Genomic DNA, 50,044 nt, shown 5'->3' with positions numbered 1-50,044 from the left:
AGGCGGCCCGGGGGCGCCTGGACCTGGTGGATGCGGGGCCGCCGCCGGGCCCCCGCCCGCCGGGCCGCCGCGCGGGGCCGGCCGCCGCAGCGTCGGCCGGGCAGCGCGCCCGCCGGGGTGCCGGACAGCCGGCACCGCTGGGCACCGGCCGCTCCCTAGCCGCGCGTCCGCGCGGCGGTCCACGCCGGCTCCGCGCGCTGGGGGAGGGGGTCCACCCCACCTCCCGGACGGGGGTTGCCGAGGGCTCCTCGTAGGGCCTGCTCGATCGTCCCGGGCGCCGGCCCGCAGCACGCTCTCCGTACCCGAAACGGCTCCCGCCGCACCGGCGGCCCCCCACGAGACGAGGTCCCAGATGGTCAGCAGCCAGCCGGAGTCCACCCGCTACAGGGGACCCCTGACGTCCGCTCCGGAGAGCACCGGCCGGACCCCGGAGCCGACGTCGCGCCCCCGGCAGCCGCGGCCGGCCTCCGGCCCGGCGAACCCGGGCGGACAGCGGACGACCCGCGGGACCGCGGCGGCGCGCGCCGACCGGGTGCCGGCCGCCGGGGACAGCACCGGGCACCTGGTCCGGCGCGCCGCGCAGGGTGACCAGCGGGCCTGGCACGCCGTCGTCGAGCGGTACAGCGGGTTGCTGCAGTCGGTCGTCGGTGAGTTCCGGCTGACGGAGGCACAGGCCGCGGACGCCGTCCAGACCACCTGGCTGCGGCTGCTGGAGGACCCCGCGCCGCTGCGGCGACCCGAGCGGCTGGCCGGCTGGTTGCGGGCGACCGCGCGCCGGACCTGCCGGGAGGCGGTCCGCGGTGCGGGCCGGGAACGCCCGTGGGCGCAGACCGACGGGGGGCCCTCCCCGTCGGACACCGACCCGGTGGCGCACGTCCTCCGCCAGGAGCGGGTGGGCGCCGTCCGCCGGGCCGTCCAGGAGCTGCCCGAGCCGCACCAGCAGCTGCTCGAGCTGCTGGTCGCCTCCCCGGCGCTGAGCGCCGCGCAGATCGGTGCGCGACTCGGGATGCCGGTCGAGAACGTGGAGCCGACCCGGGCCCGCGTCCTGGCCGGACTGCGCACCGCCCTGGCCCCGGCCGGCCTCCAGGACCTCGCCCTCTGACCCGTACCCCGCCGCAGTCCCCTCGAGAAGGAGAAGCCCGTGCCTGGACCCTCTGCCGCCCTGCCCGGCCGCCCTGCCGACCGGACCGGTCCGCCCGCTGACCGGTACGACGCCATCGTCACCGGCGCGGGAGCCGGTGGCCTGACCTGTGCCCTCACCCTCGCCCAGCAGGGGGCACGGACGCTGCTGCTGGAGAAGAACCCGTTCGTCGGCGGGTACGCCCACGGCGACGGTGAGCAGGGCTTCTACTGGGACCACGGCGGGCACATCGTGCTGGCCTTCCGGCTGGGGATGCCGGCCCGCCAGGTGTTCGAACGGCTGGGCATCGACCAGCGGATCGAGATGGTCCCCGACCTGCAGAGCTTCCAGGGCGTCTTCCCCGACGGGCGGATGGAGATCCCGGCCGACCTCACCGTGACCGCCGAGCAGCTGACCCGGCGGTTCCCGGCCGAGCGGGCCGGGATCACCCGGGTGCTGCTGGACATGGAGCGCATGGCCGCCGAGCTCGACCTCGTCGTCCCGAGCTTCCGGATCGCCGGCGTACCGGGGGAGCGGCGCCCGCTGGACCGGCTGCTCGAGCAGTTCCAGCGGCCGTGGCTCGGGGACGCCGTCGCGCCCGTCGCCGGCCGGCTGAACATGCCCGGCTCCACCCTGCTGAAGTACCAGAACCGGACGCTGCAGCAGTTGCTCGACGAGCACCTGCGCGACCCGGACCTCAAGGCCTACCTGTCCATGCTCTGCGTCGGGATCGGCACGCCGCCCTCGGAGCTGTCGGCGGTCATCGCCTCGGTGTTCCTCGTCCACGCGCTCCGGCTCATGTGGATGCCGCGCGGCGGCTTCGGCCGGCTCGCCGAGGTGCTGCGCGAGATGTTCCTCGAGGCGGGCGGCACGGTGGCCACCGGCGCCGAGGTCGACCGGATGCTGGTCACCGGCGGCCGGGTGCACGGCGTGCGGACGGTCGACGGCCGGGAGTTCTCCGCGGGTGCGGTGGTCTGCGCCTCCGACGCCCGCCGGCTCTACACCGAGCAACTGCCCGCCGACGCCGTCCCGCGCCGGCTGCGGACGGCGGTGCAGACCAACCCCACCACGCCGGCCTTCTTCCAGGTGCAGCTCGGGATCGACCTGGACCTGGCCCAGTTCGGCGACGAGATCAAGCGGCTGAACTTCATCTACCCGCACCGCGACATCGACAAGGGGATGGCGAACTTCCCGCTGGGCAACGTCGAGGAGGCGGCCTACTACCTCTACGTCGCCACGCTGCACCAGCCGGAGCTCGCCCCGCCCGGGATGCACTCGATCAAGCTGGAGTGCCCGACCCGCCTGGACAGCGTCGGCATCGACTGGGACCGCGACAAGGACGCCATCGCCGACGTCTTCATCCGGCGCACCGAGGCGCTCATCCCCGACCTGCGCCGGCACATCGTGGCCAAGCGGGTCTACACGCCGCTGGACATGGTGCGGCGCACGCACAACAACCAGGGCGCGTTCGCCGGGTGGGGGCTGGTGCCGCAGATGCTCAGCCGCTCCCGTCCGCAGCAGCGCTCCCCGCTGCCGGGCCTGTACCTGGCCGGGCAGTGGACGACGCCGAACGCCGGCCTGCCCTGGGTCGTGCTGTCGGGCTACAACACCGCGGGCATGGTGCTCGCCGACGGCGGAGGGCACCCGCGGTGGAACCACTGACGATGTCGCCGACGGAGCAGCGCAACCTCGACACGATGGCGGCAGTGGTCCCGTTCTGGAACCGCCACGACGTCGCCGGGATCCTGTCGCACTACGACGACGAGATCACCTGGCACGACATGGCGCTGGGCCGCACCCACCGCGGGAAGGCCGAGGTCGGGGCGGTCCTCCGGATGCTCTTCGACGCCGTGCCCGACCTGCACCTGGACCTCACCACGCGGGTGCCGCACGGGGACTCCGTCGCGGAGGAGTACACGCTGACGGGCACCCACCTGGGCACGCTGTTCGGCGTCCCCGCGACCGGGCGGCGGCTGCGGATCCAGGCGGTCAGCTTCGTCCGGATGCGGAACGGGCGCCTGGCCGAGGACAACTTCTACGTCGACGTGGCCGGCCTCCTCGTCCAGATGGGCCTGTTCCCGCCGCTGAGCGTCACCGAGACCGGGTGGGGGCGGGCGGGTCTGCAGCTCGCGGTGTTCCTCCGGTCGCCCCGGCGCGCCCTGGCGACGCGCCGGGCGCGGCGACGTGGGGGTCCGGGTCCGGGTTCCCTCCCCGCCCGCGCTGCGGGAGGCTCCCGCAGCGCCACCGGCGGGACGGCCCGGCCGCCCGCCGCCGGATCCCGCGACCCCGCCCCGATCCGCAGCCAGGCCGACGCCGGGCTGACCGTCAGGAGGCCCCGATGAGGCGATCGTCCGTTCCCCTGTTCCTGTCGTCGTCCGCTGTGCTCCTGGTGGTGGCCGGCTGCGGCGGTGCCGAGGAGGCGCCGGCGGAAGCCGCCACCGGCTCCGCCTCGTCCCCGGCCGCGGCCGGTGGCGGGGACCTGACCGCGCGGCTGGTGGACGCAGCGGGCGCGGAGGTCGGGACGGTGACCCTGTCCGAGGGCGAGGGGGGCACGCGGGTGTCGGTCGAGGCGACCGGGCTCCCGCCGGGCTTCCACGGGTTCCACGTGCACGCCATCGGGCTCTGTGAACCCGCCAGCGTCAGCCCGACGGACCCGTCGATGACGGGGGACTTCCTCTCGGCCGGGGGGCACCTGGGGGCCGCGGACGCCGACCACGGCCAGCACGCCGGTGACCTCCCGAGCCTGCACGTCGGCGAGTCGGGGGCCGGGAGCCTCACGGCGGTCACCGACGCGTTGAACCTGGACGACCTCACCGACGACGACGGCAGCGCCGTCATGGTGCACGCCGGTCCGGACAACTTCGCGAACATCCCGGAGCGGTACGCGCCCGCGGGCGCCGACCAGACGACGCGGGGCACCGGCGACGCCGGCGGCCGCATCGCCTGCGGCACGGTGGAGGGCTGACTCCGGCGCCGGCCGAGCACCTGCGCCGCTGCCCCGGGAACGTCGTGCGCAGAGGAGCACTTTTTCGGGTCAGGAGTTGCCCCTCGGCGCACATCATCCAGCCGACGGATCGCCCAGAGGCCGACGCGGGGGGCTGTCCCATGGTGGGCCGCCATGGGACTGGTTCGTCGCTCGGTCCCGGGGGTCGTCGACTCGCAAGGGGTTGGTCGGGCGGCCAGGGGCGGTCGGTCAGCACACGTTCCCGCGGGAACGCTTCCTCCTGTCTCAGCGGGCCACTCGAGGACCGGTGCTGCAGGAGTCGGTCCGGACCCGTGAAGGAGGCCGCGCGCTGGAGCCTCGACCGCCGAGCCGGGCACCGGTAGCCGCCGGCGCGCGCATCGTCGGCACCCCTGGTGTCGGGGGTCCGGGAGCGCCAGAGTGGCGCTCCCGAGAGGAGCCGCGAGATGCCGAGGATGGTCAGCGCCCGCGCGTTGTGGCAGGTGGCGCGGGCCGGCAACCTGCCCGCCCGCCTCCGCGCGACGCGGGAGGGGCAGACCGCCGTCCGGCTGCAGCTGGTGTCGGCCGGGCTGCGGACCGGCGTCCTGGACGCCGTCGCCGAGCGTCCCCGGTCCGTCGAGGACCTCTGCGAGGACCTGGGGATCGCCGACGCCGCGCTGCTGCAGGCCTTCCTCCGGGTGCTCGCGGCGAGCCGGCTGGTCGAGGAGCGCGGCGGCACCTGGCGGCTCGGCAGGCAGGGCCGCGTCGTCCTCGGTGACGACCTGGTCCGCGCGTCCTACGAGGCCTTCGGCGGCTTCCACACCGGCCTCTACCGCGACCTCGGCGAGCAGCTCCGAGGCGGTCCGGCCCGCCGCGACGTGGTCGACGAGGGTGGGGTGATCGCCCGCATCTCCGCCGGGTTCGAGCCGTTCGTGCACGAGGTCCTCACCCGCACGGTCACCGAGCGGCGACCCCGGCGGGTTCTCGACATCGGCTGCGGCGCCGGCCTCCAGTTGGCCGAGGCGCTCGATGCCGCACCGGACGCCGAGGGCGTCGGCGTCGACACCGACGAGGCGGCCGTCGCGATCGCCCGCCAGACCCTGGAGCGGCGCGGCCTCGCGGGCCGGGCCGCGGTCCTCCACGGTGACGTCCGGGAGCTGGCCGCCCGCATCCAGCCCGTCGACCTCGCCCTGCTGGCCAACGTCGTCTACTACGTGCCGCTGGGAGAGCGGGCCGCCTTCCTCCGCGACCTCGGTCGGCTGCTCGCCCCCGGCGGCGCCCTCCTCGTGGTGACCACCGTCGCCACGCCGCACCTGTTCAGCCGGCACTTCGACCTCCTGCTGCGCGCCCAGGAGGGCGCGATGGAGCTGCCGGACGCCGGCGGGCTCGTCGCCCAGCTCACCGAGGCCGGCCTGCTGCCGGGGGAGCCGCAACCCATCGCCCCAGGCACCCCGCTCACCGCCGTCGTCGCCACCCGTAGCTGACACCCGCACGCGCGCACGAAGTCGGCCGCCGGGACTCCCGGACCGCAACGGGGGCTGCAACGCTGCCTCGCCGCCGCCGGTCGTCGAGGGGTGGCGCGGCGGTGGCGGACCAGCGGGGGACGTTCGACTCCGAGGGAGAAGCCATGCGGACGACCGCGCTCCGAGCGCTCCTGGTCCCGATCAGCGCAGGCCTCCTCGTCCTCGGCGGCGCGTCGGCCGCCGGGGCGGAGGACCACCCCGGAGGTGATGACCACTCGACGGTCGGCGTCACGGCGTCCGGTTCGGCCGTCGACATCGACCGGGAGGTGGTGCCGGCCGGCACGGTCCGGTTCGAGGTGGCGACCACCAACCCCCTCACCGCGGAGGGCGGCGGCAGCGAGGTCACGATGTTCCGGCTCCGGCCCGGGGTGACGCTGGAGGAGTTCTTCGCCGACCTGGCGCTCCAGTTCAGCGAGCGGCCGGAGGACGCCGCCGCGAGCACCCGCGGGATCGACGAGGACGCGACGATCCACGGGCTGGCGTTCGTCGCGCCGGACCACCCCGCCGTCGTCACGCAGGAACTGGAGCGGGGCACGTACTACCTGATGGACCTCGCGACCACGCCGACCGCCGCAGAGCCCCCGGCGGTGACCGAGCTGCGGGTCACGGGGTACGGGGACGACGACCGCCGCCCGCTCAGCGACCTCAGCGTCACGGCCCACCACCTGAGCTTCGACGCCCCGCGGCACTGGCCGAGCGAGGGCAGCTTCTCCTTCGTCAACCGGTCGGGGATGCCGCACATGGCGCTGCTCGTGCCGGTGGCCGACGGCACGACCGACGACGCCGTGCAGGCGGCCTTCGACGGCACCGGACCGGACGTCACCCGCGAGGGACCCGGTGGGGGAGCCGACGTCGTCTCGCCGGGTGGCCGGCTGCAGCTGGGCTACGACCTCCCGGCGGGCACCTACGCGCTGATGTGCTTCGTGGCCGACGCGGAGACGGGCATCCCGCACGCCGTCCTGGGCATGCACCGGGTGGTGGTCCTGCACTGACCCGCTGACCGGAGGGGGCGCCGCGTCCGCGCGGTGCCCCCTCGCGGGCGGACGCGGCAACCGCGAGTCACCCACAGGGGTGAACCGCCGCACGGAGCCGTACAGGGCCGACCCCACTCCGTCGATGCGTCCGGGACAGATCCGGACGAAGGCGGTGTCGCATGGGGGCAGGACAACAGCGGCGAGGACGGCTCAGGCCCGCGCCGGTGTGCGGGCTCGTCCTCGGAGCCGTCGTGCTCGCGGTGCACGCCGCCGTGCACGGCAGCCTGGCCGCCGACTGGATCTACCTCGCCGTCATGGCGACGGCCACCGTCGGGGCCTGGTACGGCTCCTGGCGCCAGGACTTCCGCTCTGCGTCCCTGCTCGTCGCCGGTGGCGTCACCCTCACCGCCCTCGGCGACGTCGGCTGGTACCTGCAGTACTGGGCGGGTTCGGTCCCCGACCTGTCGATCTCCGACGCCGCCTACGTCGGCGGCTACGTCGCCCTCGCGCTGGGCCTGTGGCGGATGGCCGACGTCCGCGGCCGCACCCGCGGGCAGCAGGTCGACGGCTGGCTGGACGGCGCCGGTGTCTTCATCGCGATGCTCATGCTCGTCTGGCAGCTCTCCGTCGCCGGCACCGTCACCGACACCAGCCTGCCGGTCCTGACCCGCCTGGTCTGGGCGCTGTACCCGGCGCTGGACGCCGCCTTCATCGGGCTGGTCTTCCGCCTCGTCACCACCCGCAGCCGCGGGGAGTACGCGCCCCTGGCCGTGGCCGCCGGCGCGGCCTGCTGGCTGGGCTCCGACCTCGGCTTCCTGCTGCTCGCCGACCCCGACCCGGTCAGCGTCTGGTTCGACACCGGCTGGCTGGTCGGCGTGCTGCTGCTGGCGGTCGCCGCCGGCTCCGGGAGCCGGCCGGCGGACGGGGACGCCGAGGAGAGCGTGCCCGGGCTGGCCCGGCTCGCGGTCAGCCTCGGCGCGCTGCTCGTGCCCGCCGGCCTGGAGGTGCTGCGCGGGGTCACCGGCGCGGAGGGCGCCCCGATCACCGTCTTCGGCGGCACCCTGGTGCTGGCCGGGCTGGTCTTCACCCGCACCGCCCGCGTGCTGCGCGCCGAGGCCGCCGCCCGCGCCCTCGTCGCCGCCCAGCAACGCCACAGCGCGGCGCTGGCCCGGCACTCCTCGGACGCGGTCGCCGTCGTCGACGCGCGCGGCCGGCTGCTCAGCGACCCCGCCGGCCTGGCCGGCCTGCTCGGCACGGCGCCGCACACCAGCGGGGAGCTGGTGGAGTTCTGCGGCATCGACCGCGCCGAGGCCGAGGCCGTGCTGCAGACCTGCTTGCGGGCCGACGGCACCGTCGTCGACGCCGAGCTGCCCGCCGTCCTCTCCGGCCGGTCCCGCTGGCTGGGCGTCCGCCTCGTGGACCTGCGCCGCGACCCCGACGTCGGGGGCGTCGTCATCCACCTCACCGACATCACCGACCGCAAGCAGGCCGAGGCGGCGCTGGCCCACCAGGCCTCCCACGACGCCCTCACCGGCCTGGCCAACCGCGCGCTGTTCGCCGACCGTGTCGACCAGGCGCTGGCCCGCCGCGCCCGCGGCGGACCGTCGGCGGCGGTCGTCTTCATCGACCTCGACGGCTTCAAGTCGGTCAACGACACCCTCGGCCACTCGGCCGGCGACGCGCTGCTGATCGAGGTGGCCGGCCGGTTGCGGTCCGCGGTGCGGGCCGGCGACACCGTCGCGCGGCTCGGCGGCGACGAGTTCGCCGTCCTCGTCGTGCAGTCCGGCGACGGGACCGGCGAGGTGGAGGCCACGGCCGCCCGCGTCCTCGACGTCCTCGCCCGGCCCCTGTGGCTGGCCGGCCAGCGGGTCGACATCAGCGGCAGCGTCGGCATCGCCGTCGCCCACGACGACGCGTCCGGCGCCTCCCTGGTGCGGGACGCCGACATCGCCATGTACGCGGCGAAGGTCTCCGGCCGCGGCCGCTCGGTGGTGTTCGCCCCCTCGATGCGGGCCGCCGCCGTGGAGCGCCGCCGGCTGGAGCAGGAGCTGGCCGTCGCCCTCGACGACCACCAGCTGCGGCTGGTGTACCAGCCCGTCGTCGACCTCGCCGACGAGCGGGTCGTGGGCTTCGAGGCGCTGCTGCGCTGGGACTCGCCCACGCTCGGCGCCGTCCCGCCCAACGAGTTCGTGCCCGTCGCCGAGGAGCTCGGCCTCATCGAGGACATCGGCGCCTGGGTGCTGCGCGAGGCCTGCCGGACGGCGGCCGCCTGGCGCCGGGAGCACGCCGCGGCCGCCGACACCACGATGGCGGTCAACGTCTCCGCGGTGCAGCTGGCCTCGCCCGACCTGACCGACCACGTGCGGGCCGCCCTCGCCACCAGCGGCCTGCCCGCCGAGGCCCTGGTGCTGGAGGTGACCGAGACGGCGCTGGTCGGCGACCCCGAGCGGGCCGCCGAGTCCCTGGCCGCGCTCCGCGAGCTCGGCGTCCGGCTGGCGCTCGACGACTTCGGCACCGGGTACTCGTCGCTGGGCTACCTGCAGCAGTTCACCGTCGATGTGCTCAAGGTCGACCGGTCCTTCGTCGCCACCATCACCGACGAGGGGGTGCCGGCGATCGTGCGCGGCCTCATCGACCTGGGCCGGGCACTGGACCTGGAGGTCGTCGCCGAGGGCGTCGAGACCGCCGCCCAGCGCGACCAGCTGTCGGCCGGCCGCTGCGACCGCGCGCAGGGCTTCCTGTTCGCCCAGCCGCTCGAGGCCACGGACGCCGAGCTGCTGCTGCTCGGCCGGCACACCGGCACCCCGGCCGAGCTGCACCCCTGACCGCGGTCAGGGAGCCATGCGCTGCCACTCCCGCGGCGTCCGCCCGTAGGCCGCCCGGAACCGCCGGGTGAAGTGGCTGGGGTCGGCGAAGCCGCAGGCCCGGGCAGTGGCCGCGATCGACCGCCGGCGGCCGGCCGCGGTGAGCAGCTCGGCGCGGGCCAGCTCCAGCCGCCGGTCGATGACGAGCTGCTCGAGGCTCACGCCGCGCACCGCCATGACCTTGTAGAGCTGCCGCACCGACACGTTGTGCGCCGCGGCGATGCGCTCGGGCGTCAGCGACGGCTCCGTCACATGCGCGGAGACGTAGGCCAGCACCCGGGTCGCCAGCGTCTCGGCGCGCACCGCCGGCACCCGCCGGTCGGGCGCCGCGGCCGAGACCAGCAGGGCCCGGACCAGCTCGGTCGTCGCCGTGCCGAGGGCGGCCGCGCCCGGGTCCCCGGCCAGGCGGTCGGCGTCGCGGGACAGCGCCACCAGGTGGTCGCGCACCAGGTCGTGCAGCGGGCTGGCCCGCAGCCGGGGAGCCGCGGCGCGGACGACGTCCGGCGGCAGGCCCAGCTGCTCGCCGGACACCTGGAAGGCCCGCGAGCCCCCGCGTCCCGGCCAGGAGAACTCGTACGGCGCCCGCAGGTCGCTGACCATGAGGTCCCCGGTCGGCACCAGCCGCTCCGCGCCGAACTGCCCGAACCGCCCGGTCCCGCTCGACTGCACCGCGAGCGCCACCACCGGCGGGCTCTCCATCCGCACGTGCCGCGGCGTCCGCACCAGCCGGAAGCCGCTCGAGTCGGTGGTGAAGAGCGTGGCCCCGCCGAACTCCCACAGGTGCATGCGGGTGTGCACGGCCGCCGCGGGACCCAGGTGCTCGATCCGGCAGGGCACCGAGGCCTGGCCGAACGCGGCGCGGAAGGCGTCGACCCGGTGCTCGGGCGGCAGGTCGGCGGTGTCCAGGAGGAGCATCGGGGACCCCTTCGGGGGCGCACGGGGACGGCGGGCCGGCGGACGTCGTCGTGCGCCGGTCCGGGGGGAGCGCGCGACCGAGTCTGGCAGGGCGGGGGTCCGGCGCAGAAGCCCCGCGGGCCCGGGCGTCGCGTGCACCCAGGGACCACAGGTGTGCAGCCAAGGGCCAGCACCGGCCGGGCGCCGCTGCCAGGCTCCGCGTCGGATGGCACACCCGGAGCGAGGAGACCCGCCATGACCGACATCCCGAGCCCCCGCGCCTCGTCCGGCCCGGCCCCGGGCGCGCCCGACACGATCGTGCTGGTCCACGGCTTCTGGGTGACCCCGCGGAGCTGGGAGAACTGGAAGGCGCACTACGAGGCCCGCGGCTACCGCGTGCTCGCCCCCGGCTACCCCGGCTTCGAGGTCGAGGTGGAGGCGCTCAACGCCGATCCCACGCCCATCGCCGAGCTGACCCTGCCGCAGGTCGTCGACCACCTGGCGCAGGTGCTCGACGGCCTGGACCGCCCACCGATCCTCATCGGCCACTCCGCCGGCGGCACCCTGGTGCAGATCCTGCTGGACCGCGGGTACGGCGCGGTCGGCGTCGTCCTCAACTCCGCGCCGACCGAGGGCGTCCGGGTGCTGCCCCTGTCGCAGCTGCGGTCGACGTTCGTCGCGTTCAAGAACCCCGCCAACCGGCACCGCGCCGTCGGGTTGAGCCCGGAGCAGTGGCACTACGCGTTCACGAACACCTTCAGCGACGAGGAGTCGCGGGCGCTGTACGAGCGCTACCACGTCCCGGCGTCCGGCCGGATCCTGTGGAACTCGGTGCTGGCCAACTTCATGCCCGGCCCGCAGGACGCCGCGGTGGACTACGGCAACGACGCCCGCCCGCCGCTGCTGTTCGTCTCCGGCGGCGAGGACCACATCATGCCGCCGAGCGTGCAGCGGTCGAACCTCAAGCACTACCGCTCGCCGCACACCGTCACCGAGATCGAGGAGTACCCCGGCTACGCGCACCTGCTGCCCGCCCAGGAGGGCTGGGAGCGGATCGCCGACCACGTGCTGGACTGGGCCGTCGCCCACGCACGCGGCAGCCGGCCCGAGGTCGCCGGCGCGCAGTGACCGCCGGGCCGCCGGCGACGGTCCGGCTGACGCACGTCGGCGGCCCGACGGTGCTCATCGAGGTGGGTGGCTGGCGGCTGCTGACCGATCCGACGTTCGACCCGCCCGGCCGCCGCTACGCCTTCGGCTGGGGCACGTCCAGCCGCAAGGTGGGCCGCCCGGCGCTCGCCGTCGCCGACCTGCCCGCGGTGGACGCCGTGCTGCTCACCCACGACCACCACGGCGACAACCTCGACGACGCCGGCCGCGCGCTGCTGCCCGCGGCCGGCGCCGTCGTCACCACCCGCACCGGCGCCCGGCGGCTGGGGGACGGCGCCCGCGGGCTGCGGCCGTGGGAGACGACGGAGCTCACCGCCGCCGGCCGCCCGCCCATCGAGGTCACCGCGACCCCCGCGCGGCACGGGCCGCCGCTGAGCCGGCCGGTCGCCGGGGAGGTCGTCGGCTTCGCGCTGCGCTGGGCCGGCCAGTCCGACGGGGTGCTGTGGATCTCCGGGGACACCGTCCTGTTCGGCGGCGTCCGCCGTGTGGCGGAGCGGTTCCCGATCGGCATCGCGCTGCTGCACCTGGGTGCGGTGCGGTTCCCGGTCACCGGTCCGGTGCGCTACTCGATGACGGCCCGGGACGCCGCCCGGCTGTGCCGGGAGCTCCGCCCGCGCACCGCCGTCCCGGTGCACTACGAGGGGTGGAGCCACTTCTCGCAGGGCCGGGCCGCGGCCGAGCAGCAACTGGCCGCCGAACCGCCCGAGGTCCGGGACCGCTTCCGGTGGCTGGCGCCCGGGGAGCCGGTCGACCTGCCGGCCTGAGCCTCAGGCGCCGCGCTGCACCTCCGCCTGCACCACCCCGCGCAGCGCCGTGAGCAGGCCCGGGTCGGCGGTGTCGCCGCGCTCCAGGGCCTCCCGTGCCGCGGCGGGCAGCAGCCCGGGGTCGACGGTGTCGAGCCAGGTGACGTCGCCGTCGACCCGCCGGCCCACCTCCAGCCCGCCCTCCGCACGGCGGAGCACGTACTCCTCGCTGTCCAGCCGGATCGTCATGTCCTCGCCCATGACCGCCCCCTACCCAGCGCGGCACCCCGTCCACCCCCTCCCACGGCGGGAGGATGCGCCCGTGGAGGAGTGCTGCGAGGTCGTCGTCACCGCCGCCGAGGCCGACTGGCTCGCCGGCTACACCCGCACCCTGGTCGAGGAGCGGCTGGCCGCCTGCGGGCACCAGGTCGCCGCGATCCGCTCGGTGTACCGGTGGGAGGGGGCCGTGCACGACGAGCCCGAGGCCCGGGTCGCGCTGCACACCCGCCGGTCGCTGGTGCCGGCGATCGTCGCGCGGACCGCCCAGCTGCACCCGTACGACGTCCCCTGTGTCATCGCCCTCCCGCTGGTGGGCGGCAACCCCGACTACCTGCGGTGGGTGGTCGGGGAGACGAGGGAGCCGGAGCTCTGACGCCGGGGGGTCCGGTGCCCGGCCGTCGGCCCGCCAGGCACGATGGCGGGCACGACCGGGCACCCGCGGGGGGCGGCCCGACGACGACGGGAGAGCGCATGGCCGGAGGTCCCGGGCAGGGGGACCTGCCTCTGGACGTCCGGCGTGCCGGCACGGACGGCTCGGCGGTGGCGGTGGAGGCGGTCCTCGACGCGCTGCCCTCGCCGACCCTCCTCATCGACGCCCAGGGCACGGTGCTGCTGGCCAACACGGCCTGGGAGGCGGCCGTGCACGTGCTCGACGACGACCGGATCCGGGTCGGCATCGACGGCGACTACTTCGCGATGGCCCGGCGGCTCAGCGGCGGCACCGGCACGCTGTCCCTCGTCGACCGGCTGCGCGCGCTCTCCCGCGGTGACTGCGCCTCGGTGCAGGCCGACTACGCCCTCGAGCACCGCGGCGGCACCCGCTGGTTCCACCTGCAGGCCTCGCGGGTGGACCAGGCCGGCCAGGTGGTGGTCACCCACACCGACGTCACCTCCCGCGTGCGCGCCGAGCGGGCCTCGGACTGGCGGGCCCGCCACGACACCCTCACCGAGCTGCCCAACCGCGCGCACCTGCACGAGCTGATCGACGCCGAGCTGCAGCGGCCCGAGCGCGGCCCGGTGTCGGTGCTGTTCCTGGACGTCGACGGGTTCAAGGACGTCAACGACTCGCTCGGCCACGACGCCGGCGACGACCTGCTCCGCCAGATCGCCGGGCGGCTCACCGGCTGCACGCGCGGCGGCGACACCGTCGGCCGGCTGGGCGGTGACGAGTTCGTCGTCCTGTGCCGGGACTGCGACACCGAGGGCGCCGAGGTCCTGGCCGACCGCTGCCGGGCCAGCATCGACCGGCCCTTCGACCTGGGCGGCCGGATGGTGCGGCTGGGCGCCAGCATCGGCATCGCCACCGCGCGGGACACCCGGGCGCCGCTGGTGCGCTCCACCGACCTGGTGCGCGACGCCGACCTGGCGATGTACGCGGCCAAGGCGGCCGGTCGGAACCGGGTGCGGCTGTTCACCGCCGACCTGCGGGCCGCCGCGCAGCGCAAGGCGACCTTCGCCGCCGAGCTGCGCGAGGCCGTCCTCGACGACCAGCTGGTGCTGCACTACCAGCCGGTCCTGCAGCTGCCCAGCCGGCGGTGCACCGGGGTGGAGGCACTGGTCCGCTGGCAGCACCCGCAGCGCGGGCTGCTGCCCCCCGCCGAGTTCCTGCCCACGGCGGCGCAGCACGACCTCATGACGCCGATCGCCCGCTGGGTGCTCGGCGAGGCCACCCGGCAGACGGCCGCGTGGGCCCGGGCGGGGCTGCACCTGGTCACCTCGGTCAACATCGGCGCGAGCCACTTCTCCACCGGCACGCTGGTCCGCGACGTCCACGACGCGCTGTCCGCGGCCGGCCTGCCGCCCGAGCAGCTGGTCGTCGAGCTGACCGAGACCTCCGTCGCCGACGACGTCGAGCGGGCCGCCACCCAGTTCGCCGAGCTGCGCCGCTCCGGGGTCGAGGTGTCGATCGACGACGTCGGCAGCGGCTTCTCCTCGTTCGGGCAGCTGGTCTCCCTGCCGACCGGGCTGCTCAAGATCGACCGCAGCCTGGTCGCCCATCCGCCGGGGCGGCGCAGCCAGGCCGCCGCTGCCATCGCCGCCGTCGTCGCGCTCGGCCGGGCCTGCGGCGTCCGGAGCCTGGCCGAGGGCGTGGAGACCGCCGACCAGCTGGCGCTGGCCGCGGAGCTGGGCTGCACCTTCGCCCAGGGCTTCCACATCGCCCGGCCGATGCCGGCCGACGACGTCGCCGCCTGGCTGGCCGCCCGGGCCGAGCACGGGGCCGCCGTGGCGGCGACCGGCCGGTGAGCCGGCCCGGGTCGCCGCGGGCCGCCGCGGCGGGGTCGAGGGGGTCCTCCTCCACCGGGGCCACCTGCGCCCGGCCGGAGCGCACTACCCTGGGTCGACGTGGCCGCTGACTTCTCCGTCGTCCTGGACGAACTCGACACGACCCTGAAGTCGATCGAGGCTGTCCTCGACGTCGACCGGCTGCGCCGCGAGGTCGCCGACCTCGAGCAGCAGGCCGCCGCGCCGGACCTGTGGAACGACGTGGAGGCCGCGCAGGCGCTCACCTCCCGGCTGTCCTACCTGCAGGGGGACCTGCGGCGGGTCGAGGAGCTGCGCAGCCGGCTCGACGACGTCGGCCTCCTGCACGAGATGGCGGCCGAGGAGGGCGACGAGGCCACCACCGCCGAGACCGAGCGGGAGCTCGAGGCGCTGCGCAAGGCCATCGACGAGCTCGAGGTCCGCACCCTGCTGTCGGGGGAGTACGACTCGCGCGAGGCGCTGGTCACCATCCGCTCGGAGGCCGGGGGCGTCGACGCCGCGGACTTCGCCGAGATGCTCATGCGCATGTACCTGCGCTACGCCGAGCGGCACAAGTACCCCGTCGAGCTCTACGACGTCAGCTACGCGGAGGAGGCCGGCATCAAGTCGGCCACCTTCGCGGTCAAGGTCCCCTACGCCTACGGCACCCTCTCCGTCGAGCAGGGCACCCACCGGCTGGTCCGGATCTCGCCGTTCGACAACCAGGGTCGCCGGCAGACGTCGTTCGCCGGGGTCGAGGTGCTGCCGGTCGTCGAGCAGACCGACCACGTCGAGATCCCCGAGAACGAGATGCGGATCGACGTCTTCCGCTCGTCGGGTCCGGGCGGGCAGAGCGTGAACACCACCGACTCCGCCGTCCGGATCACCCACCTGCCCACCGGCATCGTGGTGTCCTGCCAGAACGAGAAGAGCCAGATCCAGAACCGCGCGGCGGCGCTGCGCGTCCTCCAGGCGCGGCTGCTGGCGGTGCGCCAGGCCGAGCAGCGGGCGGAGATGGACGCGCTGAAGGGCGACGGCGGCAGCAGCTGGGGGAACCAGATGCGCTCCTACGTGCTGCACCCCTACCAGATGGTCAAGGACCTGCGGACCGAGCAGGAGACCGGCAACACCGCCGCGGTCCTCGACGGCGACATCGACTCCTTCATCGAGGCCGGGATCCGGTGGCGCCGCCAGCAGGAGACGGTCGCCGCCAACTAGAGGAGGACCCCGTCCCCCCACCCCGCGCAGGCTCAGGGCGGGCCCCCTGGACGGCGCCACCGCAGGACCGATCGTCTCGGGGGCACCCGGCGTCCCGTTCGTCACACCCGACACCCGGCGCGCCGGGGAATAGGCCACGCTGGGTGACCAGGGTTCCCGGGGCCTCCCGGAACCCGTCACGCTGCGCGAGAACCGGACCGGGGCGTCTCGTGGCGAGCGGCCAGGATGGGCCCCGGGGAAGGTACCGTGGCCCCTCGTGATCGAATTGCAACACGTCACGAAGCTGTACCCGGCCAGTGCCCGGCCGGCGCTCGATGACGTGTCCACGGAGATCGACAAGGGGGAGTTCGTCTTCCTCATCGGCTCCTCGGGGTCGGGCAAGTCGACCTTCCTCCGGCTGCTGCTGAAGGAGGACGACCCGACCACGGGCACGGTCACGGTCAACGGCAAGACCCTCAACGGCATGAGCAAGTGGCAGGTGCCCAAGCTGCGCCGCACGATGGGCTGCGTCTTCCAGGACTTCCGCCTCCTGCGCAACCGCACGGTGGCGCAGAACGTCGCCTTCGCGCTCGAGGTCATCAACAAGCCGCAGCGCACCATCAAGCGCGTCGTCCCCGAGGTGCTGGAGATGGTCGGGCTCGAGGGCAAGGCCAACCGCCTGCCCAGCGAGCTCTCGGGTGGCGAGCAGCAGCGCGTCGCCATCGCGCGCGCCTTCGTCAACCGGCCGCTGGTGCTGCTCGCCGACGAGCCCACCGGGAACCTCGACCCCGAGACCAGCGAGGGGATCATGCTGCTGCTGGAGCGGATCAACCGCACCGGCACCACGGTGATCATGGCGACGCACGACTACCACATCGTCGACTCCATGCGCCGTCGCGTCATCGAGCTCAACGGGGGAGTCATCGCCCGCGACCAGTCGCGCGGCGTCTACGGCGTGGGCCGGTAGCTCGGCTCCGCCTCGGCGGGCCACTGAGCCCGCCGGCTGCCCTCCCCACCTGCCTGACCTCACGACAGGGAAACCATGCGCGTCAACTTCGTGCTCTCCGAGGTGGCCACCGGGCTGCGTCGCAACCTCACCATGACGGTCGCGATGATCCTGACCACGGCCATCTCGCTCGGCCTCATGGGCACCGGCCTGTTGATCGCCGGGATGATCTCCGACATGAAGGAGATCTACTACGACAAGGTGCAGGTCTCCATCTTCCTGGCCGACGACGTGACCGACGAGCAGCGGTCGTCGATCGAGCAGCAGCTGGCCTCCTCCGACGAGGTCGCCACCTACATCTACGAGACCAAGCAAGAGGCCTACGAGCGCTTCCAGGTCCAGTTCAGCCAGCAGCCCGAGCTGGTGCAGAACACCCCGCCGGACGCGCTTCCGGAGAGCTTCCGCGTGGAGCTGGTGAACCCCGAGCGCTACGAGGTCATCGCCGCGGAGTTCCCGAACGGGCAGAACGGCGTCGACCAGGTGCGCGACGAGGGCGACTTCCTCGACCGGCTGTTCAGCCTGCTCAACGGCGCCCGGAACGCGACCATCGCGGTCGCCGTCGTCCAGGCGCTGGCGGCCCTGCTGCTGATCTCCAACACGATCCAGCTGGCCGCGTTCAACCGGCGCAACGAGACCAACATCATGCGGCTGGTCGGCGCCTCCCGCTGGTACACCCAGCTGCCGTTCATCCTCGAGGCCGCGCTCGCCGGCCTCATCGGCGCGCTGCTCGCCGTCGGCGGCCTGGTGCTGACCAAGATCCTCTTCGTCGACAAGACCCTGGCCGGGCCGATCAAGGCCGGGATCATCCCGCCGGTCGACTGGGGTGCGATCGCCACGATCAGCCCGATCATCGCCGCCGCCGGTGTGGGCCTGGCCGCGATCGCCGCCTACGTGACCCTGCGGCTGTACGTCCGGATGTAGCCGCATCACGCGCTCGACCACGGCGCCGGGACCCGTCCAGGGGCCCGGCGCCGTCGTCGTTTCCGGGGCCGTCGCAGGGGCACAGGCGAGGGCATGACTGCGCTCCCCGCATCCGAGGCGGCCGACCTCGACGCCGGACGGGCCGACGTCCGGGCCCTGCTGCGCCGGGTGGGAGGTGTCGGGGCGTTCGGCACCGCGGGGGAGGAACCGGCCGAGGCGCTGCTCGGCGCGGTGCGTCTCGTGCGCGAGCTGGCGGGCGTCTCGCTGGCCGCCGCGTTCTCGGTGTGGTCGCAGCGGATGGTGCTGGAGTACCTCGCCTGCTGCCCGCCGCCCCCGCCCCTCGACGGGCTCGCCGACGCGCTGCGCAGCGGCGACGTGGCCGGCTCGACCGCGCTCGCACCGGCCATCGCCGACCTCGCCGGCTCCGCGGCGGTGCCCGTGGTCGCGCAGCGGGACGGCGACGGCTGGCGGCTGACCGGGTCGATCAGCTGGGCGTCCAACCTGTTCGACGACGCGGTCGTGGTCACCCCCGCCCGGACGCCGGAGCAGGGTCGGGTGGTCGTGGTCTTCCGGCGGACCGACCCCGGCGTGACCCCGACGCCGCTGTACGAGCTCGCCGGTCTCAACGGCACCGGCACGGGCGGGCTGGAGCTCGCCGGCCTCGCGGTCCTCGCCGAGCAGGTGCTCAGCGAGGACCTCGCCGCGTTCATGGGGACGTGCCGGCCGACGATGCTGCTCCTGCAGACCGCGCTCGCCCTCGGGCTGGCCGACGCGTCGCTCGACGCCACCGGAGGCCGGCCGACCGGCGTCCTGCGGCCCGCCCACGAGCAGCTCGCCGTCCGCCGGGACAACCTCGCGGTGCGGCTGGAGGACCTGGCGGCCTCGCGGGTGGGTGTCGCTCCGGGCGACCTCGCCCGGCTGCGGCTGGAGGCGATGCACGCCGCCGCGGACGCCGTCCGGCTGGAGACCGCGGTGTGCGGTGGCGCCGGCTTCCTGGCCGCCAGCGACACCGCCCGCCGGGTGCGGGAGGCCGCCTTCCTCCCCGTCCAGGCGCCCACCGAGGCGCAGTTGCTGCGCGAGGCCACGGCCGGCTGACGACGCGGACGGCGGGGCGCGTCCGGCCGGTAACCTGGCGGGATGCCGCGAGAACAGGGGCGCAAGCTCATCGCCCAGAACAAGAAGGCGCGGCACGACTACTCGATCCTCGACACCTACGAGGTGGGCCTGGTGCTCACCGGCACCGAGGTCAAGAGCCTGCGTGCCGGCCGTGCCTCGCTCGTCGACGGGTTCGCCACCGTGGACGACGGCGAGGTGTGGCTGCAGCACGTGCACATCCCCGAGTACACGCAGGGCACCTGGACCAACCACGCCCCGCGCCGCAAGCGCAAGGTGCTCATGCACCGCGCCGAGATCGACAAGCTCATCGGCAAGACCAAGGAGGGCGGCCTGACCCTCGTGCCGCTCGACCTGTACTTCAAGGACGGCAAGGTCAAGGCCACCCTCGCCCTCGCCAAGGGCAAGCGGGAGTACGACAAGCGCCAGGACATGGCCGAGCGCGACTCGCGCCGGGAGATGCAGCGGGTCTTCGGCCGGTACGTGAAGGGCCGCCGCTGACCTGACGCCGCCCCGCGCCTACGGTGGGGCGCGTGCGCGGGGTGGCCTACGAGCAGTTCGGGGACGTCGACGTCCTGACCGTCCGGGACGACCTGCCCGACCCGCCGGTCGGCCCCGACACCGTGCTGGTGCGGGTGCACGCGGCCGGGGTCAACCCGGTCGACCTGTCGATCCGGCAGGGTTCCCTCGCCGGCGCCTTCCCGCACCACTTCCCGATCGTCCCGGGCTGGGAGGTCGCCGGCGTCGTCGAGGCGGCCGGTCCGGCGGTCGTCGACTTCCGTCCCGGCGACGAGGTGTTCGGCTACGTCCGGCGGGACGACGTCCAGTGGGGTGCCATGGCCGAGTTCGTGCCGGCGCCGCAGCGGTGCCTGGCCGCCAAGCCGCGGTCGCTGTCCTTCGCGGAGGCCGGCGCCCTGCCGCTCGCGGGGCTGACCGCCTACCAGGCGCTGACCGAGGTGCTCGACGTCGGGGAGGGCGACCGGGTGCTGGTGCACCGCGCCGCGGGCGGCGTCGGCTTCAACGCCGTCCAGATCGCCGTCGCACTCGGCGCGCACGTCGTGGGCACGGCGAGTCCGCGCAACCACGGGTTCCTGCGCGACACGGGTGTCGCCGAGGTGCTCGACCACTCGGCCGGGCCGATCAGCGCGCAGCTGTCCGAGCCGGTGGACGCCGTCCTGGACCTCGTGGGCGGCGACACCCTGGCCGACGCCCCGCGGCAGGTCCGCGACCCGGCCCGCATCGCCAGCGTCGTCGACCCCGCGGTGAACGGGATGGGCGGGCGCTACGTCTTCGTCCGGCCCGACGCCCACGACCTGGAGGAGCTGGGCCGGATGGCCGACGCCGGCCAGCTGCGGGTGCCGATCGCCAGGGCGTTCCCGCTGGAGCAGGCCGCCGACGCGCAGGCCCTCGTCGCCGAGGGGCACGTGCGGGGCAAGGTCGTCGTCACGGTCCGGTGACGCCCTCCCCACCGGTCGACGACGCCGACGTCCCGCGGTACTGGCGCGAGCTCGGCCTGCCCGGGCTGGTCGACGTGCACGTGCACTTCCTGCCCCCGCGGGTGCAGGCCAAGGTGTGGGCCTTCTTCGAGGCCGCCGAGAGCCACTACGGATCGGCCTGGCCGATCCACTACGCCCTGCCCGACGACGAGGCGCGGCTGGCGATCCTCGAGCGGCTCGGCGTCCGGGCGTTCCCGACGCTGCCCTACCCGCACAAGCCCGGCATGGCGGCCTGGCTCAACGACTGGTCGCACGCGTTCGCCACCGCCCACCCGCAGGTGCTGCGGTCGGCGACGTTCTTCCCCGAGCCCGAGGCCCCGCACTACGTCGCCGAGGCGCTGGACCGCGGCGCGCGGGTGTTCAAGGTGCACGTGCAGGTCGGCGCGTTCGACCCGCGGCACCCGCTGCTCGACCCGGTCTGGGCGCGGCTGGCCGAGACCGGCACCCCGGTCGTCATCCACTGCGGGTCGGGCCCGCTGGCCGGCGAGCACACCGGGCCCGAGCCGATGGCCGGGCTGCTGGAGCGCCACCCGCGGCTGCAGTTGGTGGTCGCCCACCTCGGCATGCCCGAGTACCGGGAGTTCCTCGACCTCGCCGAGCGGTACGAGCGGGTGCACCTGGACACCACGATGTTCGCCACCGACTTCACCGAGCGGCTGATGCCCTTCGACCACTCTCAGCGCAACCGCCTCCGGGAGCTGGAACACAAGGTCCTGCTCGGCAGCGACTTCCCCACGATCCCGTACCCCTACGCCGACCAGCTGGCCGCGCTGCACCGGCTGGACCTGGGGGAGGAGTGGCTGCGCGCCGTCCTGTGGCACAACGGGGCGCGGCTGTTCACGATCGAGCCGTGACCCCCGCCGTGCGCCTGACCGCCGCCGTCCTCGGGACGCCGGACCCAGGCGGGCTGGCCCGCTTCTACGGCCGCCTGCTCGGCTGGCCCCTGCGCGACGACGGGGAGGAGTGGGCCACCCTGCGCCCGGCCGACGGCGGCCCCGGGCTGTCCTTCCAGCTCGAGGCCGACCACGTCCCCCCGGTGTGGCCGCCCGAGCCGGGCACCCAGCAGATGCAGCAGCACCTCGACTTCGAGGTCGAGGACCTGGCCGCGGCGGGCGCGCACGCGGAGGCCGCCGGCGCCCGGTACCTGTCCGGGTACACCGAGCCGTACGAGGACGTCCGGACCTACGCCGATCCGGCCGGCCACCCGTTCTGCCTCTTCGTCAGCCTCGACGGCGGGGCGCCGTCGTCCGGGCCGGAGGGGTGATGCCCGCCTTCTCGCTCAGCGCCACGACCCTCGACACCCCCGACCCGCAGGGGCTGGCCCGCTTCTCCCAGCGGCTGCTCGGCGGGCCGATCGTCGACCCCGACCCGGAGTGGGCCACCCTCCGGCCGGAGGGTGGCGGTCCCGGGCTGTCCTTCCAGCGCGAGGAGCGGCAGGTGCGCCCGGTGTGGCCGGCCGGCCCCGGCGATCCGCAGATGCAAGTGCACCTCGACATCGCCGTCGACGACCTCGAGGCGGCCGTGGCGGCGGCGGTCGCGGCGGGGGCCACGGTGGCGGAGTTCCAGCCGCAGGACGACGTCCGGGTGTGCCTGGACCCGGCCGGCCACCCGTTCTGCTTGTTCCTGCCCTGAGCCCTCAGGCGGACGGCGGCCGGTAGTCCGCGTGCACCTGCCCGGCGGCGTCCATCTCCTCGGGGGTCACGAGGACGACGGTGCGCACCGCCACCATGCCGCTGCCGTTCACCGCCAGGGTCACCGCTGCCGCGGTCCGCTGGTCGGGCAGGTCGGCGATCACGTAGACGTCGTCGGTGCCGAAGGCGAAGTCGAAGGACTCCAGGCGGCCGCCCAGGTCGACGCACATCTTCTCGATCGCGGCACGACGGGCCGTGCCCCCCGCCGCCATGATCGCCTGGGTGCCCTGCGGTGCGTAGTTGCCGATGAACAGGTAGCGGGGCATCGCGGCCTCCGTGTCCGGCCCCCGTGCGCGGGCCATGGTCGGGGTGGCCGCCGCGTCGTCGCAACGCCTGCGTGCGCGGATGAGGGGGCTCCGGCGTGGCGGCGACGGACGGTCCGGGGCCGCGCGTGGGTCGCCACGGCGAGGGTGCCGTCCCTACGCTGCGCCCGTGCCACCGCTGCCCGACGGGTCCACCGCCCGGCCCGCCACCGGAGTGACCCTGCCCTCCGGAGCCCGGGTCCGCGGCCGACGGCTGGCCGCGCCGGCCGCCCCGGTCGACCTCGCGGTGGTGCTGGGCTCCGGGCCGCTGCCGCCCTGGCCCGCCCGCCGGGTGCGGTGGCCGGACTTCTGGGTGCCGCGCGACCGCGCCGATGCCCTGGCGGCGCTGGGGGAGGCCCTCGACCGCGCCCGGGGCGGGGAGCAGGTGGAGGTGACCTGCCGCGGTGGCGTGGGGCGGACCGGCACCGCCCTGGCCGCGCTCGCGGTCCTGGACGGGCTCCCCGTCGCCGACGCCGTCGCCTGGGTCCGGGCCGCCTACCACCCCCGCGCGGTGGAGACGCCGTGGCAGCGGCGCTGGCTGCGCTCCCTGGGCTGAGGGGCAGAGATGGCCATTTCTGCCCCTCAGTAGGGTGCGCCGCATGGTCAGCGCCGATCTGCGAGACGTCGCCCGCGCGCACCGCGCCGTCGAGCCGCTGCACAGCCACGCCTACTTCGCCCCAGAGCAGGACGAGCACCTGTCGGCGGCGGGCCTGCGGCCGGGCCGGATGTGCTACTTCGCCGGCCGGGCGGCGCCGATGGGGGCGGTCGGGCCGGGCCTGGTGACGGCGACGTTCGCCAACTTCGCCCCCGCGATCGTGGCCCGGCACATCCCGCGCGCCTGGAGCCTCGCCGCCCCGGAGCAGGTCGTCGCCGCCCGGCTGGAGGCCGCCCGCGCCTCACTCACCCGGCTGCTCGGCGGACCGGAGGCCGTGGGCGCACCCGAGGTGGCCGAGCTGGCCGGGCTGCTGCGGGAGGCCTGCACCGTCCTGACCCCCGAGGGGCGGCCGATCTACGCCGGGCACGCCGACTTGCCCTGGCCCGACGACCCGGTGTTGTCGGTCTGGCACGGCGCCACCCTGCTGCGCGAGCACCGCGGGGACGGGCACGTGGCGACGCTGGTGCGCCACGGCCTGTCCGGGCTGGAGGCGCTGGTCACGCACACCGCGACCGGCCGCGGCTTCACCGAGGCCTCGGCCCGGGCCACCCGCGGCTGGGGCGGCGACGAGTGGGCCGCGGCCGGCAGCCGGCTCGCCGAGCGCGGGCTGCTGGACGAGGGTGGCCTCACCGACGCCGGGCGGGCGCTGCGGACGGCGGTCGAGGACGAGACCGACGAGCTCTCGGCGGCGCCGTGGCAGCACCTGGGGCCCGAGCGCACGGCCCGGGTGGTCGAGCTGGGCCGGGCTCTGTCCGGGCGGCTGGCCGGCAACGGCGCCTACCCGGCCGGACTGTTCGCCAGCGCCCGGTGACCACCGGACCCCGGCTGCCCGAGGCCGCCGACGACGGGCCGACCGCGGACCTGCTGCGGGTCCGCCGCGGCGGCCGGCTGTCGGCGCTGGACCGACTGCTGCTGCACAGCCCTCCGGTCGCCGAGGGGTGGAACGCGATGCTCGGCGCCCTGCGCGGCGGCACCACCCTCCCCGGCGACCTGCGCGAGCTCGTCGTCCTGCGGGTCGCCGTCCTCAACGACGCCGCCTTCGAGTGGGCGGCCCACGCACCGATCGGCCGCCGGGAGGGCCTGGCCGAGCTGCAGCTGCAGGTCCTGCGTCGCCCGGACGCGCTCGCCGAGGCGGTGTGGACCCCGGTGCAGGCCGCCGTCCTCGCGTTCACCGACGCCGCCACCCGGGACGTTGACGTCCCCGACGAGGTCTTCGCCGGCGTCCGGGCGCACTTCGACGACCGGCAGGTGGTCGAGCTGACCGCGCTGGTGGCCGGGTACGCGATGGTGTCGCGCTTCCTCGTCGCCCTCCGGGTGCAACCGCCGGAGGAGGAGGTCGCCGGATAGCGGCACCAGTCCCTATGGTCTGGACCACAGTCCGAGGGAGGCGTCATGACGGCCACCGACCGGGGGACCGGGTCCGGGCAGCGGACCGACGTGGATGCCGCGTTCCGCGGCTCGGCCACCTACCGGAGCCTGGGGGAGCAGACCCTCAGCCCGGCCGAGGAGCGCTTCGAGAAGGGACGACGCACCGTCGGGCTGTTCCTCGCCCCGGTCGTCACCGTCGCCTTCGCGCTGCTGCCCTTCGACCTGCCGCGCGACCAGCACCTGCTGGCCGCCGTGCTGCTCGGCGTCATCGTCCTGTGGATCACCGAGCCGGTGCCGATCCCGGTCGGCGGCCTCATCGGGGTCGGGGCGATCGTCGTCCTCGGCGTGGTGCCGGCCGACGACGCGCTGGCCCCGTTCGGGTCGACGACGGTGTTCACCTTCATCGGCGCGTTCATCCTGGCCGCGGCCATGCTCAAGCACGGGGTCGCGCGGCGGTTCGCGATGTTCATCCTGTCGCTGCGGTGGGTCGGCGGGTCGACCGCCCGGGTGGTCATCGCCTTCGGCCTGATCACCGCCCTCCTGTCGGCGTTCGTCTCCAACACCGCCACCGTCGCGATGCTGCTGCCCACCGCCATCGGCATCCTCTCGGTGATCGCCAAGCTCCTGCAGGACAAGGAGATGGTGGCGCCGGACTTCGACCCGCTGCGGCTGCGGGTCGGCGTCGCCCTGATGCTCATGCTGGCCTACGGCGCGAGCGTCGGCGGGCTGATCACCCCGGTCGGCACCCCGCCCAACCTCATCGGCCGCGGCCTCATCGAGGAGGCGACGGGGGAGCGCATCGGCTTCCTCGACTGGATGCTCATGGCGCTGCCGATCTGCGCGCTGATGTTCGTCGCGCTGGCCGCCGTGCTGCTGCTGCTCAACCGGCCCGAGATCAAGCGGATCGAGGGCGTGCACGAGTACGTCCAGGCCGAGCGCGCGGAGCTCGGCCCGTTCTCTCGGGCGGAGCGGAACACGCTCATCGCGTTCGGCACCACCGTCGCGCTGTGGATCTTCCCGGGCGTCATCGCGCTCACCGCCGGCACGGAGTCCGACCTGTACACGACGATCAGCGACCGCCTGGACGAGGGCATCGTCGCCGTCCTCGGTGCCTCGCTGCTGTTCCTGCTGCCCACGGACTGGCGGGCGCGGGAGTTCACGCTGAACTGGTCGGACGCCGCCAAGATCGACTGGGGCACGATCCTGCTGTTCGGCACCGGGATCATCTTCGGCTCGCTGCTGGCCGACACCGGCCTGGCCGAGACGATCGGGAACAGCTCGGCGGAGACCCTGGGGCTGACCAGCACGATCGCGATCACCGTCTTCGCGGTGCTCCTGGCCATCGTCATCTCGGAGACGACGAGCAACACCGCCTCGGCGGCCGTCGTCGTGCCGATCATCATCCCGGTGGCGGTGGCCGCGGGCATCAACCCGTTCGTGCCCGCGCTCGCGGCGACGTTCGCGGCGTCCTTCGGCTTCATGCTGCCGGTGTCCACGCCGCAGAACGCGATCGTCTACGGCTCCGGCGTCGTGCCGATCACCAAGATGATCCGGTCGGGGATCTCCTTCGACGTCCTCGGCGGGTTGCTCATCGTCGTCCTGCTGCCGGTGATGATCGACCTCGTGCTGGGGTCCGTCGGCTGACCGCCCCGGGGCACCGTCCGGTCAGCGCCGGACGTCGTAGGTCAGGTGGGTCGCCGACGCCGAGACCCGCACGTCCCGCTGGACCAGCCGGTGCCGGCCCGCACCGGCGAACAGCGGGGTGCCGCGGCCCAGCACCTCGGGGGAGAGGTGGATCCGCAGCCGGTCGAGCAGCCCGGCCGCGAGACAGCCGCCGACCAGCATCCCGCCGCCCATGACGTACACGTCGCGGTCCCCGGCCGCCTCCCGGGCGGCGCGGAGCGCGGCGGCCGGACCGTCCAGCACGAACGTGAAGTCGTGTGACCCGGCCAGCCGCACCCGGTCCGGCCGGCTGCTGGTGACGACGAAGAACGGCGGCCGCCCGTCCTGGTCCGCGCCGTACCCCAACTCCTCGCTCCACCCGCCCGGGGCGTCCACGGTGTCGAAGGTCCGCCGCCCCATCACCACCGCCCCGGTGGCCGCGGTGAGGCTCCGCAGCTCCTCGCGGTCGACGGGATCCGCGCTGTCCAGCGCCCAGGCGTGCAGGCCCTCGGCGTCGCGGCCGAGCCCGTGCTCGACGTCGGCGCCCGGACCGGTGACGAACCCGTCGACGGACATGGTGATGTCCCCGATGACCGTGCTCATGGCAGGGGTGACCGCGCCGGGGCGCGGGACTCATCGACGTCGGCCGGTCAGGACGCCAGGGGCCCGCCGTTCCCCTCGGGCAGCGCGCCGGCGCGGGCGACGACGTGGTCGATGAGCCCGTACTCGAGGGCCTGCTCGGGCGTGAACCAGCGGTCGCGGTCGGAGTCGGCCTCGATCTGCTCCACGCTGCGGCCGCTGTGCTGCGCCTGCAGCTCGTTGAGCTCGCGCTTGAGCCGGGAGAACAGGTCGGCCTGGATGGCGATGTCGGACTGCGTGCCGCCGACCCCCGCCGAGGGCTGGTGCATCATGATCCGGGTGTGCGGCAGGGCGTGCCGCTTGCCCGCGGTCCCGGCCGTGAGCAGGAACTGGCCCATCGAGGCGGCCATCCCCATGCCGTAGGTCGCGACGTCGCAGTCGACGAACCGCATCGTGTCGTAGATGGCCATCCCGGCGCTGACCGAGCCGCCCGGGGAGTTGACGTAGAAGTGGATGTCGCGGGTCGGGTCGGCGGCCGACAGCAGCAGCAGTTGCGCGGCGATCTGGTTGGCGACCGCGTCGTCCACCTCGTGGCCGAGGAAGACGATCCGCTCGTCGAGCAACCGGTCGTAGACCGCGTCCTGCAGGCTGGCCGCGGGGCCGCCGTCCCGCAGCAGGCGGGTGTTCTTCCCGGTGGGCGCGGCAGTGTGCATGGCTCTCGATCCTCCGCAGGAGTGGGGTCAACCGACCCGCGGAGTCTCTCGGGAATGGGCAGATAATGGCTTCCCGAGATGACCGTTCTCGCGCTCGGCGTATTTGTTGTGCTGAGTGCGAAATGGTCTTGACGCCGACGCCGTTCACCACTCCGTCGGGTGTCGTCCACCTGCCCGTGGCACCGGCGTGGACGGGACGTGTCACGATGGACGACGGCCTGCGGGACGCGGGCCGGAACGACGTCGGGAGGGAGGGCGAGCGCGTGCGCAGCGAACCGCCCAGTACCGGCTCCGGGGTCCGCACCGCCTGGTGAAGGACCCCGTCCTCCCCTCCCTTCGCGGGGCGGGACCCGGGACGGGGCCACGCGGGCGGACCTCCGAGGTGTCCCCCCGTCCCAGCGTCCCCCGGGAGTCCAGTCGTGGCCGACCGCCGCCGTGCGCCCCTCACCGCCCTGACCACGCTCGCCCGCCGCCCGCGGCCCGAGCTCACCCTCGCCCCGGCGCCGCCGTCCCCCGCCGCCGCAGACGGGAACGGCGAACGGCTGGCGCTGATCGTCGACAACGCCGTCTACTCGTCCGGCCGCCGCGTGGCCACGCCGGAGACGGTGGCCGAGAGCCACGAGTGGCTGGCCGAGGACCCCGAGCGCCTGGTGTGGCTCGGGCTGTACCGGCCGCAGCCGGGGGAGCTCGGCGAGTTGGCCGAGCAGTACGACCTGCCCGAGCTCGCCGTCGAGGACGCGATCAAGGCGCACCAGCGGCCCAAGTTCGAGCGGTACGGGGACACGCTGTTCGTCGTCCTCAAGGCCGCCCGGTACCTCGACGCGCTCGAGGAGGTGGAGTTCGGGGAGCTGCACCTGTTCCTCGGCCCGAACTTCGCGATCACCGTGCGGCACAGCGAGTCGCCGGACCTCTCGCGGGTGCGCCGCCGGCTGGAGAGCGAGCCGGCGCTGCTGGAGAAGGGCAGCGAGGCGGTGCTCTACGCGATCCTGGACGCCGTCGTCGACGGGTACTCGCCGGTGGTCGCGGGCCTCGCCAACGACATCGACGAGATCGAGACCGAGGTCTTCCGCGGGGACCCGGGCGTCTCGCGCCGCATCTACGAGCTCTCGCAGGAGGTGCTCGAGTTCCAGCGGGCCGCCCAGCCGCTCACCGGGATCCTGGCCGCGATCACCGCCGGCTTCGACAAGTACGGGGTGGACGAGGACCTGCGCAGCTACCTGCGCGACGTCGAGGACCACGTCGTGCAGGTCAACGAGCGGGTGGAGGGCTTCCGGCTGCAGCTGCGCGACATCCTCACGGTGAACGCGACGCTGGTCGCCCAGCGCCAGAACGAGGAGATCCGCGAACTCACCGAGGCCTCGATCGCCCAGGGCGAGGAGGTCAAGAAGATCTCCGCGTGGGCGGCCATCCTCTTCGCGCCGACCCTCGTGGGCACCGTCTACGGGATGAACTTCGACTCGATCCCCGAGCTGCACTGGCAGCTGGGGTACCCGTTCGCCCTGGTGCTCATGGCCGGGGTGAGCGTCACGCTCTACGTCGTCTTCAAGCGCCGCGGCTGGATCTGACCGCGGCTACGGCTGCGGCGACGCGTCCACGGGCTGCAGGACCAGGTCGATGAGGGCGTGCCGGAACGGGTTCGCGACCCCGAGCCGGGCCGCCTGGTCGGGGTCGTCGACCGGGGCGAAGTCCCGGACCAGGCTGCGCTTCACCGCGAACACCGCGTCGGAGTCCAGGTAGGGGCTGCCGGCCACGAAGATGTGCGTGGTCACCGGCACGTGCCCGGGCGCCTCGGCGATGAAGTGGATGTGCGCCGGCCGGAAGGCGTGGCGGGAGGTGGCCGCGAGCAGCTCGCCGACCGGCCCGTCGGTCGGGATGGGGTAGTGCGCCGGGACGACGGTCCGGAACCGGAACCGGCCCTCGGCGTCGGTCGTGAACAGCCCGCGGCCGTTGCCCGCGGGCTGCACGCCGGGCTGCTGGACGTCGTAGAAGCCGTTCTCGTCGGCCTGCCAGACGTCGACGCTCGCCCCGGGGACCGGCTCGCCGTCCACCGACAGCACCCGGCCCTCGACGACGCACACCTCCCGGCCCCCGACCTCGTCGATCGAGTCGCCGTTCTCGCGCACCGGCGAGACGGTCATGTGGAAGGGCCCGAGGACGGTGGCCTCGGTCGCCCCGCCGACCTTGCGGTGATTGAGGTTCTCGACCAGCGCGGAGACCCCGAGGACGTCGGACAGCAGCACGAACTCCTGCCGCACGTCGTCGCACTTCTGCCCGGTGCGGGTGAGGAAGTCGATCGCCGTCTCCCACTCGGCGATCGTCGGCTCCACCTCGCGGATCGCTGCGTGCAGCCCGCGCACGACCGCGCCGAGCAGCTCCCGCAGCCGCGGGTCGGCGGTGCGCGCGAAGCTCTCGACGGTCGCGTCGGTGACCGTCTCCTCGGTGATGTCCTCGGGCTCGACGGCGGGTGCATCGGGGCGGACGTCGGTCATCGCGAGTGGGCCCTCCGGTTCTCGGGGTGGGGCCCGTCACGCTAACCGGCTCCGGTCCCGCCCGGGACGCCGGTCCCGCGGCCGCCGGTCAGACCAGGACGGCGTCCATGACCTCCGCCTGCAGCACGAGGTCGGTGGCCGTGGTCAACCAGCCTGCGACGAGGAGCAGCGGCCAGGGCTGCTCGTCGTCCAGCGACGCCGTCGCCGCGCTGAGTGAGGCCTGAGCGATGGCCCTGCACGCCATGTTCCGCATGACGAGCTCCTTCCGTCCGGTGTCCAGGAGATCGGCAGCGGCGACACGGGAATCCACCCGCGAAACCCGAACGTCATCCCGAAGGGTCAGGCGTTGACCGGCCGGGGCCCGGGCGCGCAGCATCGGACGGTGCTGCTCCTGCGACACCAGGACGTCGAACAACTCCTCGACGTCGCGGAACTGATCGACGCGCTGGCGACGGCGATGGCGGACCTGTCGAGCGGACGGGCCTCGGTGCCGCCGCGGGTGGCGGCCGTCGTGCCGGCGCCCGAGGGCGTGCTGGTCGCGATGCCCGGCTACAGCCCCGCGCTCGGGGTGCTGGCGGTCAAGGTCCTGACCGTCTTCCCCGGCAACCAGGCCCACGAGGCGCCGTCCCACCAGGCCCTGATCGGCCTGTTCGACCCCACGACGGGGACGCCGCTGGCGATGATGGACGGCAACGCGATCACCGCCGCGCGGACCGCCGCCGGCTCGGCGCTCTCCATCCGCCTGCTGGCCCGGCCCGAGGCCGCCGTCCTCGCCGTCCTCGGCACCGGCGTCCAGGCCCGCGCGCACGCCCGCGCCGCCGCCGTCGTCCGGCCGCTGACGGAGGTGCGGATCGCCGGCCGGCACCCCGACCGCGCCGAGGCACTCGCCGCCGAGCTGCGCGCCGAGGGCCTGCCCGCCCGCGCCGCCGGGACGTGGGAGGAGGCGGTCCGCGGCGCGGGGATCGTGTGCGCCACCACCGCCGCGGAGGACCCCGTCGTCCGCCTGGAGTGGCTGGACCCGGGCACCCACGTGGCCTCGGTCGGGTACACGGCGCGCGGCCGGGAGGTGGACGACGACACCATGGCGGAGGCCCGCGTGGTGGTCGAGCACCGCGAGACCTCGTTCACGCCCTACCCGGTCGGGAGCAACGACCTGACCGAGCCGGCCGCGCGGGGGCTGATCGCCCCGGACGAGGTGGCCGAGATCGGTGAGCTCGTCGAGGGCCGCCGTCCGGGCCGGACGTCGGGGGACCAGATCACGGTGTACAAGTCGGTCGGGGTCGCCGCCCAGGACGCGGCGGCGGCCGGGCTCGTATACGCCGCGGCCTGCCGCCGCGGCGTCGGCCACCGCATCACGCTCTGAGGCCGGAGGACACCGGAGTGCGGGACCTCGTCTACTACATCGGCGTCTCGATCGACGGCTTCATCGCCGGCCCCGACGACGAGGTGGACTTCTACCCGATGTCCGAGGCGTACACGGAGTGGATGACCGCCGAGTTCGCCGACGCGCTGCCCACCCCCGTCCGACGGCAGTTGGGCGTGGACGCCGCGCCCAACCGGCGCTTCGACACCGTCGTCATGGGCCGGCGCACGTACGACCCGGCGTTGCAGGCCGGCATCCCCAGCCCCTACGCGCACCTGCGGCAGGTGGTGGTCTCCCGCACCCTCGAGTCGCCGGACCCGGCGGTCACCGTCGTCCGGGAGGACCCGGTCGCCGCGGTGCGCGCGCTCAAGGCGGAGCAGACCGGGCTCGACGTCTACCTGGCCGGCGGCGGTCAGCTGGCCGGTCAGCTGGTCGACGAGATCGACCGGCTCGTCGTCAAGCAGTACCCCGTGGTCGCCGGCGCGGGCCGCACCGCGTTCGGGCCGCGGTTCACCCCGACCCCGTTCGACCTGGACGACGTCCGGACCTTCCCGGGCGGCAACGCCGTCCTGTCCTACTCCCGGGCGCGCTGACCGCCCGGCTCCCGGTGGAGCGGATCTCCGGGCAGTGGCGCCGGTGCCGGACTCTCGGCCTGGATGGAGACCTCGACGTTGGTCCGGTGGGCCGTCGGGTCCCAGACCTCCTCCAGTGGCGCGAACAGCGAGCCGCCGATGCCGCGGCGGCGTGCGCGGCGGCCGAGCAGGGCGTACCCGGCCGGGACCAGGACCAGCGCGGCCACCACCTCGACCGCCAGGAGCACCTCGTCCACGACGCTCACGGTAGGCGCCGCGGATGGCCTCCTCCGGGCACCGAGCCGCGTCAGGTGTCCGGGCCCGCCGGCACGGGTGCCCCGGGGACCGGACGCGAGGCCAGCAGCACGGCTCCCGCAGCCGCCAGGCCGGCGGCGGTCAGGAAGGCCGCCGGGACACCGCGCGCGGCCACGACGAGACCCAGGACGACGGGGCCGCCACCGAGTCCCAGGTCGATGAACACGCTGGCCGTGCCGGCGGCGCTGCCCCGCTCGGACGGCGACACCCGGCTGAAGACGGCCGCGAACACCGCCGGGGTGAGGAAGGCGGTGCCGATTCCCAGCACGGCGGCGCCGGCGAACAGACCCCACGCGGCCGGCACCGTGGCGACGAGGACCAGCCCCGCGCCGGAGGCGCCGAGCGCGGCGGCGGCCAGGCGCAGCGGCGACACGCGGTCCGGCAACGTCGCGAAGAGGAGGCGGCAGGCCACCACGACCAGCCCGAACACGCCGAGCACGGCGCTCCACCGGTCCACGCCGAGACGGGCGGCGTGCAGCGACGCGAACGCCAGGAAGCCGCCGACCACCGCCACCCCGATGAACAGCCCGAGTCCGGGCACCAGCGCAGCGGGGTGGATCAGGGGCGCCGGAGGCGCCGGCCCGGACGCCGGCTCGCGGGTCTCCGGCACCCGGGTGGCGACCAGCGCGGCGACCGCCAGCAGCAGCCCGACCCCTGTCCAGACGAGCGGGAAGCCGCCCCACCCGAGCAGCGCCTGACCGAGGACCGGTCCGGTGCCGATCCCGAGGTAGAGGGTCAGGGAGTTGTAGCTCAGCGCCTCACCGGCTCGGCCGGGCGGGGCGAGATCGGCCAGGGCCGCGAACCCGGCGACGACGTACAGGGCCTCGGCCACCCCGAGCAGCGCGCGCAGCACCACCAGCCAGGCCAGGCCGGTGACGAGCAGGTGGCCCGCCACCAGCAGCGCGAACAGCAGCGCCCCGCCGACCAGCAGCGGTCGGCGACCGGAGCGGTCGGCCCACCGGCCGGCCAGCGGTCGCAGGACCACGGTGGTCGCGCTGAACGCCCCCACGGCGACGCCGACCGCTGCCGGGCCCCCACCCAGCGGCCCGCTGACGAAGAACGGGGTCACCCCGATCAGCGCGCCACCGGCGGCGAAGTAGGCCAGGTCGGCCACGGCCAACGCGACGAACGCCGGCGTGAACAGCGTGTCCGGCCGACGCCGCATGGCGCGGCACGCTACTCCCGGGACGCGTGCCCGACGGGGGTCGCGGCGCTACGACGGCCGGCGCTGCACCGAGTCGTCCACCCGGCGCCGCTCACAGGCTCGCCGGTGGGTCGGGCGGCGGTTCCCCGGGAGCGAACCGCTCCAGCAGGCGGTCGACGCCGGTCCCGGCCTCGCGCGCGCTCGCCGTGAAGCCGAGGACGACCGGCAGGAACCGGTCCGAGGGCAGAGCGCGCAGCCGGAGGTCGGTGCGGGCCACCACCGTGGCCGTCCTGCGGCTGCGCCGCAGCAGGGCGATCTCCCCGAAGCCCTCGCCGGCGCCGAGGACGGCGACGACGGACCCGTCGCCCACCACCTCGGCCTCCCCGGACTCGATCACGTAGTACCGGTCGCCCACGTCGCCCTGGCGGAACACCGCCTCGCCCGCGGGGACGGAAACCGGTTCGAGGCCGCGGGCCAGCTGCTCGACCGAGGGCAGCGGGAGCGTGCGCAGCATCGCCACCCGCTGGAGCAGTCCCACCTCGGCGTCGTGGACGCCGACCGAGCGGTCCAGGCGGCGCAGTCGCCACCACGAGGCCGCCGCCAGGACGGGGCACACCAGCCCGATGCCGACCAGGGCGGCACGCGGCCCGGACGTGGCGATCACCCACGAGGCGGTGACCGCCCCGATCCCCATGGACACCGCGACCAGGCTCTCCAGCACCCCGAAGACCCGGGCCAGCACCTCGTCGGGCGCCAACCGGGCGAGCAGGGTGAACCCCGCGACGTCGATCAGCGCGTTGCCCACGCCGACCAGCGCGATCAGACCGAGCGCGGGTCCCTGTCCGGGCACGACGCCGATGACGGCGATCGGCAGCCCCCAGAGGGCGACCCCGACCGCGAACCAGGCGCCGAGCCGAGCCGTGCCGACCAGCAGCGACGCCGCCAGCGAGCCGACCACCGCACCCCCGCCGACGGCCGTCATGAGGGCGCCGACCCCCGGCTCGCCGGTGCCGAGCAGCTCGATCGCGACCACCACGGACAGCACGGTCAGCGCGCCGCGGGTGAAGGACTGCGCCGCCGCGAGCCCGAGGATCAGGGCCAGGTCGCGGTCGGAGGTGATCGCCCGGACCCCCTCGACCGCCTCCCGGACCAGCCGCGGCCGGGCCGGGGCCGGGGGGCGGGGCGGCGCCTCGTACCGCAACCGCAGCAGCAGCGCGGCGGCCCAGAGGGACGCGCCGGCCGCCACCGCGAACACGACGGCCACGTCGGTGACCCCGAGCAGCACCGTCGCCAGGAGCGGCCCCACCAGCGTGGCAGCGGAGTCGAGCAGCCCGCGGACGACGTTGGCGCTGGCCAGCTCGTGCCCGGTGTGGCACAGCGAGGGGAGCAGCGCGGAGTGGGCCGGTCGGAAGAGCGTGGCGGCGATCGTCGACAGCACGGCCAGGGCGTAGACCGCGGCCGGCGGCCCGGCCAGCGCGACGACACCCGCGGCCGCGCCGGTGGCGATCGCGCGCAGCGTGGAGACGACGATCAGGACGCGCTCGCGCCGTCCCCGGTCGGCGAGGGGGGCGAGCAGCGGGGCGCACAGGGCCGAGGGGACCATGCGCAGCAGCCCCACCAGCCCGAGTGCGGTCGCGCCGCCGTCCCGGTAGGCGACGATGCCGAGGGCCACGGTGAACGCCCACTCGGCGGTCCACGCGCCCAGGAAGCTGAGCTGGGCCCGGCGCAGGTCGGGGTTGCGGGCGTTGCTGGTGAACGCGGCTGCGGCGTCGGCCAGCCGGTTGCGCCTGCCCCCCTCCCCCATGGACCGACTCTGGGGGGACCAGGCCTCCCACGACGACGAACCCGCCCCGGACCTGGCGGTCCGGGGCGGTTCGTGGGGGAGTGGAGGTGGCGGGAATCGAACCCGCGTCCTCCGACGCAAGACCAGGGCTTCTCCGAGCGCAGTCCGCTCTGTCTCTACTCGACCCCACCGATCACGCGAACGAGTCGGTGTGACGGGCCCAGTCGCTGTGAGGTGTCCCGTACGTGCCCGCGACCGGCACGCACGGTGAGTCATCTAGCTGATGCCAGGATCCGGGCCGATGACGAACCCGGGCTGACAAGTCCATCTAGCTCAGCTGTCAGGCAGCGAGAGCGTAGGCGGACTGAGTGCGACTGGAGTCGGCACTTGTTGGTTTGCAACGTGTGGTTAACGAGCTCATCGTTGCCTTCCTCGGCTCGCTTCCCCTGGTCCCACGACCGAAGTCGAGACCATTCACCCCCTGTGTAGTTGTGCAGACAGGGTAACCGTGTCCGGCCCCGCCGTGTTCCCCCGGACGACGGACGCGCTGAACGGCAGGGTCAGCCGCCCGGCGGTTGCTGCCCGGGTACCCCCAGGCCGGCGTCCCGGGCCCGGGCCGCGGCCGCCGCGCGGTCGGGCACTTGTAGCTTCACCAGCACGGCGGAGACGTGGTTGCGCACGGTCTTCTCCGACAGCGTGAGGCGGCGGGCGATCTCGGAGTTGCGCAGGCCGGCGGCGAGCAGCTCGAGCACCTCGCGCTCCCGCTCGGTGAGCCCGGGGAAGGTCTGCACCCGGTAGTCGCGGGCGGCGCCGGTGTAGAAGTCCACGATCCGCCGGGCCACCGCGCCCCCGTACACGGCGTCCCCGCCGGCCACCGCCAGGACGGCGCGGACGATCTCGTCCCGGTCGGCGCCCTTCAGCAGGTACCCCCGCGCCCCCGCCCGCAGCGCGGCGAACAGCGAGGCGTCGTCCTCGTGCATGGTGAGCACCAGGACGGCGGTGCCCGGGTGCCGCCGGGACAGCTCCGCGATGGCCGCGGTCCCGGACACCCGCGGCATCGACAGGTCGGTGAGCACGACGTCGGGGGCGGCGTGCGCCACGACGGCGAGCAGTTCCGCCCCGTCGCCGGCCTCGCCCACGACCTCGACCTCCGGGGAGGCCTCGAGGACCGCGCGCAGCCCGAACCGGTACATCGGGTGGTCGTCGGCCAGCGCCACGCGGACGGGCATCAGCCCGCTCCGAGGGGGAGAGCGGCCACCACGCGGGTCCCGCCGTCGCGGCTCTCGACCGAGAGGTCCCCGCCGACGGCCTGCGCCCGCTGGCGCATCGACGCGAGTCCGAGCCCTGGCGTCCGCTGCTCGTCCGGACCGGCCGGCGCCGGCATCCCGATCCCGTCGTCGGCCACCGCGACCTCGAGCCGGCCCGCCGAGATCCGGAGCCCGACCTCCGCCGACCGGGCGCCCGAGTGCCGGGCCACGTTGGTGAGCGCCTCCTGGGCGATGCGGAAGGCGGCGGTCTCCACGTCGGGCGGCAGCGGGGGCAGCTCCCCGGCGTCGATGCGGACCGGCACCGACGTGGACAGGGTGTCGGCCTGCCGGCGGATGGCGGCCAGCAGCCCCAGGTCGTCCAGCGCCGCGGGGCGCAGCCCGTCGATGATCCGGCGGACCTCGCCGACGGCAGCGTCCACCTCGGTGCGCAGCCGCGGCAGCAGCTCGTCGGTGACCGGGTTCCCGGGGCCGGGGAGGGAGACCTGCACGGCCTGGACGCCGAGGCTGACCCCGGCCAGCGAGGGGCCGAGCCCGTCGTGCAGGTCCCGCCGGATCCGGTCGCGCTCCGCGTGGGTCGCGGCCAGCACGCGGTCGCGTTCCCGCTCCAGCGAGCGGGCCAGGTCGAGGGCCCGCACGACCACGGCCACCTGCGGGGCCAGCGCGCCGATCAGCCGCTCGTCCGCGGCGGTGAGGGGCTCGGCCGGCGCGCGCGGCGCCACGACCAGGGTGCCGACGTCCCGGCCGCCGACCCGCAGGCCGACCCGGACCGCCGGCGGGCCGTCGTCCACGTCGCCGGAGACCGCGAGCAGTCCGTCGTCCGGCCCGAGCACCGCCGCGCCGCGGGTGCGCAGCGCGGCCGTGACGGTGCCCAGCGCGGCCGGCAGCAGGTCGGCCTCGTCGACCTCCGCGACCCGGTCGCCGAGGCGGGTCACCGCGGCCACCGGGTCCCGGCGCTCCCCGTAGACGAAGCGGTCGGCCGCCTGCTGGAGCCGCGTGTGGACCGGGCTCAGCGCCACTGCCAGCAGCGCGGCGGCCACGGCGCCGGGGACGGGGGCGATGGTCCGGCCCAGCGCGTTCCCGGCCAGGGCGGCGACGGCCAGGTACCCGGCGACCACGGCGACGGTCAGGGCCACGTAGACCAGCCCGCGGCTGACCACGATGCCGAGCAGCCGGTACCGGACCACGCCGACGGCGACCGCGACGGGCACGAGCAGCGCGAACGTGACAGTGGCGGGCGCCCAGGGGACGAAGAAGACGGCGACCGCGAGCGGCACCACGACGCACACGAGCCAGGCCAGCTGCTGCCGCTCCGGACGCCGGGCCCGCACCAGCCGCACCAGCGTGCCGGCCCACAGGACGGCGGCGCCGAGGACGACCGCGGCGGTCGCCGTGAGGCCACCGACGGTCACCCACCAGGCGTCCGGGAGCTGCAGCGGGGCCGTCCCCGAGGCGATGTCGTCGTAGGCGCTCTGGGAGAACGTCGAGATCCCGGTGGCGACGGCCAGACCGGCGCACACGGCACCGAACGGCCAGCGCCACCAGCGCGCCGGCAACCGCCCCGACGGGTAGACGGCGACCAGGACGGTCAGCGGGATGAGCATCGACGGCAGCCACAGCATCGAGCCGAGCAGGGCGGCCCAGGTGGCCAGCGGCCAGGCGGGCTCGGCGACGTCCACGCCGTAGCCGCCGTAGGCGCCGAGCCCGACGCTCCCTCCCTGCAGCAGCCCGCTGAGCACCAGCAGCCAGCCGATCGGGTTGCGCGGGCGCAGGTGCACGAGCACCGCACCGGTGCCGCACTGCGCCACGGCGACCAGCCCCGGCCAGGGGTCGACGTGCGCGACCGAGACGGTGGAGTGCACGACCAGTGCGAGCACTGCCGCGGCGACGCAGGCCGCCGTGGCGGCGGCGGCGACGCCCGTGCCGAGCAGACGGGGAGGCACGGCCGTCAGTGTGCGGCCTCGGCCGTCCCGGCAGCGGCCTCCGGTGTCCCGGTCCGGCCGGGACGTCCTCCCGGGCGCCCGGGGTGCCCGGGCTCAGGTGCCGGGTCGGCCGGGACCGCCACGGTGGACCGGCCGGCGGAGGCCGGACCAGATCCCCGAGGAGGACCCCGTGAGCGCCATCGACACCCCGACCCGCAGCCGCGACCGCCGCGGTCTGCTGCAGCCCGACCCCGCCACCGCGGCCGGTGCGGCCCTGGCCCTGGTGTGCACGGTCACCGGCCAGTTCGTGCAGACGCCGCTCCGGCCGGGCGACGACGGCTGGTCCGTGGACGTCTCAGGTGGCGGCGGGTTCGCGGGGCTCGCCGTCCTCGTCGGCTTCGTGCTCGTCGCCGCGGTCGTCGTCAGCGCCTTCGCCCGCGCCGGCCGGGCCGCGCGGCACAGGGACCGCCGGGCGCTCGGCCTCGCGGTGGCAGGGGCCGCCAGTGTGTTCGTCTTCTGGACCGGGCTGCCCGCGATCCTCGCCGCGGCCGCCGCGGGCCTGGTCCTGACCCCGCGCCCCGGCGGCGGCCTGACCACCCCGGCCGGGGTCGTCGCACTCACGCTCGCCGCCCTGACCGTCTTCTCCGCCGGCTACCTCGCCGTCGCCGGCTGATCCCCACCCGACCGCGCCCAGGAGCTCGCCATGACCCCGACCCGCCGCACCGCCGTCGCCGCCGTCGCCCTCGCCGCCGTGGGGGCGGGTACGGCCCTCGCCCTCGCCCCGGCTGCGGGAGCCGACGAGGACCTCCGCCTCACCACCACCGCGACCGCCAGCACCGACCTGGACCTCGGTGTCCCCGGGCCGGGCCCCGGGGACACGCAGGTCTTCCTCGACGAGGTCCGCCGCGACGGCCGGCTCGTCGGTGGCATGACCGGCAGCTGCACGGTCGCGCTGTCCACCGAGGAGCGGCTGGTGGCCGCCTGCACGGCGACCCTGCTGTTCGACGACGGGTCGTCGATCGCCACCCAGGGTGCGGGGGACGAGGACCCGCAGGTCGGGCCCACGGAGTTCCGCTGGGCGGTCACTGGCGGCACCGGTCGGTACGCCGGCGCCGAGGGCGAGTTCGTCGGCACCTTCGTCCCGGGCACGGACACGGTGGAGGTGGTGGTGCGACTGCGGTGACGCGCCGCCCCCGGAGTGCCGGTTCCCCGCGGGGAGCCGGCACTCGCGTGTGGCTCAGGCGGGGCGGGCGGCGATCACCAGCCAGCCCGCGGACCCGTAGGCCACGCCGTCCGGCGTGACGTGCGCGGCCAGCGACTCGCGCAGCGCGCCGAGCGCCCCCTCCCGGTCGGCCGGGTCCAGCGGCTCGAGCAGCCAGCCGAGCTGGCCGAGCGCGAACCGCTCGGCCTCCGCGGCGTCCCGGCCGAGGTAGAGGGGCCGCTCCTGCGGCTGCACCTCGACGTCGGAGAAGCCGGCGGCGGCGAGGACGGCGCGGATCCGCGCGGGGTCGCTGAGGCCGAAGGGGCCGGGCCGGCCGGCCGGGGGGAGGGGCAGGTCGCGCCCCGCGGCCAGGGCCGTCATCGACGCGGCGATCCACTCGTTGCGGTCGAGCGGCTGCCAGGTGAGCAGCACCAGCCGGCCGCGCGGGCGCAGGGCCCGCCCGACGTTGGCCAGCGCCGCGACGGGGTCGGCGAAGAACATCGCGCCGGTGCGGCTGAGCGCCACGTCGAAGGCCGCCGGCGGGAAGGGGTGCACCTGCGCGTCGGCCCGGGTGAACGTGACGTTGGTCAGCCCCTCCGCCCGCGCCCGCGCGCGGGCCACCTCCAGCATCGGCCCGGACAGGTCGACGCCCAGGGCGGAGCCGCGGGCCGCCGTCCGCGCCGCGTCGAGCGTCGTCCGGCCGTTGCCGCAGCCGACGTCGAGCACGGCGTCGGTGGCCGTGAGGCCCGCGGCGGCCATGAAGGCCGGGTGGTGGGCGCGGAGGGCGTCGTCGTAGCGGTCGGCGGAGGCGGACCACCGCGCGCCCTCGTCGCCGTTCCACGCCCGCGCCTGCTCGGTGTTGCCGGGGTCGATCCGGAGCGTCGTCGTCTCCGTCATCGGACTCGCCTCTCTCGGCCGCTAGTCTGCTCCCATGGGGACGATGTTCGACGGCTTACTCCGAGGGGGAGGGTCATGTCAACGCCGAGCGCGCTGACCACCACCTCCTACGCGATCCTCAGCCTGCTCGCGGTGCGTCCCTGGAGCACCTACGAGCTCACCCGCCAGATGGACCGCAGCGTCGGGCGGATGTGGCCCCGGGCGCAGAGCAAGCTGTACGAGGAGCCCAAGAAGCTGGTGGCGCACGGGCTGGCGACGGCGCGGTCCGAGGCGGTCGGCCAGCGCTCGCGCACCGTCTACTCGATCACGCCCGAGGGCCGGACGGCGCTGGCCGCGTGGCACCGCGAGCCGGGCGGCGGCCCCGTGCTGGAGTTCGAGCAGCTGCTCAAGCTCAGCTTCGCCGAGCACGGGAGCCGCGCCGACGCCCTCGCCACGCTCGCCGCCGCCCGCCGCTGGGCGGAGGAGCGCAACGTCGAGAACCGGTCCGCGGCCGAGGCCTACGCCTCCGGGAACGGCCCCTTCCCGGACCGGCTGCCCCAGAACCTGCTGGTCGGGCGCTTCCTCACCGACTTCTACCGGCTGGTGGCCGAGTGGGCCGACTGGGCGACGCCGCTGGTCGAGGCGTGGCCCGAGGACCCCGCGGCGGCCGGGGCCGACGCGGCCCAGGCGGCCGAGACCGCCCGCCGCGCGGACTGGTGAGCGCGTGACCGTGGTCGGGCGGGCGCTGGGCCGGGTCCAGCTGTGGCTCGGGTCGGCGCCGCCCGACCCCCGGGCCATGGCCGTCGTCGCCCGGCACGTGCTCGTCTTCAACCTCGTCGGGCTGGCCGTCGTCGCGCTGCTGCTGCTCGCGCTCTCCGCCGGTGCCCGCGACCCGGCCGGGCGCACCGCCATCGTGGTGACCACCCTCGGCTACCTCGCCGTCGCCCTGCCGGTCGGCGTCCTGGCGGTGCTCCGCCGGCAGCGGCTGACCGCGGCCTGGCTGGGCGGCCGGCGACCCCTGACCCCCGAGGTGGCCGCCCAGGCGCTGCGGCTGCCGGTCGACGTCACGATCGTCGTCGGCCTCGGCTGGCTCGGGGGCGGTGTCCTGGTCGGCGTCGTCGGCGCGGTCGCCTCGGACCTGTCCCTGGTGGGGCTGCGCGTGGGGCTGGCCGCGCTGCTGGGCGGGGTCGCGGCGGTCGGGCACAGCTACCTGCTCACCCTCCGGCTGGCGGGCCGGATCACCGCCGAGGCGCTGGCCGCCCACCCGCCGGAGGGCACGCCGGTGCTCGGCGTCCGGCCGCGGCTGCTGCTCACCTGGGTGCTGACCAGCGGCGTGCCCCTCCTGGGGCTGGCCCTGCTCTTCCTGGACCCGAGCAACCCCGCGGGGCCGCGCGAGGACGCGGTCGTCTTCCTCGTCCTCACCGCGCTCGTGGTCGGCGCCGTGGCCACGCACCTCACCGCCCGGTCGGTGGGCGCGCCGCTGCGCGACCTGCGCCGGGCGGTGCAGCGGGTGGGGGAGGGCGACCACGACGTCCGCGTGCCGGTGGACGACGCCGGCGAGATCGGCCTGCTCCAGGAGGGCGTCAACACCATGGCCGCCGGGCTGGCCGAGCGGGAGCGGCTGCGCGACCTGTTCGGCCGGCACGTCGGGACGACGGTGGCCCAGCGGGCGCTGGCCACGGGTGTCTCGCTGGGCGGGGAGCTGCACACGGTGGCCGCGCTGTTCGTCGACATCGCCGGCTCCACCACCCTGGTGCGGCGCACCGGGCCCGAGGAGATGGTCGGCCTGCTCAACCGCTTCTTCGCCGTCGTCGTCGACGCCGTGGAGGACGGGGGCGGCCTGGTGAACAAGTTCGAGGGCGACGCGGCGCTGTGCGTCTTCGGCGCCCCGGCGGAGCACCCCGACCCGGCGGGGGCGGCGCTGCGGGCGGCCCGCCGGATCTGCGCCGCCGTCGCCGCGGCGGGTGAGCTCGACGTCGGCGTCGGGGTCGCCTACGGGCCGGTGTGGGCCGGCCAGGTGGGCGCGGCCCGCCGGCTGGAGTACACGGTGATCGGTGACCCGGTGAACGAGGCGGCGCGGCTCACCGACCTCGCCAAGGACCACCCCGGGCGCGCCGTGGTCAGCGAGCCCGCGGTGCGGGCCGCCGCCGGCGGGGAGTCCGCCCACTGGGCTCCCGGCGACGCCGTCGAGCTGCGCGGCCGCGACGAGCCGACCCGCACCTGGGTGCTCACGGTCGGCTGACGGCCCCGTCCAGAGGCTCGCCGCGAGCTCGCGAGCGGTGAGGAGGACGGGGTCCTCTCTCAGACGGCGGCGGCCTGCCCGCCGATCGGCTGCTGGCCCGGGTTGACGTGCGACTTGACCACGACGAGGACGTCGTCGGGCTGCAGCGTGCCGATGAGCGGGTCGTCGAAGCGCAACGTCCGCCCGCCCCGGGTCACCGACAGGACGACGTCGCGCAGCTGCCTCGGCCCGAGCCCCACCTCGCCGGCGGTGACCCGCCGCTGCTGCAGGTCGAGCCCCTGGCCACCGGTCACCAGGTCCTCGACGACGGCGACCACCCGCGGAGCGTCGGTGGACAGCCCGAGCAGCCGGCCCGAGGTGGCCGACGTCGTGATGACCGTGTCCGCCCCGGACTGGCGCAGCAGGTTGGCGTTCTCCTCCTCGCGCACCGACGTGGTGATCGGGACGCTCGGGTTCAGCTGCCGCACGGTCAGCGTGATGAGCACCGAGGCGTCGTCCCGGTTGGCCGCGACGATGACCGCCCGCGCCCGCTCCACGGAGGCCCGCCTGAGCACCTCGGTCCGCCCGGCGTCGCCGACGATGCCGGTGAGCCCGAGGGAGTTGGCCTCCTCGATGGCCCGCGGTTCGGGGTCGACGACGACGATCTGCTCCAGCGGGGTGCCGTTGGCCTGCAGCGAGCGGATCGCGCTGCGCCCCTTGGTGCCGTAGCCGCACACGATGACGTGCTGGCGCACGCGGGACCTCCAGCGACGGATGCGGAACTCCTCCCGGGAGCGCGCGGTCAGCGCCTCCAGGGTCGTTCCGATGAGGACGATGAGGAACATGATGCGCAGTGGCGTGATGAACAGGATGTTCACCAGCCGCGCGCTCTCCGTGATCGGCGTGATGTCGCCGTACCCGGTGGTCGAGAGCGTGACGGTCGCGTAGTAGACGGCGTCCAGGAGGCCGATGCCCACCACGTCGCCGTCCCGGTAGGAGTCGCGGTCCAGCCAGACGATGAGGACCGTCAGGCCGAGGAAGAACGCGGCGAGGACCACCCGGCGCCAGACCTGGCGCAGGGGAGGCTCCTCCGTGTGCGCGATCTGGACGCCGGTGTGCGGGTCCTCCGGCGCCGTGCGCTCGCGGTTCACCCTGCGGACGATAGTGAGCGGTCGGCGTTCCGGCGTGCGCGCCGCACCCGTCCGGGTGAGCGGACCGGGGGAGGTCCGGCAGCGGGACGGAGCGCCCTGCGGCAACGGACCGCCACGGTGGGTGAGGATGGTCACATGAGCGACCAGCGCACGGCCCTCGTGCTCGGCGGCGGCGGGATCACCGGCATCGCGTGGGAGATCGGCGTCCTGGCCGGCCTGGCCGAGGCCGGCGTCGACCTGACCGGCGCGGACCTCGTCGTCGGCACCTCGGCCGGCTCCGTCGTCGGCGCCCAGGTGACCGGCGGAGCGGACCTGGAGACGCTGTTCACGCGCCAGCTCGAGCCGCCCACCGGTGAGCGGGCCGCCCGCATGACGCGGGCCGCGCTGGCCCGTTACGGCTGGGCGATGCTGCGCAGCCGCGGCCGGGACCAGGAGTTCCGGCGGCGGGTCGGTGCGCTGGCGCTGGCCGCCGAGCAGGCCGGGCTGACGCCGACCGAGCAGGAACGCCTCGACGTCATCGGCAGCCGCCTGGTCGGCACCGAGTGGCCCGACCGGCCGCTGACGGTCACCGCCGTCGACGCGCACACCGGCGAGTTCGTCCCCTTCGACCGCGACTCCGGCGTTCCGCTGCTGCTCGCGGTGGCGGCCAGCTGCGCGGTGCCCGGGGTGTACCCGCCGGTGACGATCGACGGCCGCCGGTACGTCGACGGGGGCATGCGCTCGGCGGCCAACGCCGACCTCGCCGACGGGTACGACCGGCTGGTCGTCCTCGCCCCCATCCCGCGCGGGGTCGGCCCGATGGCCAGCGTGGACGCGCAGGTGACCGGGATGGTGGCGCGGGTCGCCGTCGTCTCCCCGGACGAGGCGAGCCGGCGGGCGATCGGCCGCAACGTGCTCGACCCCGCCGCGCGGGCGGGGTCGGCGCGGGCCGGCCGCGCTCAGGCGGCGGGCGTGGCCGGGCAGGTCGCCGAGGCCTGGCAGGGCTGAGCGGAGTGCTCCGGGCGCGGGATCCGCGCCGGGGCGCTCCGCCGGTTTGGTCGGGGTGGGTGCGGGGGCAGGAGCCCGCGTGTGGACACCGACATCACCGTGCGGGTCGACGGGACGGCGCACCCGCTGAGCGTCGACACCCGCACCACGCTGCTGGACGCCCTGCGGGAGCGGCTGCGCATCACCAGCCCGAAGAAGGGCTGCGACCACGGCCAGTGCGGCGCGTGCACCGTGCTGCTCGACGGCCGCCGGGTGAACAGCTGCCTGGTGCTGGCGGTGACCGTCGACGACGCCGAGGTGACGACGTCGGACGGGCTGGCCGCCGGCGGGCAGCCGCACCCGCTGCACCGCTCCTTCGTCGAGCACGACGCCTTCCAGTGCGGCTACTGCACGCCCGGGCAGGTCTGCTCGGCCGCCGCCGTCATCGAGGAGGCGCGGGCCGGCTGGCCCAGCGCGGTCACCGCCGACCTGACCGCGGACGCCGTCGAGCTCACCGACGCCGAGATCCGGGAGCGGATGAGCGGCAACCTGTGCCGCTGCGCGGCCTACGCCCACATCGTCCCGGCGGTCGCCGAGGTGGCCGAGGCCGGCGGGGTGCGCCGGTGAGGGAGTTCCGCTACGAGCGCGGCACCGACGCCGCCGCCGCGGTCGCGCTGCTGGCCGCCGAACCGTCGGGGGCCTTCCTCGGCGGCGGCACCAACCTGGTCGACCTGATGAAGCTGGGCGTCGAGACCCCCGACGTGCTGGTCGACGTCCGCACCCTCACCTCCCGCGAGGTGACCGACCTCCCCGGCGGCGGCCTGCGCATCGGCGCCGGCGTCCCGAACGCCGACCTCGCCGCCGACCGGCGGGTCCGCGCACGCTTCCCGGTGCTCGCCCAGGCGCTGCTCGCCGGCGCCTCCGGACAGCTGCGCAACCGCGCCACCACGGCCGGGAACCTGCTCCAGCGGACCCGCTGCAGCTACTTCACCGACGTCACCCGGCCGTGCAACAAGCGCGCTCCGGGCAGCGGCTGCGGCGCGATGGAGGGCGCCCACCGCAACTCCGCCGTCCTCGGGCAGACCCTCGACGGCCCGGCCACCTGCGTGGCCACCCACCCCTCGGACATGGCCGTCGCCCTCGCCGCGCTCGACGCCGTCGTGCACGTGCTGGGCCCCGACGGCGAGCGCAGCATCCCGATCGGCGAGCTGCACCGGCTCCCGGGGGACGACGCCGCCCGCGACACCACCCTGCGGCACGGGGAGCTGGTCACCGCCGTCGACCTGCCGGCGCTGGGCATGCCCTCGCGCTACCGCAAGGTCCGCGACCGGGCCTCGTTCGCCTTCGCGCTGGTGAGCGTCGCCGCGGCGCTGCGGGTGGAGGACGGCGTCGTCGCCGACGTCCGGCTCGCCCTGGGCGGCGTCGCGCACAAGCCCTGGCGGGCGACCGCCGCCGAGCAGGCGCTGCGCGGGCGGCCGGCCACGGAGGAGGCGTTCGCCGCGGCCGCCGACGCCGAGCTCGCCGCGGCCACCCCGCTGCGCGACAACGGCTACAAGGTCCCGATGGCGCGCAACGTCGTCGTCCGCACGCTCGCCGGCCTGACCGGAGGTCCCGCATGACCACCGTCGAGCGGCTCGTCGGCGCCGGGATCGACCGCGTCGACGGCCCCGCGAAGGTGCGCGGCACCGCGCCCTACGCCTACGAGCAGGACCCCGGCGAGCCCATCGCGCACGTCGCGCTGGTCCAGAGCACCGTCAACCGCGGCCGGATCACCCGGCTCGACCCCACGCGGGCCGAGGCGCTGCCGGGGGTGCTGGCCGTGATCACGCCGGCCAACGCGCCGCGGCTGTCCGGCGACCTCGCCTCCGACCTGCCCGTGCTGCAGTCGCTGGACGTCCACTACCAGGGCCAGGTCGTGGCCGCGGTGGTCGCCGAGACGTCGGAGGTCGCGAGGGCCGCCGTCGGCGAGGTCCTCGTGGAGTACGCCGCCGAGCCGCCGGACGTGCGGCTGTCGGCGCGCCGGCCCGACCTGTACGCGCCGGCGCACGTCATGGGCGGCCAGGCCACCGACTCGGTCATCGGGGACGTCGACGGCGCGCTGGCCGCGGCGGCCGTGACCGTCGACGCCACCTACGAGACGCCGGTCCAGCACCACAACCCCATCGAGATGCACACCTCGATGGCCCGCTGGGACGGCGACGCCCTCACCCTCTGGGACGCCGACCAGGGCCCGCACACCATCGCCAAGGACCTGGTCACCGCCTTCGAGCTGGAGCCGGGTCAGGTGCGGGTGGTCTCGCCCTACGTCGGCGGCGCCTTCGGTTCCAAGGCGTTCACCCACCCCCACCAGGTCCTGGCCGCGCTGGTCGCCCGCGTGGTCGGGCGCACCGTCGTCCTGGAGCTCACCCGGCAGCAGATGTTCAGCCTGGCCGGGCACCGGACGCCGACGATCCAGCGGATCCGGCTGGGGGCCGACCCCGAGGGCCGGCTCACCGCGATCAGCCACGAGGTCGTCGAGCACACCGCCCGCATCGACGAGTTCGCCGAGCAGACCGCGACCCCGAGTCGCGTCATGTACGCCGCCGCGAACCGCCGGACGACGCACCGGCTGGCCCGCCTCGACGTCCCGCCGCCGACGATCATGCGGGCGCCGGGGGAGACCCCGGGCATGTACGCGCTGGAGTCGGCGATGGACGAGCTGGCGCACGCGATCGGCCTCGACCCGGTGGAGCTGCGCCTGCGCAACGAGCCGGCCGAGGACCCCGAGCGGGGCATCCCGTGGTCGTCCCGGTCGCTCGTGGCGTGCCTGCGCACCGGGGCCGAGCGCTTCGGCTGGGCGGGGCGGGACCCGCGGCCCGGCGTCCGGACCGACGGGCGGTGGCTGGTCGGCACCGGCGTCGCCGCGGCCACCTACCCGGCGCGGCGGCGGAAGGCCGACTGTCGCATCTCCGTCGACGGGCGGGGGCGCTACACGGTCGAGATCGACGGCTCCGACATCGGCACCGGCACGTGGACGGCGCTGGCGCAGATCGCCGCCGACGCCCTGGGCGTGGGGATGGACGGGGTGGAGCTGCGGATCGGCGACAGCCGGCTGCCCTTCGCCGGCGGCGCGGGCGGCTCGATGGGCCTGGCCTCGTGGGGGTCGGCCGTGGTGCTCACCGCGCGGGAGCTGCGCCGGCGGCTGGAGTCCTCCGGTGGTTCCCTGTCGCCCGGCGGGCTGACGGTGGACGGCGGGGTCGACGGCCCGTCCCCGCACGCGGGGGAGCGGTCGATGCACTCGTTCGGCGCGCACTTCGTGGAGGTGCGGGTCGACGCCGACACCGGTGAGGTGCGGGTGCCGAGGGCGACCAGCGTCTACGCGGCCGGGACGATCGTGAACGCGAAGACCGCGCGGTCGCAGTTCCTCGGCGGCTTCTGCATGGGGCTGTCGATGGCGCTGCACGAGGAGTCGGTGCAGGACGAGCGGTTCGGCCACTACGCCAACCACGACCTCGCGGGCTATCACGTGGCCACCAACGCCGACATCGGGGAGATCGACATCTCCTGGCTGGAGGAGGACGACCCCTACGTCAACGAGCTGGGCCTGAAGGGGATCGGGGAGGTCGGCATCACCGGCGCCGCGGCCGCCGTCGCCAACGGCTACTGGCACGCGACCGGCCGGCGCGTCCGCGACCTGCCGATCACGCCCGACAAGTTCTTCCGCCCGTAGCGGAGGGTGGGGGCGCAGGTTTCCTGCGCCCCCACCCTCCGCTGCAGCACTCCGACAGACTGGCCGCCGTGCTGCCACCACCGGGGACGCCGGGCACCGACCTCCCGGTCCGCGCGGTGCTGCCCGCCCTGGACGACGCGCTGACCGGCGCCGGCAGCGCGGTGCTGGTCGCCCCGCCCGGCACCGGCAAGACGACCCTCGTCCCGCTCGCGCTGGCCGGGGCGCTGCCGGGCCGGGTGCTGGTGGCCGAGCCGCGGCGGGTCGCCACCCGCGCCGCCGCCCGCCGGATGGCCGCGCTGCTCGGGGAGCCGGTGGGCCGCTCGGTCGGGTACAGCGTCCGCGGGGACAGCCGGCGCAGCGAGGACACCCGCGTCGAGGTGGTCACCACCGGGCTCCTGGTGCGCCGGCTGCAGGCCGATCCCGAGCTGGCCGGGGTGGCCGCCGTCGTCCTCGACGAGTGCCACGAGCGGCACCTGGACACCGACCTGGCGCTGGCCTTCGCCCTCGACGTGCGCGCCGCGCTGCGCCCCGACCTGCAGCTGCTGGCCATGTCGGCGACCGCGCAGGCCGGGCGGCTGGCGTTGCTGCTGGGCGGCGCCGACCCGGCGCCGGTGGTGGCCGCGACCGGCACGCTGCACGACGTCGAGGCGGTGTGGTGCCCGCCGCAGCCCGCGGTGGCGCCCCCGCACGGCGGCCGGGTCGACCCGCGGCTGCTCGACGCGGTCGCCGCGACCACCCGCCGGGCGCTGGCCGAGACCGCGGGCGACGTGCTCGTCTTCCTGCCCGGCGCCGCCGAGATCGCCGGTGTCGCCGGCCGGCTGGGCGGGGTGGACGCCGACGTCCGGCCGCTGCACGGCCGGCTGCCCGCCGCCGACCAGGACGCCGCGCTGATCGCGGGCCCGCGGCGGCGGGTGGTGCTGTCCACCGACGTCGCCGAGAGCAGCCTGACCGTGCCCGGGGTGCGGACCGTCGTCGACGCCGGGCTGGCGCGGGTGCCGCGCTTCGACGTCTCCCGCGGCCTCGGCGCGCTGGCCACGGTGCGGGTGTCGCGCTCCTCGGCCGTCCAGCGGGCGGGGCGGGCCGGGCGCGAGGCGCCGGGGCGGGTGTACCGCCTGTGGTCGGAGGCCGAGCACGCGCGGCTGCCGGCCGCGCCGGAGCCGGAGATCGCCGTCGCGGACCTGACCGGCCTGGCCCTGGAGCTGGCCTGCTGGGGCGCGCCCGAGGGCACCGGGCTCGCGCTGCCCGATCCGCCGCCGGCCGCCGCGTTCGCCGTGGCCCGGGCCGCGCTGTCCGACCTCGGCGCGGTGGACGACGCCGGCCGGGTGACCGCCCGCGGCCGGTCGCTCACCGCCGTCGGCGCGCACCCCCGGCTGGCGCGGGCGCTCCTCGACGGCGCTCCGCTGGTCGGTGCCCGCCGCGCCGCGGAGGTGGTCGCGCTGCTGTCGGCCGACCTCCCGGCCGGCTCCGACGACCTGGTCGCCGAGTGGCGGGCGCTGCGCAGCGGCCGGGGCGGGGCGGCCGCGCGCTGGCGCGAGGAGGCGGCCCGGCTGGCCCGCGCCGTGCCGCGCGCCGCCGACCCCCGCCCGCCCGGCGACGTCGCCGCCGGCCTGGTCGTCGC

Annotated in this window: 50 protein-coding genes and 1 other RNA gene; 36 read left to right on the top strand and 15 right to left on the bottom strand. The window is 75.5% G+C overall.

From position 1 onward, the window contains the following. Positions 1–352: 352 nt before the first annotated feature. The 7 genes from PGN05_RS20900 (at position 353) to PGN05_RS20870 (ending at position 9,383) form a co-directional block, all read left to right on the top strand. Positions 353–1,102, top strand: a complete 750-nt coding sequence (locus PGN05_RS20900) for an RNA polymerase sigma factor (RefSeq protein WP_419754500.1) — start codon at positions 353–355, stop codon at positions 1,100–1,102. Between the two features lie 39 nt (positions 1,103–1,141). Continuing rightward, positions 1,142–2,782: a phytoene desaturase family protein gene (locus tag PGN05_RS20895; protein ID WP_419754499.1), complete on the top strand. Its 1,641-nt coding sequence runs from the start codon at positions 1,142–1,144 to the stop codon at positions 2,780–2,782. 2 nt (positions 2,783–2,784) lie between these two features. Continuing rightward, complete coding sequence (locus tag PGN05_RS20890; RefSeq protein ID WP_419754498.1) at positions 2,785–3,462, top strand: ester cyclase; 678 nt, start codon at positions 2,785–2,787, stop codon at positions 3,460–3,462. Further along, a complete protein-coding gene (locus PGN05_RS20885; RefSeq protein ID WP_419754497.1) occupies positions 3,459–4,085 on the top strand; it encodes a superoxide dismutase family protein in 627 nt (208 codons plus the stop codon). Before PGN05_RS20890 ends, PGN05_RS20885 begins: the two co-directional genes overlap by 4 nt. Before the next feature lie 443 nt (positions 4,086–4,528). Then, a complete protein-coding gene (locus PGN05_RS20880; protein ID WP_419754496.1) occupies positions 4,529–5,545 on the top strand; it encodes a methyltransferase domain-containing protein in 1,017 nt (338 codons plus the stop codon). A 143-nt stretch (positions 5,546–5,688) separates the two neighbouring features. Next, entirely contained in the window at positions 5,689–6,576 is an 888-nt protein-coding gene (locus PGN05_RS20875; protein WP_419754495.1) for a hypothetical protein, read from the top strand. 206 nt (positions 6,577–6,782) lie between these two features. Continuing rightward, entirely contained in the window at positions 6,783–9,383 is a 2,601-nt protein-coding gene (locus PGN05_RS20870) for a putative bifunctional diguanylate cyclase/phosphodiesterase (RefSeq protein ID WP_419754494.1), read from the top strand. Positions 9,384–9,389: 6 nt separating this feature from the next. On the opposite strand, the gene PGN05_RS20865 is transcribed toward PGN05_RS20870, so the two are convergent. After that, entirely contained in the window at positions 9,390–10,337 is a 948-nt protein-coding gene (locus PGN05_RS20865; RefSeq protein WP_419754493.1) for a helix-turn-helix domain-containing protein, read from the bottom strand. Between the two features lie 234 nt (positions 10,338–10,571). Here PGN05_RS20865 and PGN05_RS20860 point away from each other — a divergent pair, with 234 nt between their 5' ends. Together PGN05_RS20860 and PGN05_RS20855 are read left to right on the top strand one after the other, a co-directional pair. Then, complete coding sequence (locus PGN05_RS20860; RefSeq protein WP_419754492.1) at positions 10,572–11,444, top strand: alpha/beta hydrolase; 873 nt, start codon at positions 10,572–10,574, stop codon at positions 11,442–11,444. Beyond that, positions 11,441–12,247 (top strand): MBL fold metallo-hydrolase, encoded by an 807-nt coding sequence (locus PGN05_RS20855; RefSeq protein WP_419754491.1) that lies wholly within the window; start codon positions 11,441–11,443, stop codon positions 12,245–12,247. Before PGN05_RS20860 ends, PGN05_RS20855 begins: the two co-directional genes overlap by 4 nt. Before the next feature lie 3 nt (positions 12,248–12,250). Here the strand turns inward: PGN05_RS20855 and PGN05_RS20850 are convergent, their stop codons facing one another. Then, entirely contained in the window at positions 12,251–12,487 is a 237-nt protein-coding gene (locus PGN05_RS20850) for a hypothetical protein (RefSeq protein WP_419754490.1), read from the bottom strand. A 61-nt stretch (positions 12,488–12,548) separates the two neighbouring features. Here PGN05_RS20850 and cutA point away from each other — a divergent pair, with 61 nt between their 5' ends. The 11 genes from cutA to PGN05_RS20795 all read left to right on the top strand — a co-directional run bounded on the left by cutA (position 12,549) and on the right by PGN05_RS20795 (position 22,111). Then, a complete protein-coding gene (gene cutA, locus PGN05_RS20845) occupies positions 12,549–12,878 on the top strand; it encodes a divalent-cation tolerance protein CutA (RefSeq protein ID WP_419754489.1) in 330 nt (109 codons plus the stop codon). 98 nt (positions 12,879–12,976) lie between these two features. Continuing rightward, positions 12,977–14,749 (top strand): putative bifunctional diguanylate cyclase/phosphodiesterase, encoded by a 1,773-nt coding sequence (locus PGN05_RS20840; RefSeq protein ID WP_419754488.1) that lies wholly within the window; start codon positions 12,977–12,979, stop codon positions 14,747–14,749. A gap of 99 nt (positions 14,750–14,848) precedes the next feature. Next, entirely contained in the window at positions 14,849–15,964 is a 1,116-nt protein-coding gene (prfB, locus tag PGN05_RS20835; protein ID WP_419754487.1) for a peptide chain release factor 2, read from the top strand. A 256-nt stretch (positions 15,965–16,220) separates the two neighbouring features. Further along, a complete protein-coding gene (ftsE, locus tag PGN05_RS20830; protein WP_419754486.1) occupies positions 16,221–16,910 on the top strand; it encodes a cell division ATP-binding protein FtsE in 690 nt (229 codons plus the stop codon). 75 nt (positions 16,911–16,985) lie between these two features. Further along, positions 16,986–17,870, top strand: coding sequence for a permease-like cell division protein FtsX (gene ftsX, locus PGN05_RS20825; protein WP_419754485.1), 885 nt, complete (start codon positions 16,986–16,988; stop codon positions 17,868–17,870). Between the two features lie 93 nt (positions 17,871–17,963). Next, complete coding sequence (locus PGN05_RS20820; RefSeq protein ID WP_419754484.1) at positions 17,964–18,965, top strand: hypothetical protein; 1,002 nt, start codon at positions 17,964–17,966, stop codon at positions 18,963–18,965. A 42-nt stretch (positions 18,966–19,007) separates the two neighbouring features. Next, on the top strand, positions 19,008–19,484 hold the full coding sequence (smpB, locus tag PGN05_RS20815; RefSeq protein WP_419754483.1) for an SsrA-binding protein SmpB: 477 nt from the start codon (positions 19,008–19,010) through the stop codon (positions 19,482–19,484). A 32-nt stretch (positions 19,485–19,516) separates the two neighbouring features. Further along, positions 19,517–20,440 carry an NADP-dependent oxidoreductase gene (locus tag PGN05_RS20810; protein ID WP_419754482.1) on the top strand — a complete coding sequence of 308 codons (924 nt, stop codon included), beginning with the start codon at positions 19,517–19,519 and terminating at the stop codon, positions 20,438–20,440. Continuing rightward, entirely contained in the window at positions 20,437–21,333 is an 897-nt protein-coding gene (locus PGN05_RS20805; RefSeq protein WP_419754481.1) for an amidohydrolase family protein, read from the top strand. The genes PGN05_RS20810 and PGN05_RS20805 overlap by 4 nt, the downstream gene beginning before the upstream one ends. Beyond that, positions 21,330–21,743 (top strand): VOC family protein, encoded by a 414-nt coding sequence (locus tag PGN05_RS20800; RefSeq protein WP_419754480.1) that lies wholly within the window; start codon positions 21,330–21,332, stop codon positions 21,741–21,743. The genes PGN05_RS20805 and PGN05_RS20800 overlap by 4 nt, the downstream gene beginning before the upstream one ends. After that, positions 21,743–22,111 (top strand): VOC family protein, encoded by a 369-nt coding sequence (locus PGN05_RS20795; protein WP_419754479.1) that lies wholly within the window; start codon positions 21,743–21,745, stop codon positions 22,109–22,111. The genes PGN05_RS20800 and PGN05_RS20795 overlap by 1 nt, the downstream gene beginning before the upstream one ends. 4 nt (positions 22,112–22,115) lie before the next feature. Here PGN05_RS20795 and PGN05_RS20790 read toward each other — a convergent pair whose 3' ends face one another. After that, on the bottom strand, positions 22,116–22,436 hold the full coding sequence (locus PGN05_RS20790; RefSeq protein WP_419754478.1) for a GYD domain-containing protein: 321 nt from the start codon (positions 22,434–22,436) through the stop codon (positions 22,116–22,118). Between the two features lie 166 nt (positions 22,437–22,602). Between PGN05_RS20790 and PGN05_RS20785 the strand changes: the two genes are divergently transcribed. Genes PGN05_RS20785 through PGN05_RS20770 form a run of 4 tightly spaced genes read left to right on the top strand, consistent with a single transcriptional unit; the run spans position 22,603 to position 26,139 of the window. Next, on the top strand, positions 22,603–23,028 hold the full coding sequence (locus tag PGN05_RS20785) for a protein-tyrosine phosphatase family protein (RefSeq protein ID WP_419754477.1): 426 nt from the start codon (positions 22,603–22,605) through the stop codon (positions 23,026–23,028). Between the two features lie 43 nt (positions 23,029–23,071). Further along, positions 23,072–23,938, top strand: coding sequence for an SCO6745 family protein (locus PGN05_RS20780; protein ID WP_419754476.1), 867 nt, complete (start codon positions 23,072–23,074; stop codon positions 23,936–23,938). Continuing rightward, complete coding sequence (locus tag PGN05_RS20775; protein WP_419754475.1) at positions 23,935–24,474, top strand: carboxymuconolactone decarboxylase family protein; 540 nt, start codon at positions 23,935–23,937, stop codon at positions 24,472–24,474. The genes PGN05_RS20780 and PGN05_RS20775 overlap by 4 nt, the downstream gene beginning before the upstream one ends. Positions 24,475–24,519: 45 nt before the next feature. Beyond that, entirely contained in the window at positions 24,520–26,139 is a 1,620-nt protein-coding gene (locus PGN05_RS20770) for an SLC13 family permease (RefSeq protein WP_419754474.1), read from the top strand. Positions 26,140–26,160: 21 nt separating this feature from the next. Here the strand turns inward: PGN05_RS20770 and PGN05_RS20765 are convergent, their stop codons facing one another. Together PGN05_RS20765 and PGN05_RS20760 are read right to left on the bottom strand one after the other, a co-directional pair. Beyond that, the gene (locus tag PGN05_RS20765; protein ID WP_419754473.1) at positions 26,161–26,760 is read right to left on the bottom strand and encodes a dihydrofolate reductase family protein; all 600 of its coding nucleotides are present in this window, start codon (positions 26,758–26,760) and stop codon (positions 26,161–26,163) included. Positions 26,761–26,807: 47 nt separating this feature from the next. Continuing rightward, the gene (locus PGN05_RS20760; protein WP_419754472.1) at positions 26,808–27,449 is read right to left on the bottom strand and encodes an ATP-dependent Clp protease proteolytic subunit; all 642 of its coding nucleotides are present in this window, start codon (positions 27,447–27,449) and stop codon (positions 26,808–26,810) included. 419 nt (positions 27,450–27,868) lie between these two features. On the opposite strand from PGN05_RS20760, the gene PGN05_RS20755 reads away from it, so the two are divergent. Next, positions 27,869–29,014, top strand: coding sequence for a magnesium and cobalt transport protein CorA (locus tag PGN05_RS20755; protein WP_419754471.1), 1,146 nt, complete (start codon positions 27,869–27,871; stop codon positions 29,012–29,014). A gap of 6 nt (positions 29,015–29,020) precedes the next feature. Here the strand turns inward: PGN05_RS20755 and PGN05_RS20750 are convergent, their stop codons facing one another. After that, positions 29,021–29,938, bottom strand: a complete 918-nt coding sequence (locus PGN05_RS20750; RefSeq protein ID WP_419754470.1) for a dioxygenase — start codon at positions 29,936–29,938, stop codon at positions 29,021–29,023. An 88-nt stretch (positions 29,939–30,026) separates the two neighbouring features. Next, on the bottom strand, positions 30,027–30,191 hold the full coding sequence (locus tag PGN05_RS20745) for a hypothetical protein (RefSeq protein WP_419754469.1): 165 nt from the start codon (positions 30,189–30,191) through the stop codon (positions 30,027–30,029). 129 nt (positions 30,192–30,320) lie between these two features. Here PGN05_RS20745 and PGN05_RS20740 point away from each other — a divergent pair, with 129 nt between their 5' ends. Both PGN05_RS20740 and PGN05_RS20735 read left to right on the top strand, forming a co-directional pair. Beyond that, on the top strand, positions 30,321–31,301 hold the full coding sequence (locus tag PGN05_RS20740) for an ornithine cyclodeaminase family protein (RefSeq protein ID WP_419754468.1): 981 nt from the start codon (positions 30,321–30,323) through the stop codon (positions 31,299–31,301). A 17-nt stretch (positions 31,302–31,318) separates the two neighbouring features. Next, the gene (locus PGN05_RS20735; protein WP_419754467.1) at positions 31,319–31,894 is read left to right on the top strand and encodes a dihydrofolate reductase family protein; all 576 of its coding nucleotides are present in this window, start codon (positions 31,319–31,321) and stop codon (positions 31,892–31,894) included. On the opposite strand, the gene PGN05_RS20730 is transcribed toward PGN05_RS20735, so the two are convergent. The 6 genes from PGN05_RS20730 to PGN05_RS20705 form a co-directional block, all read right to left on the bottom strand. Beyond that, positions 31,876–32,130, bottom strand: coding sequence for a hypothetical protein (locus PGN05_RS20730; RefSeq protein ID WP_419754466.1), 255 nt, complete (start codon positions 32,128–32,130; stop codon positions 31,876–31,878). The genes PGN05_RS20735 and PGN05_RS20730 overlap by 19 nt on opposite strands. Before the next feature lie 50 nt (positions 32,131–32,180). After that, positions 32,181–33,353: an MFS transporter gene (locus PGN05_RS20725; protein ID WP_419754465.1), complete on the bottom strand. Its 1,173-nt coding sequence runs from the start codon at positions 33,351–33,353 to the stop codon at positions 32,181–32,183. A gap of 91 nt (positions 33,354–33,444) precedes the next feature. Then, a complete protein-coding gene (locus PGN05_RS20720; protein ID WP_419754464.1) occupies positions 33,445–35,136 on the bottom strand; it encodes an MFS transporter in 1,692 nt (563 codons plus the stop codon). 78 nt (positions 35,137–35,214) lie between these two features. After that, positions 35,215–35,597, bottom strand: a transfer-messenger RNA (tmRNA) gene (gene ssrA / locus PGN05_RS20715). Between the two features lie 78 nt (positions 35,598–35,675). After that, positions 35,676–36,344, bottom strand: coding sequence for a response regulator (locus tag PGN05_RS20710; RefSeq protein WP_419754463.1), 669 nt, complete (start codon positions 36,342–36,344; stop codon positions 35,676–35,678). Beyond that, complete coding sequence (locus PGN05_RS20705; RefSeq protein WP_419754462.1) at positions 36,344–38,323, bottom strand: ATP-binding protein; 1,980 nt, start codon at positions 38,321–38,323, stop codon at positions 36,344–36,346. Before PGN05_RS20705 ends, PGN05_RS20710 begins: the two co-directional genes overlap by 1 nt. Positions 38,324–38,492: 169 nt before the next feature. Here PGN05_RS20705 and PGN05_RS20700 point away from each other — a divergent pair, with 169 nt between their 5' ends. Continuing rightward, positions 38,493–38,975 (top strand): hypothetical protein, encoded by a 483-nt coding sequence (locus PGN05_RS20700; RefSeq protein WP_419754461.1) that lies wholly within the window; start codon positions 38,493–38,495, stop codon positions 38,973–38,975. A 30-nt stretch (positions 38,976–39,005) separates the two neighbouring features. After that, positions 39,006–39,485: an allene oxide cyclase barrel-like domain-containing protein gene (locus tag PGN05_RS20695; protein WP_419754460.1), complete on the top strand. Its 480-nt coding sequence runs from the start codon at positions 39,006–39,008 to the stop codon at positions 39,483–39,485. 54 nt (positions 39,486–39,539) lie between these two features. Here PGN05_RS20695 and PGN05_RS20690 read toward each other — a convergent pair whose 3' ends face one another. Then, entirely contained in the window at positions 39,540–40,400 is an 861-nt protein-coding gene (locus tag PGN05_RS20690) for a class I SAM-dependent methyltransferase (RefSeq protein WP_419754459.1), read from the bottom strand. Between the two features lie 75 nt (positions 40,401–40,475). On the opposite strand from PGN05_RS20690, the gene PGN05_RS20685 reads away from it, so the two are divergent. Both PGN05_RS20685 and PGN05_RS20680 read left to right on the top strand, forming a co-directional pair. Beyond that, positions 40,476–41,099: a PadR family transcriptional regulator gene (locus PGN05_RS20685; RefSeq protein ID WP_419754458.1), complete on the top strand. Its 624-nt coding sequence runs from the start codon at positions 40,476–40,478 to the stop codon at positions 41,097–41,099. 4 nt (positions 41,100–41,103) lie between these two features. Continuing rightward, positions 41,104–42,621, top strand: coding sequence for an adenylate/guanylate cyclase domain-containing protein (locus PGN05_RS20680; RefSeq protein ID WP_419754457.1), 1,518 nt, complete (start codon positions 41,104–41,106; stop codon positions 42,619–42,621). Between the two features lie 59 nt (positions 42,622–42,680). Here PGN05_RS20680 and PGN05_RS20675 read toward each other — a convergent pair whose 3' ends face one another. Next, positions 42,681–43,751 carry a potassium channel family protein gene (locus PGN05_RS20675; RefSeq protein WP_419754456.1) on the bottom strand — a complete coding sequence of 357 codons (1,071 nt, stop codon included), beginning with the start codon at positions 43,749–43,751 and terminating at the stop codon, positions 42,681–42,683. Between the two features lie 135 nt (positions 43,752–43,886). Between PGN05_RS20675 and PGN05_RS20670 the strand changes: the two genes are divergently transcribed. The 5 genes from PGN05_RS20670 to PGN05_RS20650 all read left to right on the top strand — a co-directional run. Continuing rightward, on the top strand, positions 43,887–44,738 hold the full coding sequence (locus PGN05_RS20670; protein ID WP_419754455.1) for a patatin-like phospholipase family protein: 852 nt from the start codon (positions 43,887–43,889) through the stop codon (positions 44,736–44,738). Positions 44,739–44,819: 81 nt separating this feature from the next. Next, positions 44,820–45,344, top strand: a complete 525-nt coding sequence (locus PGN05_RS20665; RefSeq protein ID WP_419754454.1) for a 2Fe-2S iron-sulfur cluster-binding protein — start codon at positions 44,820–44,822, stop codon at positions 45,342–45,344. After that, positions 45,341–46,336: an FAD binding domain-containing protein gene (locus PGN05_RS20660; RefSeq protein WP_419754453.1), complete on the top strand. Its 996-nt coding sequence runs from the start codon at positions 45,341–45,343 to the stop codon at positions 46,334–46,336. Before PGN05_RS20665 ends, PGN05_RS20660 begins: the two co-directional genes overlap by 4 nt. Further along, entirely contained in the window at positions 46,333–48,426 is a 2,094-nt protein-coding gene (locus PGN05_RS20655; protein WP_419754452.1) for a xanthine dehydrogenase family protein molybdopterin-binding subunit, read from the top strand. Before PGN05_RS20660 ends, PGN05_RS20655 begins: the two co-directional genes overlap by 4 nt. 68 nt (positions 48,427–48,494) lie before the next feature. Continuing rightward, on the top strand, positions 48,495–50,044 hold a 1,550-nt coding region (locus tag PGN05_RS20650), incomplete at its 3' end, for a helicase-related protein (RefSeq protein WP_419754451.1).

Origin of the sequence: Geodermatophilus sp. CPCC 206100, assembly GCF_048569675.1 — a bacterium.
Taxonomy (GTDB): Bacteria; Actinomycetota; Actinomycetes; order Mycobacteriales; family Geodermatophilaceae; genus Geodermatophilus.
This window is presented reverse-complemented; position numbering and strand designations above follow the sequence as displayed.

Coding starts and splice junctions, on each gene's coding strand:
- PGN05_RS20820 (WP_419754484.1), top strand. CDS start 17,964: ATGACTGCGCTCCCCGCATCCGAGGCGGCCGACCTCGACGCCGGACGG.
- PGN05_RS20670 (WP_419754455.1), top strand. CDS start 43,887: ATGAGCGACCAGCGCACGGCCCTCGTGCTCGGCGGCGGCGGGATCACC.
- PGN05_RS20695 (WP_419754460.1), top strand. CDS start 39,006: ATGACCCCGACCCGCCGCACCGCCGTCGCCGCCGTCGCCCTCGCCGCC.
- PGN05_RS20840 (WP_419754488.1), top strand. CDS start 12,977: ATGGCCGGAGGTCCCGGGCAGGGGGACCTGCCTCTGGACGTCCGGCGT.
- PGN05_RS20780 (WP_419754476.1), top strand. CDS start 23,072: ATGGTCAGCGCCGATCTGCGAGACGTCGCCCGCGCGCACCGCGCCGTC.
- PGN05_RS20720 (WP_419754464.1), bottom strand. CDS start 35,136: ATGGGGGAGGGGGGCAGGCGCAACCGGCTGGCCGACGCCGCAGCCGCG.
- PGN05_RS20790 (WP_419754478.1), bottom strand. CDS start 22,436: ATGCCCCGCTACCTGTTCATCGGCAACTACGCACCGCAGGGCACCCAG.
- PGN05_RS20880 (WP_419754496.1), top strand. CDS start 4,529: ATGCCGAGGATGGTCAGCGCCCGCGCGTTGTGGCAGGTGGCGCGGGCC.
- PGN05_RS20900 (WP_419754500.1), top strand. CDS start 353: ATGGTCAGCAGCCAGCCGGAGTCCACCCGCTACAGGGGACCCCTGACG.
- PGN05_RS20750 (WP_419754470.1), bottom strand. CDS start 29,938: ATGACCGACGTCCGCCCCGATGCACCCGCCGTCGAGCCCGAGGACATC.
- ftsX (WP_419754485.1), top strand. CDS start 16,986: ATGCGCGTCAACTTCGTGCTCTCCGAGGTGGCCACCGGGCTGCGTCGC.
- PGN05_RS20725 (WP_419754465.1), bottom strand. CDS start 33,353: ATGCGGCGTCGGCCGGACACGCTGTTCACGCCGGCGTTCGTCGCGTTG.
- PGN05_RS20765 (WP_419754473.1), bottom strand. CDS start 26,760: ATGAGCACGGTCATCGGGGACATCACCATGTCCGTCGACGGGTTCGTC.
- PGN05_RS20850 (WP_419754490.1), bottom strand. CDS start 12,487: ATGGGCGAGGACATGACGATCCGGCTGGACAGCGAGGAGTACGTGCTC.
- PGN05_RS20685 (WP_419754458.1), top strand. CDS start 40,476: ATGTCAACGCCGAGCGCGCTGACCACCACCTCCTACGCGATCCTCAGC.
- PGN05_RS20795 (WP_419754479.1), top strand. CDS start 21,743: ATGCCCGCCTTCTCGCTCAGCGCCACGACCCTCGACACCCCCGACCCG.
- PGN05_RS20890 (WP_419754498.1), top strand. CDS start 2,785: ATGTCGCCGACGGAGCAGCGCAACCTCGACACGATGGCGGCAGTGGTC.
- PGN05_RS20655 (WP_419754452.1), top strand. CDS start 46,333: ATGACCACCGTCGAGCGGCTCGTCGGCGCCGGGATCGACCGCGTCGAC.
- PGN05_RS20760 (WP_419754472.1), bottom strand. CDS start 27,449: ATGCACACTGCCGCGCCCACCGGGAAGAACACCCGCCTGCTGCGGGAC.
- PGN05_RS20860 (WP_419754492.1), top strand. CDS start 10,572: ATGACCGACATCCCGAGCCCCCGCGCCTCGTCCGGCCCGGCCCCGGGC.
- PGN05_RS20885 (WP_419754497.1), top strand. CDS start 3,459: ATGAGGCGATCGTCCGTTCCCCTGTTCCTGTCGTCGTCCGCTGTGCTC.
- PGN05_RS20710 (WP_419754463.1), bottom strand. CDS start 36,344: ATGCCCGTCCGCGTGGCGCTGGCCGACGACCACCCGATGTACCGGTTC.
- PGN05_RS20770 (WP_419754474.1), top strand. CDS start 24,520: ATGACGGCCACCGACCGGGGGACCGGGTCCGGGCAGCGGACCGACGTG.
- PGN05_RS20745 (WP_419754469.1), bottom strand. CDS start 30,191: ATGCGGAACATGGCGTGCAGGGCCATCGCTCAGGCCTCACTCAGCGCG.
- PGN05_RS20865 (WP_419754493.1), bottom strand. CDS start 10,337: ATGCTCCTCCTGGACACCGCCGACCTGCCGCCCGAGCACCGGGTCGAC.
- PGN05_RS20875 (WP_419754495.1), top strand. CDS start 5,689: ATGCGGACGACCGCGCTCCGAGCGCTCCTGGTCCCGATCAGCGCAGGC.
- PGN05_RS20690 (WP_419754459.1), bottom strand. CDS start 40,400: ATGACGGAGACGACGACGCTCCGGATCGACCCCGGCAACACCGAGCAG.
- smpB (WP_419754483.1), top strand. CDS start 19,008: ATGCCGCGAGAACAGGGGCGCAAGCTCATCGCCCAGAACAAGAAGGCG.